Consider the following 52017-nt stretch of genomic DNA (forward strand, 5'->3'; position numbering starts at 1 on the left):
GCGAGCGCGTCGGCGGCGACCATCCCGACCGTGGAGCCGATCCAGGTGCCGAGCCAGCCCTCCTGAGTGGCCAGGGTGATCGTCGCGACGCCGACTCGACGGAGATCTTGGTCAGGATGAGCCGACTCGGCCCGATCTTCGATCAGATGTCGCGGAAGGCGGTGATGTTCGCGCCGAGCTGGTTGAGCCGCTCGGCGAGGTCCTCGTAGCCACGGGCGATGACGTAGGTCGAACGGAGCACCGAGGTGCCCTTCGAGGCGAGCATCGCGAGCAGCACGACGACGGCGGGACGCAGCGCCGGCGGGCAGACGATCTCGGTGCCGGAGAAGTGGGTCGGCCCCTCGATCATCACCCGGTGCGGGTCCATGAGCGTGACGTTGCCGCCGAGCTTGTTGAGCTCGGTCAGGTAGATCGCCCGGTTCTCGTAGACCCAGTCGTGCAGCAGCGTCTGACCCTGCGCCACCGCGGCGATCGCGGCGAAGAACGGCAGGTTGTCGATGTTGAGGCCGGGGAAGGGGAGCGGGTGGATCTTGTCCAGCGGCGCGTGCAGGATCGAGTGCTTGGTGTTGATATCGACCAGGCGGGTCTTGCCGTTGAGCGCCAGGTACTCCTCGGAGAGGGTGTAGTTGAAGCCCATCTCCTCCAGCGTCGCCAGCTCGATCTCCATGAACTCGATCGGGACGCGCTTGATGGTGATCTCGGAGTCGGTCACGATCGCGGCGGTCAGCAGCGACATCGCCTCGATCGGGTCCTCGCTCGGCGCGTAGTCGACATCGACGTCGATGACCTCGCGGCCGGTGACGCGCAGCGTGGTGGTGCCGATGCCCTCGACCTCGACGCCCAGCTTCTGCAGGTAGAAGCAGAGGTCCTGGACCATGTAGTTGGAGGACGCGTTGCGGATCGTGGTGGTGCCCGGGTGCAGCGCGGCCGCCATCAGGGCATTCTCGGTGACGGTGTCGCCGCGCTCGGTCAGCACAATCGGGCGGCCCGGCTGGATCTCTCGGTTGACGCTCGCGTGGTAGGCGCCGTCGGTGGCCTTGACCTCGAGCCCGAAGGGGCGCAGGGCCGACATGTGCGGCTCGACGGTGCGGGTGCCGAGGTTGCAGCCGCCGGCGTAGGGCAGCTCGAAGGTGTCCAGGCGGTGCAGCAGCGGACCGAGGAACATGATCACCGAGCGCGTACGGCGCGCGGCGGCCTCGTCCACGGCGTCGAGGCGCAGCTCCTTCGGCGGCACGATCTCGAGGTCGTTGTCGTCGTTGAGCCAGCGGGTCTGCACGCCGATCGAGTTGAGCACCTCGATGATCCGGTTGACCTCTTCGATGCGTGCGACCTTGCGCAGCGTCGTACGGCCCCGGTTGAGGAGCGAGCCGACCAGGAGGGCGACCCCGGCGTTCTTCGAGGTCTTGACCGTGATCTCACCCGAGAGCGTCGTCGGGCCGGTGACGCGCAGGTGCGTGGGGCCGGCGCCGATGTCCACGAGGGAGGAGTCCAGAGCGGCACCCACCCGGGCGATCATCTCCAGCGACAGGTTCTGCTGCCCCTGCTCGATGCGGTTGATCGCGCTCTGACTGGTGTTGAGAAGATCGGCGAGCTGTGCCTGGGTCAGGCCCTTGTGCTTGCGCGCATCGCGAATCAGATTCCCGATACGACCTTTGTATCCGTCGGTCATGGTGCACCACCGTAACTCATATATGAGATAAGCCTGGATTCCCCGCGAAGTGTCGGCGTTTCGTTCCGTGACTGTTGCTCGGCTCCCGCCAGGGCCACCGTGTGCAACATCTCGTACGCCGGGTGACAGGATGCCACCATGCGCGCGACGACTATCCATGGGGTGGGCGACATCCGCTTCACCCAGGTACCCGATCCTGCTCTGACGAAGCCCACCGACGCAATCGTCAAGGTGGTGGGCTCCTGCATCTGCGGCTCCGATCTGTGGAACTACCGCGGCTCCAACGGCGACATCGAGGAGCCCCGCACCATCGGCCACGAGTGCATCGGCGTGATCGAGGAGGTCGGCGCCGACGTACGCGACTTCAAGGCCGGCGACTTCGTGATCGTCCCCTTCGACCACTGCGACAACACCTGCCCGCACTGCCTGGCCGGAGTCCAGTCGGTCTGCGAGAACCTCGGCTTCACGGTCAGCGGACAGAGCGAGTACGCACTGGTCAACCAGGCCGACGGCTCGCTGGTCAAGCTCGACGAGACGCCGGACCCGACGATGTACCCCGACCTGCTGGCGCTCACCGACGTGATGGCCACCGGCTGGCACGCCGCGGTCATGTCAGGCCTCGGCAACGGAGCCAAGGGCGGCACCGCGGTCGTGGTCGGCGACGGCGCGGTCGGTCTGTGCGGCGTGCTGGCTGCTGCCCAGCTCGGCGCCGAGCGGGTCGTGGCGATGTCGCGCCACGAGGCCCGTCAGGAGATCGCCAAGAAGTTCGGCGCCACCGACATCGTCGCCGCCCGCGGCAAGGAGGGCGAGGCGGCCGTACGCGAGCTCACCGGCGGCGTCGGCGCCGACTACGTCCTGGAGTGCGTGGGCACCGACCAGTCCTTCAAGACGGCCTCCAAGGTGGCCCGTCCGGGTGCGACCGTCGGGTTCGTCGGTGTCCCGCATGACGTCAACCTTCCGGTCAACGCCCTCTTCCGCACCAACGTCGGCCTCAAGGGCGGGATGGCGCCGGTACGCCGCTACCTCCCCGACCTCCTGCGCCTGACGCTGGAGGGCACGATCAACCCCGGTCTGGTCTTCGACAAGGCGCTGCCGTTCGCGGAGGCCGCCGAGGGCTACCGCCTCATGGACGAGCGGCTCGCGACCAAGGTCCAGCTCACCTACTGATCCACGCAGATCCCGGGCGGGGGATCGGCCGAGCGCCTCATCTGAGAGACTCGGCCGATGCCCCGCACCGACACCATGCGCCTGCGCCCGCTGTCACCAGGTGACGAACACGTCTTCGCCGACTGGGCACACGATGAGGAGTTCCGGGTGGCCAACGGCTGGCCGGAGCGCGACCGCGACGGTCACCTCCGCCACTGGCGCCGGCTGATCGATGCCCCGCCGCCCGAGCTGATCAGGCTCGCAGTCGAGCTCGACGAGGAGGTCGTCGGCTACGCCGACATCCACGGTCTGGCCCCCGACACCCGAGAGCTCGGCATCGCCATCGGCCCCAGCTCTCGGTGGGGCCACGGCCTCGGCCAGCGGGCCATCAAGACCGCGCTCACCTACGGCTTCTCCGTCCTCGACCTGACCCGGATCTGGGCCGAGACGCACGAGACCAACACCCGCGCCAAGAAGCTCTTCGACGCGACCGGCTTCATCGAGACCGGCCGCCACGGCTCCGACACCTACCGCGGCGAGGACGTCAGCCTCGTCCAGTACGCCGTCGAGCGCCCCTACTAGTCGGCGATGCGTACGGGCTTCTTCTGGGGGTAGCCCTCGGGGAGGAGCATGGTGCCGTCCTGGTGGCGGTAGAGCACCTGCCAGTGCCAGTAGAGGTCGTACGCAGCGGGGGACCGCTTCATCTGCTCGGCGTAGGCGCTGACGGCCGCCACGTAGCGGTCGGAGTGGTTGTAGGACCACAACGCGCCGGCCATGTCGCCGGGAGCGCCGTTGTTGGCGAGCATGCGGCCGGCCGCCATGATCGCGTCGGCGGGGTCGTTGATGTCGCCGCCGGCGCCGTACTGGGCGAAGGTCGAGGGCAGGAACTGCATCGGGCCCTGGGCGCCCGCGGTGCTGGTGCCGCGGATGCGACCCATCCGGGTCTCGACCAGGTGGACGGCGGCGAGGTACTCCCAGGGCGTCCCGGTCTCCTGCTGCGCCTTGCGGTAGAGCGGGCGCAGCTCGTCCGGTGTCGGCGGCGTCAGGATCTTCCAGTCCGGGAGCTCGGGCTGAGGATCGGTCATCACCATGAGCTCGCGTGCCGCGGTGATGTCTGACGCGAGCTGGGCGCGGTCGGCACGGCCGAGCGCGCCCAGCACGTCGTCGGCCTTCGCCTTCGACCCGCGGGCGAGGTCGCGGGCGGTCGTCTGCTCGAACAGTGCGGCCTCGCGTACGTCCTCGGCTCCTGGCTCTCCAGCGGCGACCGTCGCCATCGCCTGGGCGAGGCGGTCAGCCAGCGGCACCGACGCATCGTCCAGAGGGACCGTCGTCGTTGACGGGACGGGCGTCGAGGACGGGACAGGTGATGACGCCGACGGGCTGCGGGCCGGATCTGAGGACGGCTCACCGCCACAGCCGGCGACGAGCGCCAGGACTGTGACGGTGGTCAGGGCAGCGAGCCGAGTACGCACGCTCTCGACGCTACCCGAGGGCCGACTACTGGCCGCTGCGGCCGATGCTCTGCCCGATGATGGCCGCGAGCTCGGCCGGCTTGGTCAGCTGCGGCCAGTGCCCGGTGGGCAGGTCGACGAAGGTCGCGTCCTTGTGCTTCGGGATGGCGGCGACCGACTCGGTGCCCTCAGCGATCCACTCCTTCAGATCGGCAGCGGTGTATTCGGGGCAGACGAACACCGCCGGGACCGCGTAGCGACGCTCGTCGCTGAGCTCGAACGGCTCGGAGGTCAGGTTGGCGGGGGAGGGCCGCAGCAGTGCCTCGAAGGTGGCGCGGTCCAGGTCGCGTACGTCGGCCTCGTCGAACTCCTCCCACGGCACCGGCGGCAGGTCGGCGCCGTCGGTGGGGAAGTTCTTGGCCGGGATCGTGCCCGGCTCGGCCGGCCAGCCGCCGACGTAGACCACGGCGGCGACCTTGTCGACGCGAGCATCGAGGGCGGCACCGGCCACCGCGCAGCCCATCGAGTGCCCGACGAGGATCACCGGCGCGGCCGACTCGTCGATGGCGGCCGCCACGGCAGCGACCTGGTCGGCGACATGCACGTCGGATCGGTCGGTCTCGGCCGACTCGAGGCCGGGCAGGGTGAGCGGCCTCGGAGTGTGGCCGGCGTCGGTCAGATGGGGGACGACGAGGTCCCAGGAGGAGGCGTCCAGCCAGAGGCCGGGTACGAGAACGATGTCCATGGAACGATCCTCCACGTGGTTGCGGACGATCTGCTTCCGCCACCAAGCCGTTTTTGAAATTTCCGGCTTTCGAACAAAAGAACGGTGACCACCGCGACTGCGGTGGTCACCGTTCTGGACGCCCGAGACAGCTGACGCCAGGTCGTTCAGCGAGCGCCGGCGACCTCCAGTAGCTCCGCGACCTCGTGGGCGCGGCAGTCGCAGTCGGAGTCGCACGGCAAGAAGCGGTGACGTGCGTGACCGCAGTCGCGGCACGGCATGTCGTGAGAAAGCGTGAAGCTCTGCACCTCAACGGTGTCCCACATAATTAATTCATCCCCCAGAGAATGTTGGTCGGCCTTATATCGGTGAAACTGCATCGGTGAAGCTGCCTGATATGTAACACGATAATCCGCGACTTCGGAAGAGCTCGGACAACACGCCGAGACATTGTTTTCCCTGGTCAGTCGACCGATATGATTATTCGGTCGACCGATAGATAAACTCATAAGGGGCTGCTGTTGATGCCGTGTGGACGTCCGCTTTACCGGGCTCACGAAGGTGATCTTGCCTGTTGATGGAATGAGAACAGAACGCAGAACTGCAGGTCACCACCGACAAGGTGGTGTCAGTTCGGAGCCGATTCCGGAGTGCAGAACAGCCAGAGGCGAAGGTCCCTGCCGCCCTGGGCCACCCGACCCGGTCGTCGTCTGCGGCTGCTCCGAGGGAATCCCGGGGGACTGTTGAGAGTTCTACTAGTCGTGAAGAACATCGGATTCTTGTCTTTCGGCCACTGGACACCGTCGCCCTACTCGCAGACGCAGTCGGCACGAGACGCGCTGATCCAGGGGATCGAGCTCGCGGTCGCCGCCGAGGAGCTGGGGGTCGACGGTGCGTACTTCCGGGTCCACCACTTCGCCCGCCAGTACGCCTCGCCCTTCCCGCTGCTGTCCGCGGTCGGCGCCCGCACCTCGAAGATCGAGATCGGCACCGGTGTCATCGACATGCGCTACGAGAACCCGCTCTACATGGCCGAGGACTCGGCGGCCGCCGACCTGATCTCCGGCGAGCGCCTGCAGCTCGGGATCAGCCGCGGTTCACCCGAGCAGGTCATCGAGGGTTGGCGCTACTTCGGCTACGACCCCGGCGAGAACGCCTCCGAGGCCGATATGGCGCGCGCTCACACCGAGACGTACCTCAAGATCATCGAGGGGGCGCAGTTCGCCGAGCCCAACCCGCGGCCGATGTTCCCCAACCCGCCGGGCAAGCTCCGGGTCGAGCCCTACTCCGCGACGCTGCGCGACCGGATCTGGTGGGGTTCGAGCTCGCTGGCGACCGCGCGCTGGGCTGCGGGCCTCGGGATGAACCTGCAGAGCTCGACGCTGAAGAACGACGAGAACGGCAAGCCCTTCCACATCCAGCAGCGCGAGCAGATCGAGGCCTACCGCGAAGCCTGGAAGGAGGCCGGCCACGAGCGTGAGCCGCGGGTCTCGGTCTCGCGCTCCATCTTCGCCCTCGTCAACGACGAGGACCGGCGCTACTTCGGCCTCGACCGGCAGACCAAGGACCAGATCGGCAACATCGACGACCAGACCCGCGCGATCTTCGGGCGTTCGTACGCCGCCGAGCCCGACGTCCTGGTCGAGGAGCTGGCCGAGGACGAGGCGATCCAGGCCGCGGACACGCTGCTGCTCACGGTGCCGAACCAGCTCGGTGTCGACTACAACGCGCATGCCCTGGAGAGCATCCTGACCCACGTAGCCCCAGACCTCGGCTGGCGCTAGAAACACACGGCCCGCGCAACTTCCGAGTCACAAAAGGGCGCATAATCGTTGTCAACCGCCCCACGTAGCCGCGCCATTGGCTACCGTGCACGGCGACCGTTATTCAAGGGGGACCCCTGTTGGCTACGTACGCTGAGCTGCTTGACGTCTATCTTCGCGAACCGAGCCCGGAGTCGCTGAGAGCCCTACGTGAGGCGATCCTCGAGGCTCCTAACTTCCGGCCCGATCTCGAGATCACCGAGATGATCGCCCCGATGATGTCAGTCGGCGACTACGCCGGCGCGATCGCCGCCGTCCACGGGCTGATGCCCGGCGCGATCTTCAGCCCGTCGGCCCACGCCGCCCTCGCCGACGCCCAGCGCGGCCTCGGCAACCTCGAGCAGGCCCAACGCGAGTCGATCCTGGCCCAGTCAGCACTCGACAGCATCATCAGCACCGGGGAGGGCACCGAGTCCGAGCCATGGTCGGTGCTGCGGACCAGCGACGCCTACGACGTGGTGCTGGCCTCGGGCAAGACGCCGCGTTCACAGGTCGCGGTCGGCAAGCTCGACCGGATCGTGTGCACCGACTCGACGGTCTGGTTCTTCGACACCAGCAACGACTTCGCCAGGGCCTGACCGCGGCGTGCCGAGATCCGTACTGATCACCGGCGCGGCCGCCGGCATCGGCCGGGCGACCGCGCTCCGTTTCGCCCGTGAGGGGTGGCTGGTCGGCGCCTATGACATCGACCTCGACGGCCTGGCATCGCTGACGACCGAGGTCGAGCCGCTCGCCGGGGAGCTGGTCACCGGAACACTCGATGTACGTGATGCCGGGTCCTGGCAGACCGCCCTCGACGGCTTCGTCGCCGTGAGCGGCGGCAGCCTCGACGTACTGGTCAACAACGCCGGCATCATCCAGATCGGCAAGTTCGCCGACCTGCCGCTGGACCGGCAGCAGGCGATCATCGACGTCAACGTCAAGGGCCTGGTCAACGGCTGCCACCTCGCGCGCCCGTTCCTGCGACCCGGCTCCCACGTCGTCAACCTCGCCTCCGCCTCGGCCATCTACGGACAGCCCGGCATGGCGATCTACTCCACGACTAAGTTCGCCGTACGCGGTCTCTCCGAGGCTCTCGACCTGGAATGGTCCGGTGACGGGATCACGGTGACGGCCCTGTGGCCTCTCTTCACCGACACCTCCATGGTGTGGGGTCACGACTTCCCGGCGCTGCGGCGGCTCAAGGTCTCGCTCACTCCCGACGACGTCGCGGAGTCGGTCTACGCCGCCGCGACCAGCGGCCACGGCCTCCTCGGTGGAGTCCATCGCGGCGTCGGCACCAAGGCGCGCGTCCTGCTCGGCCTCTCCGGGGTCACCCCGAGCTGGGCCAACCGGGTGTTCAACCGGCTGATCTCGACCTGATCGAAGCCTCCTGATTGTTCACCGGGTTGTTGCCGGTAGGGACGGTCTGCGTCGGGTTTCTGACGGCCCCGGCGCGCACGCTCGTGAGCATGATGAGTCGCACCTTGCGGATTCTGCTCGCCGGGATGGTTGCCGTCGTACTCGCCTCCGCGGCGCTGAGCGCGGCGAGGGCTGACGAGCCCCGGTCCTCCGACCAGGGGCAGGTCGTCTTCGACCGTCACGAGGTGCCGCCCGAGGACGCGCGGCCGGGTGGTGGCGCGGCGCCGTTCGAGACCGGCGTGGTGATCGTGCTCAACACGCTGCTCCTCGGCGGGCTCCTAGGCGGGATGCTCTGGGCCCGACGGCGGCTCGGCTGCGCCGACTCCACGCTTCCGCGAATGTCCGTATAGCGATATTGCCGTCTCACTTTTCGGGATTCCACGCGTAGAGTCGATGCATGTCGACCTACACCCATGGCCATCACGAGTCGGTCCTGCGCTCGCACAGGTGGCGCACGGCGGAGAACTCCGCTGCGTACCTGCTGCCTCGGCTGAACCCTGAGCAGCGGCTGCTCGACGTGGGTGCCGGGCCGGGGACGATCACGCTCGATCTCGCCGGCCGGGTCGCTCATGTGACCGCCACGGAGATCGGGGAGCCCGAGCTCGAGCTCTCTCGGCAGTCCGCCGAGACCGGGGGAGTCACGAACATCGACTTCCGGGTCGAGGACGTGCACGCGCTGAGCATCGAGGACGATGCGTACGACGTGGTTCACGCCCACCAGGTGCTGCAGCACGTGAAGGACCCGGTGCAGGCGCTGCGGGAGATGCGACGGGTGACGAAGCCCGGGGGCATCGTCGCGGCAAGGGACAGCGACTACGCGGCCTTCGTCTGGTGGCCGGAGTCGGCCGAGCTGACCGAGTGGCTGCGCCTCTACCGTCATGCCGCGCGGGCCAACGGCGGTGAGCCCGACGCGGGTCGGCGGCTGGTCTCCTGGGCACGCGCTGCCGGGTTCGAAGACATCGTGGCCACCTCGAGCACCTGGTGCTTCTCCGCCCCCGAGGACCGCGCCTGGTGGGGCGGTCTGTGGGCCGACCGGTTCACCGACTCGGCGGTCGCTCGCCAGCTCGTCGACTCCGGAGACGCCACGACCGCCGACCTCGCCCGGGTCGCGGACGGGTGGCGGTCGTGGGCTGAGGCGGAGGACGGTTGGTTCTCCGTCCTCCACGGCGAGATCCTGGCTCGCGCCTGAGGGTCGTGGCCGAGCCTCAGCGGCGCAGGATCCGCGCCGAGAGCGTGTTGCCGAGCAGCTGGATGACCTGCACGAGCGCGACCAGGATGAGCACGCAGACCCAGGTGACGGTCGGGTCGTACTGCCGGTAGCCGAAGGTCTGGGCGAAGCTGCCCAGACCGCCACCCGCGATCAGGCCGGCGACCGCCGACATGTCGACGACTGCCACGAAGGCGAAGGTGTAGCCGAGGATGATCGGCGCCAGCGCCTCGGGGAGGACGACGGTGGCGGCGATCCGGGCACGGCTCGCGCCCATCGCCCGGGCGGCCTCGATCACTCCCGGTGGGACGGTCACCAGGTTCTGCTCGATGATCCGGGCGATGCCGAACATCGCGGCGAGGATCAGCGAGAACACCACCGCCGGCATGCCGATTCCGGTGCCGACGACCAGCCGCGCGGCCGGTTGGACGGCGGCGATGAAGATGATGAACGGGATCGGACGGAAGAAGTTGACCAGTACGTTGAGGATGACCGAGACGGTGACGTTCTCGTAGAGCCCACCCTTGCGGGTCAGGTAGAGGCCGAGCGCGAGCAGCAGCCCCAGGGTGCCGCCGATCAGCATCGTCAGCGCGACCATGAGCAGCGTCTCGCCGGTGGCCTGCCAGATGTCCGGCCACAGCTCGCCGAGGCGGGTGTCGGTGGGGAGAGCGGTCAGCATCACACCTCCTTGGTGGTGACGAGGGCGGCCAGCTCGCGTACGGCCTCGTCGACCGAGGTCGTAGGACCGTCGAGGGCGAGCGTCAGGTTGCCGAAGGTGGCGCCCTGGATCTCCTCGATGCCGCCGAAGACGAGCTCGAAGGTGATCCCGCGCTCGAGGAGGACCGCGAAGATGTCGGTCTGGCGGGGCCCGCCCTCGCGCAGCTCGACCTTCACGAACCGGCCGGGATGGCGGGACCGCAGCGCCGCCAGCGCGTCGGGGGCGGGCTCGTCGTCGACGACGGTGCCGACGAAGCGCCGGGTCACCGGCTGTCGCGGCGCCGAGAAGACGTCGTAGACGGCTCCGGACTCGACCACGCGCCCGTTCTCCATGACCGCGACGTGGTCGGCGAGCTCGCGTACGACCTCCATCTCGTGGGTGATCGCCACGATGGTGGTGCCGAACTCCTCGTTGACCCGCTTCAGGAGGCGCAGCACCTCGTGGGTCGTCTCCGGATCGAGTGCGCTGGTGGCCTCGTCGGCGAGCAGCAGGGACGGGTTGGTGGTGAGCGCTCGGGCGATGCCGACGCGCTGCTTCTGTCCGCCCGAGAGGTTGCGCGGATAGGTGTGGGCCTTGTCGGGGAGCCCGACGAAGTGGAGCAGCTCCGAGATCCGGCGCTGCTGCTCGGCCTTGTCGACGCCGGCGATCTGCAGCGGGTAGGCCAGGTTGCCCCAGACCGTACGCGACTCGAAGAGGTTGAACTGCTGGAAGATCATCCCGATGCCCAGTCGGATCGGCCGCAGCTGCCGCTCGTGCAGACCGACCAGCTCGGTGCCGCCGACCTGGATGGAGCCCGAGGTGGCGGGCTCGAGGCCGTTGAGCAGCCGGACCAGCGTGGACTTGCCGGCGCCGGAGTAGCCGACGATCGCCTGGATGTCACCGGCGGCGATGTCGAGGTCGACGTCGACCACGGCGTGGACCTCGTTGCGGCCCTTCGCTGCCGGGTAGGTCTTGGTGACGTTGCGGAGCCGCACAAGCGGCTCCGCAACGATGGCCGAGTGCGTCACTGACGCTCCTCGACCTGCTTCTCGGTGTCATCGAGCGACTTCTGCAGGTCCTCGACCGGGATCTTCACCAGCTCGGCGGTGTTGCCGGAGGTCTCGTAGACCCCCTGCTGGACGTCCTCGTTGGTCTGGAAGATCTCGACGAGCTTCTTGTAGGTCGCGTTGTCCTTGTCCTCGGCGCGTACGGCGAAGATGTTGACGTAGGGGAGCGCCTTCGGGTCGGAGGGGTCGTCGGTCGCGAGAGCGTCCTCGAACTTCAGGTCGGCGTCCTCGACGAAGTCGTTGTTGATGATCGCCGCGGCGACGTCGGGGAGCGAGGAGGCGGTGATCGAGGCCTGGACCGCCCGGACCTTCACCTTGGACGCGGCCGTGTCGACCTCCTTGACGGTGCTGAACGGGGTGCCACCGTCGGTCAGCTCGATCAGGCCCTTGGACTGCAGCAGCACCAGGCCGCGGGCCTGGTTGGTCTCGTCGTCCGGGACGATCACGGTGTCGCCGGCCTTGATGTCGTCGAGCGAGGAGTACTTCGAGGAGTAGAGACCCAGGGGATAGGTCGCGGTCGAGCCGAGCGCCACCAGGTCGTCGTCGTTCTGGACGTTGTAGTCGGCCAGGAAGATGATGTGCTGGAACTGGTTGAGGTCGAGCTCGCCCTCCGACAGCGCCGGGTTGGGCTGGTTGTAGTCACCGAAGTTCTTGACCTCGAGGTCGATGCCCTCCTCGCGAGCGGCGTCCTGGAAGGTCTTCCAGTAGGGGTCGTCGGCGCCGACGACGCCGATGGAGACCTTGGTGAGCTCGCTGCCGGCGTCGTCGTCGCGGGTGAGGAAGAAGGCGAGGCCGCCGATCACGATGGCGGCGACGACGACGATCCCGATGATCAACGGGAGTTTTGACTTGGGAGCCTCGATGAGCGGGGTGGGCTCAGGCGTGTTGGAGGACACGGGTGGGAACCTCTTCTGGATGTCGAAAGTGCTGGAACAACGCGGTTGTTGTCCACCAACACAGTAGACTTAACGAGGATCACACCCGCGCACGCGGCCACACCCCGAGATCATGTCATCGACATGCCTCGAGGTGTGTTAGGCGCCGTTCACGCGAGGTCGCGTCGCCTCATCACGACCACTGCTGCGGCCGCTGCGACCAGGACGTACGCGGCGACGGTGATCAGCGCCCGCTCGCCGGAGATCGCGTCGAGGACACCCGGGGTGCCGTTGGGCCCGCCGATGATCGCTCCGGCCAACGAGCCTCCGGCAGTGCCCGGGAGGGCGTCGGTGACGGTCTCGATGCCCGGCAGCAGGCTGCCGACACCGCGGAGCAGGTTCTCCACCACCAGCGACCAGACCAGGCCCAGCCCGACGGCGAGCGCTGGCCCCTTGGCGAGCACGCCGATGAGGAACCCGAGCAGCGCCCACATCTCCAGCACCAGGAACCCGGAGCCGAAGGACTGCGCCAGGTCGCTCAGGGCCGGCATGGTGATCGACTGGCCTTCGCTCGCCGCGATCGCAACCGAGACGCCCGCGCACAGTGCCAGGGTCGCGGTCATCATCGCGAAGATGAAGATCGTCACCGCGGTCAGCGAGCCGCCGACGGCGGCGAACCGGCTCGGCCCCTGGGTGAAGACCGTCTTCCAGGTGCCCCAGCCGAACCCGTTGCCGGCCACCAGCGCTCCGACCACCATCGCGAGGGCACCGCCGAACATCGGCAGGCCGCTGACGATGACGTCCGGGATCGCGCTCGGCATCAGCTCGGAGAGCAGCTGGGCGTTGCTGGCGCCGTCGCCGGCGAAGTTGTCGTCGCCGGTCTTGTAGGCGACGTAGTTGAAGACGTACCCGAAGGAGAGCGACAGCGCCAGCCAGGCGCCGACGATCACCCAGATCGCCGACCACTTGCGAAGTCGCAGCAGCTCGGCGCGGGTGCTGTTCACAAAGGTGTTCATGACACGAGCTCCTTGTTGCTGGTCATCTCGAAGAAGGCGTCCTCCAGGGAACGCTCCGCGACGGTGACCTCGTGGACATCGATGGAGTGGGCGACCAGATGACGTACGACATCGGGGGCCGCGGTGACGGGCAGGTCGACCTCTAGCGTCTCGTTGCCTATGCGGCGTACGCCCTCGTCGCCGGCCATCCGCATCAGTGCAGCCAAGGCGGCGTCCTCGGGGGTGGCCCGAACCCGTAGGGTCGCGCCACCGCGCAGATCCGCGACGGTCGACTCGCGCAGCAGGCGGCCGTTGTTGATCACACCGACGCGATCGCAGATCTCCTGCACCTCCGCGAGGATGTGGCTGGAGAGGATCACCGTCTGACCGGCCTCGGCGAGCGCGACGACCAGGGCCCGCATGTCGGCCATGCCCGCCGGGTCGAGCCCGTTGGTGGGCTCGTCGAGGACCAGCAGGTCCGGTGAGCCGAGCATCGCGGCGGCGACGCCGAGGCGCTGCTTCATCCCGAGCGAGTAGCCCTTGAAGGCGTCCTTCGCCCGGTCGGCGAGGTCGACCATCTCGAGCACCCGGTCGACCTCGGTGTTCGGCAGCCCCTGGTAGCGCGCCATCGTGCGCAGGTTGTCGCGGCCGTTCAGATAGGGGTAGAAGCCGGGGCCTTCGATCAGGGCGCCGATACGGGCAGTGACCTCGGGTCGTCCGGCGGGACGACCCAGGACGCTGGCCGATCCGGCGGTGGGCCGGATCAGGCCGAGCATCATCCGCAAGGTGGTCGTCTTGCCGGCCCCGTTGGGGCCGAGGAAGCCGTACACCTCGCCACGCATGACGGTCATGCTGACCCGGTCGACGGCGAGTCTGTCGCCGTACCGCTTGGTCAGCCCGTCGGTCTCAACCACTCGTTCGTTCATGCCTCTCACGCTCTCGTGGCGGCCCACGGTTGGCGTCGGCGTCGGCGATGCTCCCGGTTACGCAGATCTGCGTAGGCGGCTGGCCGCATTTGTCGTACGCCTCGCACGGCCGCGCGAACTAGGGTCAGGTCCATGTCCCGGATCCGTCGCCACTGGCTGCCGTGGCTGGTCGTCGTGGTGGAGCTGGTCGGCTCGCTCGGCAGCAACGCCCGCACCGACACCCGGGGACCGGCGCTGCTCGGGGCACTGCTCGCCCTCGTCGCTGTCCTCCCGGTGCTCCTGCAGCGGCCTCGCGGCTGGGTGCTCGCGGTCAGCGGGCTGTGCGCCGGCGTCTACTTCACCGCGGGCTATGCCGAGGGGCCGATCTTCATGGCGGTGCCCGTGGTCACCTTCGCGGTGGCGCTGTCGCTGCCGCCGCGACGCTGGATCGGGTGGGCGGTCGTGGCCGCGGCGCTGGTCGCCACCGGGATGGTGCTGAATTCCGAGAGCCCGCAGTTCGACGGTGGTCCCGGACGAGGGCCCTGGGGACAGGGTGGCGGCCCGGAGGGTGACCTCTCGCTGTGGCAGGCATTCGGGCAGGTGGCGCTCATCGCCGCCTGCGGTGCGATCGCGAGCGCGCTGCGCTCGCGCAACGAGGCCCGGGCCCAACGGCAGCGACGGGTGGTCAGCGAGGAGCGGGTGCGGATGGCCGCCGACCTGCACGACGGCGTCGGTCACGGGCTCGCGGTGATCGCGATGCAGGCCGGTGCCGCGCTGCACGTCCTCGACCGCGATCCCGAGGCTGCCCGCCGCAACCTGGAGGCCATCCGTGCCGAGAGCAAGGAGTCGCTCGACCTGCTGCGCCGGCAGCTGGCCCGGCTGACCGACACCGAGCCCGGCGCCGGTCCGGCCCCGCGGGCACCGGAGCACGGGCTCGCCGACCTGCCTGCTCTCGTCGAGCGGGTGCGCACCGGGGGACTGGAGGTCTCGCTCCGCCTCGAGGTGGATTCGGCGTCGGCCGAGGCCGAGCGGGCCGCGTACGCCGTGGTCCAGGAGGGGCTCACCAACGTGCTGCGGCATGCCGGAGCGACGCGAGCCGAGGTGGCGATCGTCTCGACTCCTGCGGCCGAGATGGTCGTGACAGTCGACGACGACGGGCGGGGATCGGACATGTTGAGCGGGGAAAGGCGTCCCGGGATGGGAATTGTGGGAATGCGGTCGCGCGTGGAGGCACTTGGGGGCACCCTAGAGGCGGGGCCGGAGGTACGGGGCTTCCGGCTGCGGGCTTCCCTCCCGCTTTCAGGGTCCTCAGCGGGTGGCGCGGAGGGGCTGGCATGAGCATCACCGATCACACGCTGATCACGGTTGCTCTGGTCGATGACCAGCCCCTCGTGCGTATGGGCCTGGCGACGATGATCGGCGCCGAACCCGATCTGGAGGTCGTCGGCGAAGCCTCCGACGGCAGCGCCGCCCTGCCGATGCTGCGCCGCACCCACCCCGACGTCGTCCTGTGCGACATCCGGATGCCGGTCCTCGACGGCCTCGGGATGCTGGAGCAGGTCACCCGCGACCCCTCGCTGAAGGACGTACGGGTGGTGATGCTGACGACCTTCGAGCTCGACGAGTACGTCTTCGAGGCGCTGCGGCTGGGCGCGAGCGGGTTCCTGCTCAAGGACGCCGAGCCGGTCGCGCTGCTCGATGCGATCCGGGTCGTCGCCGACGGCGGCTCGCTGCTCGCCCCGACGGTGACCAAGCGGGTGATCGAGGAGTTCGGCTCTTCACGCCGGGCGACGAACCCGCACCCGCGGCTGGGTGATCTGACCGAGCGTGAGCGGGAGATGGTCGCCTGGGTGGCCACCGGCCGCTCCAACGCCGAGATCGCCGCCGAGCTCGTGGTCAGCCCCGACACGGTCCGCACGCACGTCTCGCGCGCGATGGTGAAGCTGCATGCCCGTGACCGCGCCCAGCTCGTCGTCTTCGCGATCGAGTCGGGCCTGAAGATCTAGTCGGATCCGGATCAGGCGGCGAGCGGGACGCTGCCCGGCATCACGACGGGGGCACAGCCGCAGGTGTCGCTGCAGGCGAGGTAGGTGTGCACCTCGTGGCCGCACCGCGGGCACGGCAGGAAGTGCGACATCGGGAAGCTGCGTACGTTGGTGTTCTCGGAGTGCTGAGCTGTGTCCCACATGACTTTCTCCTATCCGCGTTTTGTTCCTTCACCTACTCCACGAATGGCAGCACGCGTTTTCGACATCACCGGCTCGACGAGTTCTGGCTTCCCCAAAATGGGCTGCCTCGAAATGCGAAGATCCTGTGGTGACGACGAAGACCGGTGGTGGGCAGAGCCAGGAGCAGCGCCTGCGCGACCTCAAGCTGCTCCGCAAGGTCAAGGACCGGATCGACCGGGAGTACGCGCAGCCGCTGGACGTGGAGGCTCTCGCTGCCGGCGTACACATGTCGGCCGGCCATCTGAGCAGGGAGTTCAAGAAGGCCTACGGCGAGCCGCCGTACTCCTATCTGATGACCCGCCGCGTGGAGCGGGCGATGACGCTGCTGCGGCGCGGTGATCTCAGCGTCACCGACATCTGCTTCGCGGTCGGCTTCGGGTCGCTGGGGACGTTCTCGACGCGGTTCAGCGAGCTCGTCGGGATGTCGCCGAGCGTCTACCGCGAGAAGGCCACCGAAGGCGGCGGCGGGATCCCGCCGTGCGTCTCCAAACAGGTCACCCGGCCGATCCGGCGCAGTTCGATCAGGAATGAAGAAGCGAAGGTGCCGGACCCCTACGTAGGTTGAGATCCATGGACATCAACATCTGCCACAGCTACCTTCCGCACACCGACCCCGAGGCCTCGCTGAGGTTCTACCGCGACCTGCTCGGATTCGAGGTGAGGAAGGACGTCGGGTACGAGGCGATGCGCTGGCTCACGATCGGACCGCCGGCGCAGCCCGCCGTGAGCGTCGTCCTCTACCCGCCGCTCGCCGACCCGAACATCAGCGAGGAAGAGGGCCAGGTCATCCAGGAGATGATGGCCAAGGGCACCTTCGCCAGCCTGATGCTCTCCTCCACCGACATCGACGCCGCGTTCGAGAAGATCCAGGCCGGTATCGAGGCCAGCGGCGGCGAGATCATGTCGGAGCCGACCGACCAGGACTGGGGCATGCGGGACTGCTCCTTCCGTGACCCGGCCGGCAACACCATCCGGCTGCAGCAGGTCAAGTGAGTCGGAAATGTGCAGGCCTGGATTCACGCCTCCGACTAGCCTGATCGCCATGACCGGCCCCGGCTCGAAAGAGCACAACAGCGAGCACAAGCCCGAGCACAGCGCAGACACTCACGACCTGATCCGAGTCCAGGGGGCCCGGCAGAACAACCTCAAGGACATCTCGGTCGAGATCCCCAAGCGCCGGCTCTCGGTGTTCACCGGGGTGTCGGGGTCGGGGAAGTCGTCGCTGGTCTTCGGCACGATCGCGGCGGAGTCGCGGCGGCTGATCGATGAGACGTACTCGACGTTCATCCAGGGGTTCATGCCCAGCCTGCCGCGACCGGAGGTCGATGCGATGGAGGGGCTGACGACCGCCATCCTGGTCGACCAGGAGCGGCTCGGCGCCAACCCGCGCTCGACGCTCGGCACGGTCACCGACGGCCACGCGATGCTTCGCCAGCTCTTCTCACGCCTGGGCGATCCCTACATCGGCGGGGCGACAGCGTTCTCGTTCAACATCCCGACCACCAAGGTCGGTGGTGTCTCGGTCACGGAGTCGGGCAAGAAGAACGTCATCAAGCAGGAGATCTACCTCGGCGGCATGTGCCCGAAGTGTGAGGGCCGCGGCGTCGTCTCCGACCTGGATCTCGCTGCCATCGTCGACGAGTCCAAGTCGCTCAACGAGGGCGCGATCCTCGTGCCCGGCTACAAGGCCGACGGCTGGATGGTGAAGGGCTTCGCCGAGACGGGCCTGCTCGACGGTGACAAGCCGATCAAGGACTACACAGAGACCGAGCGCCACGACTTCCTCTACAAGGAGAAGGGCAAGATCAAGGCGCTCGGGATGAACATGACGTACCAGGGGCTCATCCCCAAGCTGCGCGAGTCGGTCTTCAGCAAGGACCCCGAGCAGCTGCAGCCGCACATCAAGGCGTTCGTGGAGCGTGCGGCCGTCTTCGCGCCGTGCCCGACCTGCGGCGGCAGCCGTCTGAACGAGTCGGCCCGCTCCTCGAAGATCAGGGGTCTCGACATCGGCGAGGTCGCCGCCATGCAGATCACCGACCTCGCCGAATGGCTGCGTGGGATCAACGAGCCGGGCGTCGCCCCGCTGATCCGATCGCTGCTCCACCTGTGCGACTCGATGACCGAGATCGGGCTGGGCTACCTCTCCTTCGACCGTCCTTCGGGGACCCTGAGCGGCGGTGAGGCGCAGCGTACGAAGATGGTGCGGCACCTGGGGTCAGCCCTGACCGATGTGACCTACGTCTTCGACGAGCCCACCGTGGGGCTGCACCCGCACGACATCGAGCGGATGAACAAGCTCCTGCTGGACCTGCGCGACAAGGGCAACACCGTGCTCGTGGTCGAGCACAAGCCGGAGACGATCGCGATCGCCGACCGCGTGTTCGACCTCGGACCGGGGGCCGGCAGTGACGGCGGGACGATCTGCTTCGAGGGGACGTTCGACGACCTGGCGAAGGCGGACACCCTCACCGGGCGCCATCTGGGACATCGTGCCTCGCTGAAGGAGAGCGTGCGCACGCCGACCGGCCACCTGGAGATCCGTGGGGCGTCCTCGCACAACCTGAAGAACGTCGACGTCGACATCCCGCTCGGGGTGTTGACCGTGGTCACCGGTGTCGCCGGCTCGGGCAAGTCCTCGCTCATCCACGACTCGATCCCGCGCGGAACCGATGTGGAGTTCGTCGACCAGAGTGCGATCAAGGGCTCGCGACGGAGCAACCCGGCGACGTACACAGGTCTGCTGGAGCCCATCCGGAAGGCGTTCGCGAAGGCGAACGGGGTGAAGCCGGCGCTCTTCTCCGCGAACTCGGAGGGAGCGTGTCCGACCTGCAAGGGCAACGGGATGATCTTCACCGAGCTGGGGTTCATGGAGACCGTCTCGAGCCCGTGCGAGGACTGTGGCGGGAAGCGGTTCCAGCCGCTGGTGCTGGAGTATCGCCTCGGTGAGCTCAACATCGCCGAGGTGCTCGACCTCTCCGTCGCCAAGGCGCACGACTTCTTCTCCGAGGGCGAGTCGAAGGTGCCGCCGGCGGCGAACATCCTCGGACGGATGCAGGACGTCGGGCTGGGCTACCTCAAGCTCGGCCAGCCACTCAACACCCTCTCCGGCGGCGAGCGGCAGCGGATCAAGCTGGCCATGCACCTGGGGGAGAAGGGCGGGACGTACGTCCTGGACGAGCCGACCACCGGACTCCACCTCGCCGACGTCGACAACCTGCTGGCGCTGCTCGACAAGCTGGTCGATGCCGGCAAGTCGGTGATCGTGATCGAGCACCACCAGGCGGTCATGGCGCACGCCGACAGGATCATCGACCTCGGCCCGGGTGCCGGTCACGACGGCGGCCTGGTCGTCTTCGAAGGTACGCCCGCCGAGCTGGTCGCCAAGAAGTCGACGCTCACCGGCGAGCACCTGGCGGCGTACGTCGGGGCCTGAGCTCGAGCAGCCGGACGGGTTCGGGTGGCGGGAATCACGCCTGTTTGAGGGCATCTGGATGCGGTCGGCGGTGAGCGGCGCGCTTAGTGTGCGTTGGTTGCAGCAACAACGAAGGAGCAGCCGCGATGACCCTCTACGTTCCCGAGCACAGGCGTACGCCCGAGCAGTCCGAGCACACCGCTTGGACCCGTCCGGCCCAGCCGGCGGTGGAGGTGACTCCGGTCCGGGAGCGTCCGACGCGGGTATGGCCGCGCGGGCTGGTGGCCACCGCCATCGCCGCGGTCGCCACCAGCCTGATGGCCGTGATCGCCAAGGCGGCCGGGGTCGACTTCGGCAGCAGCGTGGGCGACGTACCGCTCGCGGCGTTCCCGATGCTCACCGTCTACTGCTCGCTGATCGGCATCATCGTCGCCGAGGTGATGATCCGGGTGGCCACGATGCCCCGCTCGACCTTCCAGATCACCATGATCGTGCTCACCGGGCTCTCGCTGGTCCCCGACGTGCTGCCGTTCTTCGAGTTCGACCTGGCCTTCGTCGGCGTCCTGTGCCTGACCCACATCGTCGCCGCCGCGATCGTGGTCCCGATGATCGCGGGGCGGATGGAGGAGCGCCGGGGCCTCGGTCTGCCAACTCCCGCTCATCGCCGATAGCGGACGCCGACCGTCCTGTTTCGGTGTCATGGTGGAGCCATGGCACTCGAGACCCGCACCTTCCAGGTCACCTTCGACGCACACGACCCACGGGCGCTCTCCACGTTCTGGCGTGACGTCCTCGGCTACGTCCACCCGGGTCCACCGGGGGTCGAGATCCCCGAGGGCAGCGACCCGCTGGATGCGTGGGACGAGTTCCTCGCTCGCGTCGGGGTGCCGGAAGACCAGCGCAACAACGCCTCGGCGATCGAGGATCCCGCCGGCACCGGTCCGCGCGTCTTCTTCCAGCGCGTGCCGGAGTCGAAGACCGCCAAGAACCGCGTGCACCTCGACGTCCGCGCCGCTCCCGGGCTGCAGGGCGATGAGCGGATGGCCGCGCTCGAGGCAGAGTGCGAGCGCGTCGTCGCGCTGGGAGCCACCCGCGTCCGTCGCTACGAGCCCGACCCGCCGATGAGCCTCGGCTTCATCGTCATGCAGGACCCCGAAGGAAACGAGTGGTGTCTCGACTGAGCTTTTCCCTATCCTCCGGGCATGAAGATCAGGCCGCTGTCGTCGATGACGCCGAGGCGTTGACCGACCTCCATCTCGACGTGTGGGAGGAGGCGTACGCCGGCCTGATGCCCGACCAGATCTTCGCCGAGCGGCGATCTCTCCGGTCGGTGAGGGTCGATCGCTGGCGTACGAACATCGAGACCGGCCCGATCTCCAACCTGGTGGCCGAGGCCGATGAGCCGGGACGACTGCTGGGCTTCGCCAGTTCCGGGCCTGCCCGCGACGATGACCCGGGGTTGCCGTCGCTCGAGCTCTCCGCACTCTATATCCGCTCGGAGAGGTACGGCACCGGCCTCGGCCATGCGCTGTTCGAAGCCGCGGTCGGGGGTTCCGCGGCGTACCTCTGGGTCCTCGAAGGCAACCAGCGCGCAACAGCGTTCTACGAACGCCAGGGCTTCCGGCTCGACGGAGAGACCAAGGCCGACCCGGTCGGGATCGAGCGCAGGATGGTCCGCGACTGAGGACCCTGCCCTCGGAGTGGAAGGAAAATTCCTTTCACTCCTGTAGGGCGCGGCGGGCGAGCAGGGTCGAGTCGTCGATCTGGACCGGGACGCCGTCGCGGATGGTCAAGCGCGGGCGCTGTTCGACGACGACCGGCTCGAAGCCCCCGGGGAGGCCAGGAAGCAGGTCCGAGGCGAGGAACATCGCGTTGTGATGGCCGTGGCGCGCGAAGACCTCGGAGGGCGCGTGGCCGACGACGAGGAGGTGGCCCCCGGGCGCGACCGCGGTGGCCAGGCGACCGGCGACGTCGACCATGCTCCCGTTGGGGGTGTGCAGGAAGTGGCACGTGACCAGGTCGAACTGCCGGCCCTCGGCGTCGAAGGTGCGGGCGTCGACCTGCCACCAGGACGTACGTTCCGCGACCCCGGCGTCCTCGGCATGTCGCCTCGCCCGGGCCAGACCGTTGGCCGAGAAGTCGGCGCCGGTGACCGTCCAGCCTTGCTGCGCGAGCCAGATGACGTCGCCGCCCTCGCCGCAGCCGACGTCGAGCGCCGTCCCGGGTGTCAGCTCGGAGACCTCGGCGACGAGCTGCGGGTTCGGGTTGCCGCTCCAGACCTTCTCCTCGCCGGCGTAGCGCTCCTCCCACGACTCCGGCTCGAACATCCTGCGTCCCTCGTCCTCGCTCATAGAGACCAAACTACGCACATACTTCGCGCCGAAGTGCGCAACTGAGAGGTAACCTCGGGGTGTGACCTTCGAGCGAATTACGGTGCATCCCGATCGGATGGGTGGAGTCCCGACGATCCGGGGCATGCGCATTCCTGTGGCGACAGTCGTCGCGATGGTTGCGGACGGAATGACCGCCGACGAGATCATCGATGACCTACCTGATCTGGTCGCCGAAGATGTGGCCGAGGCCCTTCGCTACGCGGCTGAGGCTGTGCGTGAGCGCGAGCTACCACTACGTCCGAGCGCATGAGGCTACTGCTCGACGAGAACCTCTCCGAGAAGTTGGTTCCCCTGCTTGTAGCGGGAGGGCACGATGTCACTCACGTTCGGCAGCTCGGACTCGCCGGGACGTTGGATCCGGACGTACTCGATCTCGCGAAACGGGACGAACGCATCCTGGTCTCTGCCGACACCGATTTCGGCACGCTCCTGGCAAGAACCCGCGCAACGTCACCCTCATTCGTCCTCATACGACGGCTGGTTGGCCGACGCGTCCACGAGATCGCCCGTGTGGTCATCGATAATCTCGGCGACGTCGAGGAAGATCTTCTAGCCGGCGCTGTCGTTGTCTTCGGCGACGAGACCATGCGGATCAGGCGATTGCCCATCGGGTGAGCCCGCAGGGCTCCTCCAAAACCTGGTGCGTTCGGGGCACGCCGTGTGGTTGCCTGACCGGCGATGATCACCCTGAACGAACCACCTCGCCTGGTCCGTCCGACGACGGCCGTACGCACCTCCTATCTCACCGGCGAACAGGCCGACTGTCTCCTGCGCGGCACCGACACCGACTGGCTCGGGCCGGCCAGCGAGGACTTCGAGGCGTTCGTCGCTGCCAGGGACTACGACAAGGAGCGCTGGGACGTGATGTCGACGGTCTACTGGTACGTCTCCGAGGAGCACTATCTCGGCACCCTCGTCGTGCGGCACACGCTGACCCCCGACCTCGCTGTCGACGGCGGTCACATCGGCTACCACGTCGTCGCGCCGTGGCGGCGCCAGGGCCACGCGACCCGCATGCTGGAGCTCGGCCTCGAGAAGGCTCGTGAGCACGGCGTATCCCGCGCTCTGCTCACCTGTGTCCCCTCCAACGAGCCGTCCCGGCGGGTGATCGAGAAGAACGGGGGCGTGCTCGACGAGCAGCTCGGCAACGAGCTCCGGTTCTGGATCGGGTAGGGATACTTCACCCATGCACGCTCTCGTACGCCGCCCCTCGCCCCGCCTCGCCGAGGGGCTCGTCACCCACATCGAGCGGACCCCGGTCGACGTCGGCCTCGCCCACGAGCAGTGGGAGGCGTACGTCGTCGCGATGCGCTCCGCCGGCTGGACCACCCACGAGGTCGATCCCGCCGACGACTGCCCGGACTCGGTCTTCGTCGAGGACACGATGGTCGCCTTCGCGGACCTGGCCGTGATCAGCCGGCCGGGTGCGCTGGAACGGCGCCCGGAGATCGACGCGGCCGAGGACGCGGTCCGCGCGCGGGGCTATCGGATCGCCCACATCGAGGCGCCTGGGACTCTCGACGGCGGCGACGTGCTCAAGCACGGCGACACCGTGTGGGTGGGGGAGGGCGGGCGTACGAACGCCGAGGGGATCGCCCAGCTCCGGGCACTGCTCGCACCGCTGGGCGCCGAGGTCGTCGCCGTTCCCCTCACGAAGGTGCTCCATCTCAAGTCGGCCGTCACCGCGCTCCCCGACGGCACCATCATCGGCCACGAGCCGCTGGTCGACGACCCGAGCGTGTGGGGAGCCCGGTTCCTGCCGGTCCCGGAGGAAGCGGGCTCCCATGTGGTCGTCCTCGACGACCGCACGCTGCTGATGGCCGCCTCGGCACCGCTGAGCAGAGCGATGTTCGAGGAGCGCGGCTACACGGTCGTGCAGGTCGACATCTCCGAGTTCGAGAAGCTCGAAGGCTGCGTCACCTGCCTGTCCGTGCGGCTACGAGCAGCTCAGGGCTGAACGGGCATCGACGCGCAGTTGGATCCGGCGGCGACGCCCTTGACCCGGTCGGTGACCCAGTTGATCGCGGCGGTCTGGTCGACGAGCAGCGGGGTGACATGGTTGGTGACCAGCCCGTCGCCGAGGTTGGGCAGGATGACCGCCTGGTAGGTCACCTTCGCTCCCCGACCACACCAGTCGACGGCCAGCTGCCGAGACTGCTCGTGCGGGACGATGTCGTCCTGGGTGCCGGTGGCCAGGCGTACCGGGATCCGCGGGGCCACGTGCCCGAGCTTCTGCTCGGAGATGATCGACCGCACCGCCGGCTCGCGCTCGATGATGTCGTCGAGGCTCTCGCCGGTCTTGGTCCAGCTGGTGCTGCGCTGGAACGGGTAGCCGAAGATCCCGTCCGCGACGCACGCCGTCGAGAGATCCTCCAGCGCCGCCTGACCTGCCTCGTTGAGGTTCTCGTCCAGGATCGGCCGCAGCTCCGGGTTGGACTGGGCGAGACCGTTGATGGTCCAGGCCAGCGCCGCCACCAGCGCCGAACCGTCGATGCCGACCGCAGTCGCGCGCAGGTCGGCGGGCGGAGCACCGACGTAGGCGCCGACGAGATTGATCTCGGGAGCGTACGTCGAGGCGAGCTCGGAGGCCGACCCGGTCGCGCCGCCGCCCTGGCTGTAGCCATAGAGCGCGACCCGCGACCCGGTGGTCACCGATGCGTCCGGGACCTCGCGCGCAGCCCGCGCGGCGTCGAGGACTGCATGACCTCCGTCGACGCGGTCGACATAGGTGTGGAGCCGGTCGGTGGCGCCCAGGCCGACGTAGTCGGTGACCATCACCGCCACGCCGCGCGCCAGGAGGCGGTAGATCCCGATGTCCTCGTAGCCCACCGAGACGGTCTTGCCGTTGAAGAGGATCGGGCGCTCCAGGCCGAGCGAGGCCGAGCACTGGTCGCCCTGGCCCATGGTGCCGGGCGCGACGACCACGAGCGGCCGGTCGCCGGCACCGCTCCAAGCCGCGAACGGCTCGATGTAGGCGCCGGTCACCGCGGCCGCGGCGCCGTTGTTGTCGGTCGTCTTGTACATGACTCGGGTCGCGGTGCCGGGCAGCGAGCCGATGCCCGGGATCGAGAGGCCGACGCCGAGGGGGAGGGGCTCGGTGCGTACGAGCGCACCGTCGGCGTCAGGAAGCGTTGCCGGTGGGTTGTAGAACTCCGGGATCTGGACGCGGCGGGAGACGACGGCGGTGCTCTGGTCGGCGGCCTCGGCCGGTGCGGCCAGAGCCGCGGGCATGACGGCGGCGACGGCCAGAGCCGTCACCAGGGTGCGTACGGCGTGCTTGCCGGGACGCTTCACGAACAGCCTCGATGCGTGCTGAGCCATGGGGGACTCTCCTCACGTGAGCGGGACCGCTGCGTCCCGAGTTACTGAAGAGTAATGTGAGCGCCGTCACGCTGACAAGGGTTTCAGTCCACACTTGTACACCGAGATTCGCGGAGCCTAGGAGACGACCGGCTGACGCAGGATGGTCCGAAGCTTGGCGGGCTCCACCCGCCGCGGGTCACCCAGATAGATCTCGTGGTGCTTCCCGGTCATCCGCAGCCCGTTGTCGGGGATGAACCGCTCGTGCAGCTCCTCGAGCACCGGGCCCTCGTCGTCGTAGGGCCCGATGTGCAGCGTCTGCACGCAAGTGCCTTCCGTGAGCGTCTCGAGGCGCACCTTGTCCAGGCTCGCCGGGCGGTCCTTGGCGCCGACCTTCGATACCGCCTCGTCGAACATCTGTTCGGTGACCCAGTCGGGGGTCATGATCATGGCTGTCCAGTCCCACTGCGACTTGTCGCGCGCCCGGGTGAACGCGTCCATGTCCTCGGCCCACCACAGCGCCTCCAGCGGTGGGACCACGTAGTCGCGGCCCTCGTTCTTGCTGGCGAACTTCAGCTTGTACGCCACCGGATAGAGCGCCGCGAGCGCATCTGCGTACTCCTGGGCGGTGTTGGGATCACCGTGCCCGTCGACCATCAGGTAGGGGAGTGGCGGCACCTCGAGCACCCGGAACTCACCCTGACGTGCCCGATAGCTGTCGAGCGTCTTCTTCAGATCCACCTTCACCGCCATGAGGCCATGATGTCGCGACGGCGAGGACGACGGACCCGAATTTCCGGTGCCGTTCGGGGGAGTCTGCGCCTACGCTCCGGACATGGCAACCGTGGACGACGTGCGCTGGCTCGGCTCGAGCCTGGAGCGGTCCTACGAGGTCTTCGTACGCGGCCGGCTGAAGTTCCGGGTCGGCTCGATCGTCTACGTCGCCTTCTCCCTGGACGAGACCGAGATGGGATTCGGCTTCCCGAAGGAGGAGCGTGCCGCACTGGTCGCCAGTGCGCCCGACAGGTTCCATATGCCACGCGAGTCGGAGATGCGGTTCAACTGGGTGGAGTCGTCCCTGGCCGCGCTCGACCCGGTCGAGGCGTGCGAGTTCGTCGTCGACGCTTGGCGCCTGTGCGTCCCGAAGAAGGTCGCCGCCGCCTACGACCTCACCCATCCCGATGGGCCCGGACCCGACCGTCCGGAGACCGGGCCCGAGACCGGGGGAGAGCGATGATCCTGGCCAAGGAGCGTGACCCGCGCCTGATCACGGTCCGCCGCGGCGGCACGCTCACCGACGCCGACCACCAGCTGCTCGCGCTGTGGGCGGCGACCTGCGCCGAGCACGTCCTCCCGCTCTTCGAGGCGGAGTGCCCCGACGACCCGCGGCCACGGGAGGCCATCGAGGCCGCGCGTGCCTGGACCCGCGGTGAGCTGAAGATGATGGAGGCTCGCGCGCTCGGCGGTCACGCCATGGGCGCGGCCCGGCCCTTGCGCGGAGCCGCCCGCAACGCGGCCTACGCCGCCGGCCAGGCCGGCGTGGTCGCCCATGTCGCGGCCCACGACCTGGGCGCGGCTGCGTACGCCATCAAGGCCGTACGCGACGCCGCACCGTCCGGCGAGGCCATCGAGGCCGGGCGCCGGGAGTGCCGCTGGCAGCGTGAGCAGCTCCCGGAGCCCATCCGCGAGCTCGTCCTCGACGATCAGCGGATCCGCAACGAGATCTGCTGGTCGGTCTTCGACTGAGGACGTCTCAGAGAGCCTCGACATCGGCGGCAACGTGGCGATAGCCCCACGATTCGTAGACGACGACCGTCACGTACGGCGCAGCGGCGATGATCAGCAGCGACCAGCCGAGCGAGACACCGGCTGTTGCCGCGACCACCCCGAGCGCCAGGACCGCGAGCATGCCGACGGCCAGGTTGACGTGCAGCATGTCGACGCGCCTCATCAGCGCTGAGTAGATGCCGAAGTAGGCGATCGTGAAGACTGCCAGCGGGATCGCGACCGAGAGCACCGCCCCGAGCACGCCGATGGTCGCCTCGCCCTCCATGACGTACGCCGCCACATGGATGCCACCGCCGAAGGCTGCCACCGAGGCGAAGATGATGATGTGGCCGTAGGCGAAGATCCAGGCCCGTTGTCGATGGCGCTCGATGAAGTGCGCGAACGGAATGATGTAGTAGTCCCACCAGATCCCGAAGGCCAACAGCGTGCCGGCGACCACGAGCAGGATCGACTCCTGCGACCAGCCGACATGCTCGACCGCGGAGGCCACTGCCGCGACTGTTCCGAGGATGACCTCGCCCAGCGTGATGATGAGCAGCAGCCCGTAGCGCTCAGCGATGTGTTCGGCATTCCAGGGCATGCCCCAGCGGCGTTTGGCGTAGATCGGGCCGATCATCTCGACGCCGTAGAAGACGACCGACGCGAGCACCACCAGTGCCACCGAGCTCGTCTGGGCGACCGCGAGGCCCACCCAGCCGATCTGCGCGACGAGGATCGAACCGGCGTAGGTGAGCGCGGTATTGCGGTAGGCGGGGGATTGCGACGCAGCCCGGAGCCATTGGGCGACCATCGCGACGCGCATCACGATGTAGCCCCCGACCAGGACGCGGTTGTCGAGCACTCCGCCGTGGTCGATCGACTCGAACAACGGCGCCACGCCGAGGGCCACGACGATGGCACCGGCCATCTGCACGATCGTGAGAGCGCGGAAGACCCAGTCGTCGGTGTCGAACCCGGAGGCGAACCACGCGAAGTTGATCCATGCCCAGCAGATCGCCACGACGGTGAACAGGAACCCGCCGATAGCGGGGCCCAGGTGCTCCTCGGCGACCAGGTGAGCGAACGCGTTGCCGGCTTGCGCGAACGCGACGACGAAAGCAAGGTCGAACAGCAACTCCAGGGGAGTGGCGGAGCGACCTATCTCGTTGGGGTCGCGTCCGCTCATCCGCATCAGCCGATGCGGTCGCACCACGGTCATGGCGAAGATCCTGCCACCACCGGGCCGTCTCGGCGAGAGGGTCAGGCCGACAGACGACCCTGGATAACCAGGCTCCAAGCCAGACATCCGAACGCGGCGGTCGTCGTGAGGGTCCGCACGACGTTCCAGCGGACCCATCTCGCCTCGTCGAACGCCGCGCGGACCTGGCCGAGGTCGGCGATCCGGTCCGGTGATCCTGCCGCCTTGAGCGCGTCGTTGAGCGGGAGATGGACCGCGATGGTGATGACGAAGGCGACCAGGTAGAGAACCAGCGCGGCCACGACCCACGGCAGCAGCCGGCGCACATCGGAACCCAGCGACAGCGCCACGGCCAGAGCAGTGAACGCGAGCGAGCCGAGGAACCCGCTCGCCATGAACCAGGGGTTGATGATCGCGCGGTCCAGCGCCTGGAACGTGCCGACGAACGTACGGTCGTCCGTCGCGTCGAGCCCCGGCATGATCGTGTGCGCGTAGAGGGCGAAGTAGCCCGCCATCAGGCCCATGGTCATGGTCGCGGCGACCAGCGCCAGAATGCGGAGATCCTCGATCACGGGAGCCAGACAATCGGGTTTCGGTGGCATGGGCCAACGAATTACCGTCGACCACATGGATCAAGCTCGCGTACGGCTCGAGGGGGAGCGCCGGCAGACGCTCACGCGCCTGGCAGACCTGAGCGACGACTTCGACGCCGTCGTCGCGGCCTCGCGCGACACCAACGCCGACGACGAGCACGATCCCGAGGGCGCCACGATCGCCTTCGAGCGGTCCCAGGTCCAAGCGCTCGTACGCCAGGCCCGCGAGCATCTCGCCGAGATCGACGCGGCGCTGGAGCGCGTGAGCGCGGGCACGTACGGGACCTGTGAGAACTGTGGCCGGCCGATCGGCGAGGGCCGCCTCGAGGCGCGCCCGGTGGCACGCACCTGCATCAGCTGTGCCGGGAAGCCGAGGGAACGGCTGCGCTAGCGGCGATGCCGACCGGGCTGGTCACGCATCTCGACGAGATCGTCGTGGACCCGGCGTGCGCGCCGTCTCTCCAGCCTCGCCACCAGAAAGCCCGCTGCGGCCGCGAGCACCATCAGGACCAGGAGCACCACCACCGTGGCGCCCACCATGTCCAGGACGTAGCTCGTCATTGCGGGCAGGTACCCGATGTCGGCCGCGTTCATGCGCGAGGCTCTTCGATACGGTGGCCGTCATGTCAGGTGAACCCGAAGACCCGATCCGCCTGTGCTGTCTCCTGTGGGCGCGCGGGGGAGAGGCCGAGGCCCTCCATGCCTACGAGGACCGTGTCCTGACGCTGATCTCGGAGCACGGTGGCGAAGTGGTGCACCGCGCCTTTGCCGACGACGCACCCGGGCAGCCCGACGAGGTCCAGCTCTTCCGGTTCCCGGACCAGGCCTCGCTGGACGCCTACATGAACGACGAGCGGCGTACGGCACTCGGCGCCGAGCGCGACGCGGCCGTGGCGCGCACCGAGGTGTTCCCAGTTCGGTTCTGAGGATCGGTTACTGTCAGCCTCAGCCGGTGCTCGAGCACCCAACCCGGAAGAGGTCTGTGATGGTCGTTGCTGGATTGGTGCTCGCCGCCCTGGCCGCCCTGGTGCACGTCTACATCTTCGTCATGGAGTCGTTGACCTGGACGACCCCGAAGACGCGGGCGGTGTTCGGGATCGGCGCCGAGGAGGCCGAGGCGACCAAGGAGCTGGCCTTCAACCAGGGCTTCTACAACCTGTTCCTCGCCATCGTCACGGCGGTCGGCATCGTCCTGTACCCGGTGTGCTCCGCAGCGGTCGGCGCCGCCCTGGTCTTCGCCGGAGCCGGTTCGATGGCAGCCGCCGCGGCAGTGCTGTTCATCTCCTCGCCCGACAAGCGCAGCGCGGCTCTCAAGCAGGGCGTGATCCCGCTGCTCGCCGTCGTCGCCCTGGCGATCAGCCTGGCTCTGAGCTAGCCAGGAACTCGAGCAGGAGCTGGTTGGTCTCCTCGGGGCGCTCCTGCTGGACCCAGTGTCCACACCGGGGGAGTACCACCGAGCGAGTGAGGCCCGGCAGGGTCTGATCGAAGCGTTCGATCTGACTGCGGCCAGTGATCGCGGGGCCGTCGTACTCGCCGGCGACGAAGAGCGACGGCACCCTGATCGGCACGTCGCTGAAGGCCGCGAGGTCCTCCCAGTCGCGGTCGATGTTGCGGTAGCGCGCGAGCGGTCCGAAGAAGTCGGAGTCGGCGAACTCGCGCGCGTAGAAGTCGACATCGGCCTCGGTCAGCCACGCGGGCATCTCGGTGGGATAGATGAATTGGTCCGAGAGCCGGTCGCCGCGCGGCACCAGCCCGAGCGCTCCGCGTGGATCCCCACCGGCGGCGAGTACGCCGTCACCGGAGATCGAGTAGTAGATGCCGAGCAGCCAGCGGCGTACGTCGGGCAAGATCTCGGCCTCGACGACACCCGGGGTCTGGAAGTAGGAGATGTAGAAGTCTTCGTCAGCACCGCCGGCCTGTGCCATCGCCTCGGTGGGCCGACGGCGTCCGGAGGGACTGAACGGCACCGACAGACCGGCAACGGCGGTGAAGACGTCCGGCCTCAGCTGAGCCGTGGTCCAGGCGAGGGGAGCGCCCCAGTCGTGCCCGACGATGGTGGCCGTCTTGGCGCCCAGGGCGTGCACCAGGGCGACGTTGTCGCCGACATGGCGCAGCATCCGGTAGTCCTCGATGGCACCTGGTTTCGAGGAGCCGCCATATCCGCGGACGTCGATCGCGACCGCCCGGTAGCCCGCGTCGGCGAGCGCGGCGATCTGGTGGCGCCACGAGTACCAGGACTCCGGAAACCCGTGCACCAGGAGCACGAGCCGGCCGTCCGCCGGCCCTGACTCCACCCAGTGCAGGTCGATTCCGTTGACGTGTTCGGTGCGGTGAGTTACAGCGGTGTCGGCCACGGCTGGAGTCTGCCATCTCGCCGGAATTCCGCGATAGTACCCCCTATCGCAGAAATGTTCGAAAAGGCTGTAATATCGGGGGATGTGAGCGTACCTGACGATGGTGTGATGTTCGGCGATGTCGTCGAGGACTTCCTGACCGACCGGGCCACACTCACGCGCCGTGGGCTCAACGACAAGTCCCGCAGTGCCTACCGGCAGGACATCGCCGCCTGGGCGAGGCAGCTGCATGTCGACGCGGGCGGCGAACCTGATGCCGATGTGCTGGCGCTGGTCCCGATCTCGGCGCTGAACGACCAGAACGTACGCATCGCCTACAGGTCGCTGCGGGAGAGCTCGGCCGCGGCCACCTGTCAGCGCCGCGTCGGCACGCTGCGGCTCTTCACCCACTGGCTGCAGCTCGAGGGACACCTGCAGGTGGATCCCACGCTGCGTATCGAGGCACCCGAGCGGCCCAGCCGGCTGCCGGCCGGCTGGAGCGTCGACGAGCTCCGCCGCCTGGCACGGGTCGCCTCGACTCCGCGCGAAGGCACCGACCGGCGCCGCTGGCCGGCTCGAGATCGGGCGATCTTCGCGGTGTTGGTCACCACCGGCGTACGTGCCGCGGAGCTGTGCGGCCTCACCATCGGCTCCATCCGGCGCGAGCCCGACGGCGAGACACTGGTGAGGGTCATCGGCAAGGGCGACAAGCAGCGCAACCTGCCGCTGCCGCCCGAGGCCGTCGATGCGGTCGACGTCTATCTGGTCGAGCTGGAGGCCCGTTTCGGCGCCCGCGACCCGGCCGACAGCCTGTTCGTGCTGACCTCGGGCAAACAGCTGCGCCCCGGCGCACTCAATCACCTGGTCGAGACCTGGATCCGTCTCGCCGGCGTTCCGAAGCAGCCTGGCGAGGCCGCGCATGCGTTTCGGCACAGCGCGGCCAAGGGACTGATCCGTTCGGGCGTACCGGTGCCGGCGGTGCAGGGGCTGCTCGGTCACGAGGACCTCAAGACCACCGGGATCTATGTCAAGGCGACAGCCGCCGACACCCGCGACGCCGTGCTGTTGTCACCGGCGCGCGAAGTGCTGCGAGAGACGGCTGCGCCACCACCTGACTGAGCGCGGGGCTCACTCGCGTGGCTTGACCGCCCGGGTCGCGATGTAGGCGGACAGGTGCTGGGCAGTGACGTCTGCGTGGTGCGGTGCTTCGCTGAGGTGGGTCAGGACGAACCCGGCCGCCAGCTGCCCGCCGATCTGTTCGGTCAGCGAGTGGCTGTACTCGATCGGGCCGCTTCCGTAGGCGCGCACCCGGTCGGCCTCTGAGAGGTCGAGCGAGCTGAATGGCAGCCGGTGACGAACCACCAGCTCCTGCCGGTCGAGCGCCACCTCGTCGAAGATGTAGACGTCCGGGTTCATGAAGCCGACCATGAGCGTCCCGCCGGGGCGCAGCACCCGAAACGTTTCTTCCCAGACCGGCGTCAGGTCGGGACAGAACACATTCGACACCGGGTTGACGATGACGTCGAAGCTGGCGTCGTTGAAGGCACCGAGGTCGCGCATGTCACCGAGCACGGTGTGAAGCTCCAGCCCGTCACGAGCGGCGACCTCGTCATCGCGAGCCAGCTGCTTGGGCGAGTTGTCGAACACGGTCACCATGGCGCCCGCCGCCGCGAGGACGGGACCTTGCTGGCCACCGCCGGAGGCGAGGCAGAGCACGCGAGCACCGGCAAGCTCGGACGGGAACCAATCACTCGGGATCGGCTCGTGACCGATCAGAACCACCGACCAGTCGCCTTGACGTGCTTTCGCGATGATCTCGGGACCAACCGGTCGGGACCATTCGTTGTCGTTGTCTACCAGTTCGTCCCACGCGACGCGGTTGTGCGCGGTCGGGTCGAAGTCTTCACTCACAACAGCGAACCCTAACGCCCTGTTTCGACCAATGGGTTAGTCGCCGATAATGCGCATTATGTCAAGTGGTGTGGCCTGGAGTCCCCTCGTACGGCCGTCCCCCGTGTACCGGAACTCGATGACGTGGCGTAGCAGGAATGATTGCCGCGACTGCGTCGGATGACGCTGGCGTCATGACATCCATCAACGAACTTCGCAAACAAGTGACGCGGGTCGTCGCACCCGACGACCCCGACTACGACACGGCTCGAGCCGTCTGGAACGGAATGATCGACCGTCGTCCCGCCGCTGTCGTCCCTGCCGCGAACGTCAACGACGTCATCGCGGCAGTGAACTTCGCACGCGACGCCGGCCTGTCGCTGGCCGTACGTGGCGGCGGGCACAGCTCGCCCGGTTACGGGACGATCGATGACGGCTTGGTCATCGACCTGTCCCCCATGCGTTCCGTCGAGGTCGATGCCACCGCGCGGACCGCTCGCGTGGGTGGCGGCGCCACCCTGGCCGACCTCAACGACGCCACCCACGCGCACGGCCTGGCCGTGCCTGGCGGCATTGTGTCGACGACCGGCGTCGGCGGCCTCACGCTCGGCGGCGGCATCGGCTACCTCACCCGCGGTTTCGGTCTCTCGATCGACAGCCTCCGCTCAGTCGACGTCGTCACCGCGGACGGACAGCTCCGTCGCGCCAGTGAGTCCGAGAACGCCGACCTGTTCTGGGCGCTCCGCGGAGGCAGCGGCAACTTCGGGGTCGTCACGAGCTTCGAGTTCGACCTGCATCCGGTGGACCAGGTCGTCGTCGGACTCTTCTTCTACGAGCTGGAGCACGCGGGCGATCTGCTGCGGTTCTTCCGCACCTGGATCCCCGAAGCGGACGAACGCTACGGGGCCTTTCCGGCGTTCCAGGTGGCTCCTCCCCTCCCCTTCCTCCCGGAGGACCGCCACGGCGACACGCTCTGCGCCGCCGTCGTCCACTGGAGTGGGCCCGTCGAGGAGGGCGAGACGGCGATGCAGCCGTTCCGCGACTTGGCGCCGCGCGTCGGCGAGATGGTCGGGCCGATGCCGTACCCGTGGCTCAACAGCGCGTTCGACGAGCTGTTCCCCCGTGGCGTACGCAGCTACTGGAAGGGCAACTACGTCACCGAGCTGACCGACGAGGCGATCGAGGTGCACCTGGCCCACGGCCCCAAGGCGCCGAACGCGAGCTCGACGATGCACCTGTACTCGATCAACGGGGCTGCCTCCCGTGTCGGCGCCACGGACACCGCGTTCTCCTACCGCCACGCGACGTTCTCGACGGTGATCGTCTCCGCCTGGCCGGACGCCTCGGACGACGCGGCCAACATCGCGTGGGTCCGCGACTACGCCGACGCGCTCACGCCGCACTCCGAGGCAGGCGGGTACGTGAACTTCATGTCCGACGACGACCAGGGGCGCGTCACCGACACCTATGGCAGCAACTACGCGCGGCTCAGGAAGGTCAAGCAGGCCTACGACCCAGAGAACCTGTTCAGCCACAACCAGAACATCGCGCCCTGATCCTGTATCGAGGAAGAGGTCCGGGTGCGGCACCGCGCGAGGCGGCACCGCACCCACGGAGTCACTCCTTGATCACTTCTTGATGAAGTCGAGGATGTCCTGGATCAGCTCCTGCTGGTACGCGCCGAAGATCCCGTGCGGGGCGCCCGGGTAGACCTTGAGCGTGCCGTCCTTGACCAGCTCGATCGACTTCAGCGCCGCGTTCCCGATCGGCACGATCTGGTCGTCGTCGCCGTGCGCGATGAAGATCGGCACGTCGAGAGCCTTCAGGTCCTCGGTGAAGTCGGTCGCCGAGAAGGCCGCGACACACTCGTACGCCGCCTGGATCCCGGCGAGCATCCCCTGGCGCCAGAAGTCGTCGATCGCGCCCTGCGACGCCTCGACGCCGTCACGGTTGAAGCCGAAGAACGACGGCGCGAGCTCACGGTAGAAGTTCGAGCGGTCGGCGAGCACGCCTGCCCGGATCCCGTCGAAGACGTCGATCGGGAGCCCCTCAGGGTACGCCTCGGTCTGGAGCATGATCGGCGGGACCGCACCGATCGTGACGACCTTGGCGACGCGTCCGTTGCCGTGCTGGGCCGCGCAGCGGACGACCTCTCCCCCGCCGGTCGAGTGGCCGACGAAGACCGCGTCACGCAGGTCGAGATGCTCGACGAGCTCGGCGAGGTCGCGGGCGTAGGTGTCCATGTCGTTGCCCTGCCAGGGCTGGGCGGACTTTCCGTGGCCGCGGCGGTCGTGGGCGATCACCCGGTAGCCGGCGTCGGCGAGCGTCTTGCGCTCGAGCGACCAGGCGTCCGAGCTGAGTGGCCAGCCGTGGCTGAACACGATCGGCTGACCGGTCCCCCAGTCTGAGTAGTGGATGTCGGTGCCGTCGGACGTGGTGAAGAAGGGCATGGTGCTCCTGTTGGATCGGTACAGCGAGGACCTCACCATCGTCGCCGTCCACACCGCCCCGGGTCGCCTGCCGGATCGGCCGCGAATCCCTCGGAATCGGACGCGTCAGGCCAGGACGAGTCGGTCGACGTAGGCGTTCGCCGACTCGCGCAGCTCTCGCCGCGACGTCGCCGTGGCTCCTGCCTGGATCAGAGCCTGCGAGAAGAGCAGGATCTCGCGCGCCAGTGTGCCTGCTCCGGTGCCGGTCCCGATGCGGGCCGCGATCCGCTCCTCCATCACGTCGAGAGTCCGCCTGCAGATGCCGACCACCTCGGTGTCGCGGTCGGCGAGCTCTGCCAGCGACCGCACCATGAGGCAGCCGAGGCGTCGCGGATCTCCGGTGCAGTCGTCGGCGATGCGCAGCAGGTAGCGGCGTACGGCTTCACGGGCTCCGTCCTCCCCCGCCAACGCGTCGGTCGTCAGGGTGATCCGACCGCCGCAGTAGGCCTCGAGGGCTGCGAGGAAGAGGCCGCGCTTGCTCCCGAACGCCGCGTAGATGCTGCCGTTTCCCGCGCCGGTGTGCTCGGCGAGGTCATGCATGGAGGTTCGCTCGTAGCCATGCTCACGGAACACGTCGAGCGCCGCGTCACGTACCGCCGTGACTGAGATCTCCCGAGGTCTGGCCATTCCCCGAATGTACCGGTCATCGCCTTGGCCGTTATGGAATACTCAATCCATAACCGAGAGAGGATGTCGATGGCTGGTACGAGGCGACGGATCGGGTTCCTCCTGTTCGACGGTGTGAAGGCGCTGGACTATGTCGGTCCGGCCGAGGTTTTCGTGGAGGCGAACCAGGCGACAGAGGCGTACGAGGTGGCCCTGCTCTCGCCTTCGGGCGCCGCGGTGACCTCGTCGATCGGCGGCGGTGTCGCCGTGAGTGCCGCCGCAGCCGACGCCCCACCGCTCGACACGCTCATCGTCCCGGGCAGCGAGCGTGCGCCGTCGGCCTTCGTGACCGACGAGCTGCTCACCGCCGCGCAGATCCTGGCCGGCCGGGCCAGGCGCGTCGTGTCGATCTGCAGTGGGGCATTCGTGCTCGCGGAGCTCGGCCTGCTGGACGGGCGCAGCGCGACCACTCATTGGAAGTTCACCGACGACCTGGCACTTCGGTTCCCCCTCGTCGACGTGCAGCCGGACCGGATCTTCGTACGTGATCGCGACGTCGCGACGTCCGCCGGCGTCGCCGCCGGCATCGACCTTGCACTGGCCCTGGTCGAGGACGACCTCGGCGCGGCAACCGCCCAGCGGGTCGCGCAGGGGCTCCTCGTCTACCTGCGGCGCTCGGGCGGACAGACCCAGTTCTCCGCTCCCCTGCGCGCTGTGGCGGTGCCCGAAAGCCCGGTGCGCATCATCACCGAGCTCATCGCCCAGGACCCGTCCTACCGGCACAGCGTCATCTCACTGGCGCGTCACGTCAGCATCAGCCCGCGCCACCTCACGCGCCTCTTCCAGGACGAGGTCGGGATGAGCCCTGCCGAGTACGCCGCCAGCGTACGTTTCGACCTGGCGCGGAGCTGGCTGGAGGCCGGCCGCTCGGTGGCGCAGGCGGCCTCCGATGCCGGGTTCTCGAGTGCCGAGGCCCTCCGCCGCACCTTCGTCGCACGCCTGGGCGTCTCGCCCTCGGCCTACCGCCGCGGCATCCGCACCCACGTCACGGCGTCAGGGCCGGCGACTCTCACCTTCGCGCAGGGCAAGGATCGTGCGGGCGTCGGCAGCCGTAGCGACCGCCAGCGCTGACGCGGCGATCTTCGGCCCGACGTTGCCCTCGCTGCGGGCGAGGCTCACGCAGTACGCCGCGATCGCCACGTTGAGCCCGGCGCGAGCAGCCATCCACGGCAGCCGGCGGCGACCCGCCAGCAACCCAGGCACGAGCGCCAGGTCCGCGACACCGATCGCTCGCAGCGCCGTGGGGTGGTCGCCGAGCTTCAGCGCCCGCCCGACCCGCTCCGGCGCGAGGAGGATCGCTGCCCCGATCGGCAGCGTGGCCAGTCCTACGAAGGCGGCCGAGCGCCGCGCACTCTCGTGGTCCATGAGAACCATCTTGTCCGACCGCTGGTGATCTCCCGCGCCGGATGTAGAGACGACGCCAACGTCTCCGTTCATGGAGTGAATGCGACCAGCGAAGGTCGCCACATCCGAGGAGACGCAGATGTCGAACACCATGCAGCCCGGCGAGATCGACGAGGTCCTCAGCCGTCCGCTGAGCCAGGAGCTCCTGGCGCGTGACCTGACCCGACTGGCGTACGTCGCCAAGGACGGCACCCCGAGGAACGTCCCGATCGGGTTCACCTGGAACGGCTCAGAGGTCGTCATGTGCACCACGCCCAACTCCCCCAAGCTCATCTCGCTGCGCCACAACCCGGTGGTGGCGCTGACCATCGACACCGAGGTGCACCCGCCCAAGATCCTGTTCATCCGCGGCACGGTCGAGCTCGACTACGTCGAGGGGATCCCGTGGGAGTACCTCCAGATGAACGGCTCCTACGAGATGTCGGCCGAGCAGCGGGTCGCCTGGGAGGCCGAGGTCCGCTCGCTGTACGACCGCATGGTCCGGATCGTCGTCACCCCGACATGGGCGAAGCTGATCGACTTCGAGACCACGCTTCCGACCCAGGTCGAGGAGCTGGTCCAGCAGCGCGCCGAGCGAAAAGCTGCCCGTTCCCACTAGGACCTCCCGCGAGCCGTTGCACTCCTCTGGCCTGTCGTGCGTGGTTCCATGACGACCATGGTGATCGGTTGGGCGTTCTTCCTCTTCGGCCTGGTCTTTGCCGCTTTCGGGATCTCGTTCGTCGTCTTTGGCGTGATCCAGCGCCAGCGGCTCAGAACCTGGACGCCGGCGACGGCGACGATCCGTGAGTTCGAGACCCGCAGGGTGAGCAGCGGGCAGCGCGGCTCACGGACCAAGCTGATCGCCCACTACGAGTACCGAGGCCCCAACGGCGAGGAGTACGCCGGCGAGGGCGCCCTGGACAACCAGCGGTTCGCGGTCGACGGGTCAGCACTCCCCCTGGCGATCGTCATCGACCCACTGGACCCGAGTCGCTCGATGGTTGCATCCGAAGGCGCACCCATCGGCTGCATGGTCGCGATGGCGATCCCGTTCACGCTGTTCGGCGGTGTCTTCGCGATGATCGGCTGGGCACTGACGGGTGTCACCGTCGTTTGATGGCCGACGGGCCAGGTCGATGTGTTTGCGCGCGTTCGCACTAGATATCGCCCGAATAAGCCGAAAGGGCTATGGATGCGCGGCGAATCTCCGTGTCACACTCCACAGCGTCCGGGTAACTGCACCCAGGACACTTCATTTTGGGGGAACATGAGCATGCGCATCCAGAGCATCTTCACCGCGATCGCCGCCACCGCATGTGCGACGGCCTTGGCCGCCGCACCGGCCCTCGCGAGCGGCAGCCCGCACTTCGTCAAGAACTTGACCAGGGTGACCGACGCCGACCTGTCCTCCGTCACCGTCGCGTTCAAGGAGGCGGGCCTCGAGAGCGGTTCGGTTGAGACGATCATCGTGACCGCTCACCTCGACGCGACCTATCAGTGCGTCAACCGCGGTGGCCACAACCCGGATGACCCGAAAAAGACCGTGATCAGCGGCGACTACTCGAAGTCCGGCGAGTTCAAGGCTGCCAAGAACGGCAATGTGACCGGCTCGTTGACGGTGACCGCACCCGCGCCCAGCACCGTTCTCGACTGCCCCAACGGCCAGAAGGCGGTGCACACGGTGTCGACGTGGTCGAGCATCTCGGTCACCGACGAGGACAGCCTGGCGACCATCACCGTCCCGGGCACCTTCTCCTGCGGCAAGCCGGTCGACTGACGAGCCGCTTCGCGACGCGCCTCAGTCCTTGTCGGGACCGTTGGCGCGTACTCGCTCGACGTTGACCAGCGACTGCTGGAGCTCCTCGAGCCACTCGCTCGAGTGCTGCTGGACGAGCTTGACGCACCAGCCGAGCGCATCGCTGCGGCTCCGGGCGACGCCGCCCGAGACCAACAGGTCGAGGACGGCGCGCTCGGGCTGACGCAGTCGGGTCATGACCGGCGCCGAGACATTGGTGAAGAGGTGCCGCTCTCCCCCGATCTCGACTGCCCACGACACCTTCCGGTCGAACTTGCGTTCGGCCTGCCGCGCGACGGCCATCCGGTCCTCGCGGGTGCGCTCGCGAAACTCGCTCGCCCGCCCCTCGTTGGCAGCAGCTCGCTCTTCGTCCGAAGCGCCCTCGGCCGTCTTCGGCTCCTTGATCCGCCCGACGACGGTGATCTCCTCGCGGTCGACCCCCACATCGACGATCTCGTCGTACACACCATCGGGCAGTCGTCCGCTGAACCACCCGCGCAACTCAGTTGTAAGCATGTAATCATTCTTACTCCGCGCATCGAGCGCTTTCAAGGAAGCCGACATCTGGCCCATGGCACCATGTGCCCGTGACCGACGACACGCCTGCCACGGGACTGACCGAGCTGCACGCCCGCCGCTTCCTGACGACGGACGCGGCGCGCTCCGACAAGGTCGCCCGGTGGCACGCCAAGGGGCGGCGTACGGCTCGGGAGAACATCGCCGATCTGGTCGATCCGGGCTCGTTCGTCGAGTACGGGAGGTTCATCACCGCGGCCCAGGAACGCCGCCGTGACCTGGCCGAGCTCGTCGTCGAGACGCCCGCTGACGGGATCGTCGGCGGGACCGCGACCGTCGCCGGGAAGCCGTGCGCGGTGCTCTCCTACGACTACCTGGTGATGGCCGGCACCCAAGGCATGCGCGGGCACCGCAAGTCCGACCGGCTGATCGAGGTCATCGGGCGGATGCGGCTGCCGGCAGTCTTCTTCACCGAGGGCGGCGGCGGACGCCCCGGTGACACCGACATCCCGCTGGTCTCCGCGCTCGACGTCGGCTCGTTCGCGCTCTGGGGTGAGCTCGAGGGCGTCGTACCGCGGATCGCCGTCGTCTCCGGACGGTGCTTCGCCGGCAACGCGGTCCTGGCAGGCTGCGCCGACCTCCGCATCGCCACCCCGGACGCCAACCTCGGCATGGCGGGGCCGGCGATGATCGCCGGCGGCGGGCTCGGCAGCTTCGCACCCGAGGAGATCGGGCCGGTCAAGGACCAGACCGCCAACGGCGTCATCGACCTGCTCGTCGAGGACGAGGCGGCAGCCGTCGAGGCCGTACGCAGCATCCTCTCCTACCTCGAGCCGGCCGCCGACGGCGGCGAGGCCGGTGACCAGACCGATCTGCGGACGCTCCTCCCCCACAACGACCGCGAGGCCTTCGACGTACGTCCGGTCGTCGAGGCCCTCGCCGACATCGACTCGGTCACCTGGCTCCGCGCGGCGTACGCACCCGAGCTGGTAACCGCGCTGGCGCGGATCGACGGGATCGCGGTCGGCGTGATCGCCAACCAGTCGACCCACCTCGCCGGAGCGCTCACCAGCGACGCCTCGGTCAAGGCCGCCGACTTCCTCGCGCTCTGCGAGCGCTGGGGCCTCCCGGTGGTCTCGCTGGTCGACACGCCGGGCTTCATGGTCGGTCCGGAGGCCGAACGCGGCGGCCTGGTCCGTCATGCGTCCCGGATGGTCGTCGCCGGCGCGCAGCTGTCGACCCCACTGGTCGGGGTGATCCTGCGCCGTGGCTACGGGCTCGGCGCGCAGGCGATGCTCGGTGGAAGCACCCACCGCCCGCTGCTCACCGTCGCCTGGCCCGACGCCCACCTCGGCCCAATGGGTCTGGAGGGTGCCGTACGCCTCTCCATGGCCGCTGAGCTCGCCGAGATGCCCGAGGCCGAGCGTGAGGAGCGGGTCACCGCCCTCACCGAGGAGTACCGCAAGCAGGCCAGCGCACTCAACGCCGCACGGATGTTCGAGATCGACGATGTCATCGACCCAGCCGAGACCCGCAGCGTCATCGCCGCCACCCTGCGCCGTGCCTAGGAGACTCCGCCGTCGTCGTCCCAGATCTGTTCGCCGATGTGGCTCTGGTCGGGACCATCGAGACCCAGCAGCTGCGCCGGGCGGTAGGTGTTCCGGTCGTCGGCTGCCTGTTCCATGATCTTCTCGGCGCGCTCGGGGGCGGTGTCGTGAGGCACCACCAGCAGGCGCAGCCGGTCGCCGGTGGCCATCGACAGCACGATGAGGTGGGTGTCGTCGGACGGGAACGAGCTGATCTTCACGGTCCCGCGGGCGGCACGGATCTCGGGGACGCTCGGCCCTCCCGGGACCGGGTCCCAGTCGGGCCGGGAGAACAACAGCCGCGAGATCCGGCCGACGGGGTGGGGAAAGTGGTCGATCAGGTCGGCGGCCTCGTCCTGGAGGTCGCGAGACTGTGGCCACCACGCGCCATCGAGCGGCCCGGAGCTGAAGCTGTTGTCGAGGCGGAGCCGGAGTCCGACGCGAACGGCGGTCGGAAGCTCTTGTGTCGGTGACGTCGTCATGACGCCCACCTTTCGTGCTGCCCTGCGGACTCGACGAGTCCAGCCGGCAGTGTGGTTAGAACAAGTGTACGGCGCCGGCCTCCGAGACCTTGCTTCCTAGATCTCCTTCAACCGCGGCACCAGATCGACGAGCGAGGTGGTCCACGGCACCGGGTCGACGTACGGAGTCGGCATCAGCCCGACGAGCGTGATGCCCAGGGCGGCGTACTCCTCCATCGACTTCAAGAAGGCGTCCGGGTCCTCTACCGAGGGGCCTTGGAAGAGGATCGTCTTCTCGATCGCGTCGTAGTCGGTGCCGAGGTCGTCGCAGTGGCCGCGGAGCACCTCGAGCTTGTGCCGGACGGACTCGACCGCCTCGGGGCCGGGGCCGCCGAAGAGGTTGGTGCCCTGTCCGTACTTGGCGACCAGGCGCAGCGTCTTCTTCTCGCCTCCCCCGCCGATCAGGACCGGGACCGTGCCGTTGACCGGCTGCGGGAGCGAGATCGTCTCGGCGAGCTGGTAGTGCTTGCCCTCGTAGGCGCCGTCGTTCTCCGACCACATCTGGCGGCAGATCTCCAGGGTCTCCTCCAGGCGCTCGAACCGCTCCGCGGTCGACGGGTACGGCACGCCGAGCCCCTGGTGCTCCCGCTCGTACCACGCCGCCCCGATGCCCAGCAGTGCGCGGCCACCGGAGAGCCGGTCCAGGGTGGTGACGATCTTGGCGAGCAGCCCGGGGTGGCGGTAGGTCACTCCGGTGACGAGCAGGCTGAGACGTACGTTGTCGGTGATCCCGGCCAGGTAGCCCAGCGTGGTGTAGCCCTCGAGCATCGGTTCGAAGGGGCCGCCGGCCTGCTCCATCTGGAACCAGTGGTCCATGACGGTGAACAGGTCGACGCCCCCCTCGTCCGCGATGCGGGCCGTCTCGGTCAGCTTGTCGGCCAGCGTGGTCTCCCACTCGGGGTGGGTGAACGTGAAGTAGTGGAGTCCAAGATCCATACCTCAGACGCTATGTCTTCGAGCGCGCTCGAAGACAAGGGCCATTGTTCAGTTACGGCCGCATTCTCCGCTCCTGACGCAGGTCACGCTTGTCGAGCTTGGCGTCGTAGGTGGCCAGCGGCTTCGCCTTCGACGCGTCGGCCTCGACCGCGGCGGTCGCCACGCCGGCCCACTCCAGGATCCGGGCGGTGGCGAGCTCACGCTCGTCGGCGACCAGGCCGGCCACGTTGGCACCGTGGTTCATGCCCGGCGCGGTGAAGACGTAGGAGTCGTTGGCGAAGATGCCCGGGCGGAAGCGCTCGGCACCCCACGGGTCGGCCTCGCCGTAGACGAAGAGCATCTGGTTGGCGTGCTTGCGCACCCAGGAGTCGACGTCACGCATCGCGGACGGGTCGAACCGCATGTCGATCTCGCGCGGGACGAAGCTGCGCGGCGGCTGGTAGCCGTAGCGGATCAGCTCGTCCTCGATGTGCGGGAAGCCGATCGTCGGCGCACCGAGCTCGGTGCCGGCCTGGTAGTAGTAGGGCGTGTAGGGGCTCAGGCCCTGGTCGGTGTAGAAGCTGAAGCCCGAGTAGTAGTTGATCGAGTCCCAGATCGCCTGGTCGCTGGCGGTCGGCGCGTCGGCGGGGATGTTCGAGCACTCGGCGGTGCCGGCGTACTGCCAGAAGGCCCAGACGTAGTCGAGCACCACCATCTCGTACGCAGCGTCCAGGCTGCCCACGGTGTCGAAGGTGTAGCCCTCGGTCTCGGCGAGGTCGGCGTAGGTCGCCTTCAGCGCCTCGCGGCGGACGAGCGCCTCGCGCTGGACGCCGTTGAGCCGGTCGCGGCAGTCCTCGGTGCCGACGGAGGCGAAGAACTCGTCGTAGGCGGAGTCCTCGCGGTTGACGACGTCGTTCGGCGCGACGTAGGCGACGATGCCGTCCATGTCACGGGGATAGAACCGCTCGAAGTAGGTCGCGGTCATGCCGCCCTTGGAACCGCCGGTGGCGAGCCAGTTGGCGGAGTAGATCGGCTTCAGCGCCTTGAAGATGGCGTGCTGGTCGCTGGCCGCCTGCCAGATGTCGAGGTCGTCCCAGTCTGCCGGGGCGGGGCGCGACGGGGTGAAGAACCGGTATTCCATCGAGACCTGGTTGCCGTCGATGATGCGGGTCGGCTCGCTGCGGCCGGGGTTGGTCGAGACGTTGTAGCCGCTGGTCTGGAACACCGTGGGGCGGGCGGTGTCCTTGTGCAGCACGGTGAACCGCTGCTGGAAGGTGTCACCGTCGGGTCGGCGGTGGTCGACCGGCTGGGTGAAGTTCAGGACGAAGTAGCGGTAGCCCTGGACGGGCTTCTCCTGGATCAGACTGACGCCCTCGATGGCGAGCAGGCGGTCGAGGATGTCGTCCTCGGCGGCTGTCGCGGGGCTGGCGGGTGTGACGAGGAGCAGGGATGCCAGCCCCATCGCCACCAGAATCCGGCCGATCAATGCACGCATGTGGGGTCTCCTTCGGTGCGGGTCCTCGGCAACCTAGCCGACCTGCGCGCGGTGCACCTCTGAATTAGGAACCGGGAAGGAAGTCGTGTCCGGTGGCCTTGTAGAAGGCAACGACCACACGGGCGCGACGCCCGACGAGGAGGCGCTTCACGATGACGTTCGACGTACACGAGCTGCTGGCTACCACCCGTCACGGGATCCTGGCCACGATCAAAGCGAACGGCCTGCCACAGCTCTCACCCGTGTGGCAGTTCTACGACCGCGAGCGCAGCGAGATCCTGATCTCCACCCGCGAGGGGCTGGTGAAGACCAAGAACCTCCGCCGAGACCCGCGCGCGGCGATCGAGGTCGACGGCCCCGGAGGGCGGTCCTGGGCGACGGCCGAGGGCACGGTCACGCTGACCGGGCCCGGCGACTCCCCCGACAGCCCAGAGGTCGACGCGCTCGTCGACTACTACCGGCGTGGCGCCGGCGAGCACCCCGACTGGGACGAGTACCGCCAGGTGATGGTCACGGACCGCCGGGTTCTCATCACGATCGCGGTCACCAAGGTCTACGGCGCCGACATCGGCTGATCCGGCGGGCGGAGGGCCGGCCGAGCGCTCCTCGCTCGGCCGGTCGGTGACGGTTCCGCGCGCTCACCTACGCGGATTGAACAACGTGCCGAACCCGGACGCACCGAGTCCGCACAGCATGATGACGGCTCCGACGATCACGTTGGAGGCGATCATTCCTGTGGTGGTGTCGACGCCGTTCATGAGCCACGGCGAGACGATCGCCCATGCACCCATGAGCGGGACGGTCCAGGCCAGACCGTGTGTGCGGCCGAACGCCGACGCGAACCCGAGCGCCAGCAGAGCGACAGCGAGGCCGATGATCAGGTTGCTGACCATCAGTGGTGATGCCGTGGTGTTGAAGCCCACGACCCACGGCGATATGGCCAGATAGAGACCGGCCATCATCGTGACGCCGTCGACCACCTGAGCGGTGGCGGAGGAGCCGGTCAGATCGAACCGGTCCCGGAGTGCCGCGATGTCGGGATGTTCCTGGATAGACAGGTTTTCAGACGACATTTCTTTGTTCACCCCCTTAGCCCAAATGCCAGAGGCAACGACTGTCTCTGCCACTCATTCTAGGCCCGCGAGAACGCAATGAACCCTCCTCGAGCGGTGGCAATATGGTCGCCATGGACGTGACGTCGCTGCAGGCCTACTGCCTCGCCAAACCGGGGGCCTGGCCGGACAACCCGTGGGATCACGAGCACCCCGTGATCAAGGTCGGGCCGGGTGAGCGCGGCAAGATCTTCGCCTTCCTCGGTGACGCGAAAGTGGGACTGAAGTGCGGGCCGTCCCGGGAGATCGCCGACGAGTGGCTGCTGCGCTATCCCGACGATGTGACCGTCACCGGCTACATCGGCCGCTCGGGGTGGAACGACCTCGCCTGGGGTGGCGCGATCCCGGAGGAGGAGCTCCTGGAGGCGGTCGACGAGTCGTACGCCACGGTCGTCTCGAAGCTCCCGAAGAAGCTCCGTCCGGAGGGCTGGGACGCCTGAGCGCGGCATGCCGGGCTTGAATGAGGCCGATGTGTGAGGAATGGTGGAGCGGGTACTCCGTACCCAACCATGGAAGATCTCGACATGCTTCAGCTGACCGAGAACGCCACCACCATCGTCCGCTCCATCTCCGAGCAGGCTCAGGGCGCCGGCCTCCGGCTCGCCTCCAACGCAGAACCGGACGGCGCATTGAGCGCCGCTCTCGTCCCGACCGCCGAGGCGGAGGACCAGGTCATCGAGCAGGAGGGTGCGCGGGTCTTCCTTGACCAGGGCGCTGCCGCCGAGCTCGACGACAAGGTCCTCGACGCCGGGATGGACGACTCCGGCAACGTGCAGTTCGGGATCTCTCTGCAGGGTTGATCCCGTGCTACGCCGGGGTGTGCCGCAGTCGCGGTGCGCCCCGGCGTACGTCGTTTTCGGCCACATCCACCTTGTCGCACGCGTAGGGTCGCGGACATGAGCTCCACCGGCGCACCTGCCTGGTTCCACCTCTTCCTCGACATCCCGCGGGAACGATGGGAGGAGGCGGTCGGATTCTGGTCGGCGGCGACCGGATGGGCGATCTCGCCGCCAAGGGGCGAGGACGGCCAGTTCGTCACCCTTGTGCCGCAGACGGGCGATTCCTGGCTGAAGATGCAGGCTCTCGACGACGGCGAGCCACGGATCCACGTCGATCTCGATGCCATCGATCGTGGGGCCGCGGTGGAGCGGTCGGTGTCGCACGGAGCGAGTCCGGCGTGGACGTACGACGGGGTTCCGGTGATGCGCTCCCCCGGCGGCATGCTCTTCTGTCACACGCTCGGCGAGGGGACTCAGCCGCGCTTCGCGCGCTCGGAGCCGGAACGGGTGCTCGACCAGGTGTGCATCGACATCCCTCGCTCCCGCTGGGACCAGGAGGTCGCCTTCTGGGCCGCGGTCACCGGGCGAACGCCCGAACAGGCCAAGACCCCCGAGTTCGTACGTCTCGCCGACCCCGATCCGCACGGCGGGCTCCGGATCCTCCTGCAGCAGCTCGAGGACGAGGACGGCGAGGTCGGGGCGCATCCCGACGTCGCGGTCGCCAACCGTGCCTCGGAGACCTGCCGTCACGAGGCGCTCGGCGCGGACACGGTCGGCGTCTTCGAGTGGTGGACGGTGATGCGCGCGCCGTACGGGCAGGTCTACTGCCTCACCGATCGCGACCCGGTGACGGGTCGGGTGGCCTAGCCTGGGGAGATGCGCCTCGCATCGTTCAATGTCGAGAACCTCTTCGCCCGGCCGAAGGCGATGGACGCCGAAGAGGCCGATGCCACGACGCGACGAGCGGTCCTGACCGCTCACGCCCGCGTCTCCACTCTCCTCGCCCAGCCCAGCTATCAGGGCGATGAGCAGGAGATCCTGGACAACCTCGAGAAGCTGGGGCTCCTGAAGAGCGACGAGGGCGAGTTCGCGCGGCTGCGGAAGATGCGCGGCAAGCTGCTCAAACGCCCGCGCTCGGGGCCGGTGCAGCTGGTCGCGCAGGGGCGCAACGACTGGGTCGGGTTCGTCGAGCTCAAGACGACCGCCGTCGACGAGGTCGCCACCGAGAACACCGCGCGCGTCTTCGCCGAGCTGCGGGCCGAGGTCGCCGTGGTCGTCGAGGCCGACGACCGGCCGGGGCTGCACATGTTCTCCCAGACGCTGCTGCCGGAGGTCGGCGCCGAGGCGTACGAGCAGGTGATGGTCGTGGAGGGCAACGACGAGCGCGGCATCGACGTCGGCGTGATGGTCGGCGACGGCTACCGCCTGGTGCAGCTGCGCACCCACATCTTCGACCGCGACGAGGAGGGCGTGATCTTCTCCCGCGACTGCTGCGAGTACCACCTCGACGCTCCCAGCGGCGCGCGGATCGTGGTCCTCGCCAACCACTTCAAGTCGAAGGGCTACTCGGAGAAGGGCGACCCGCTCGGCGCCAAGCGGCGCGGCCGGCAGGCGAAGCGGGTCGCGGAGATCTACCGGGGCCTGCTCGAGGAGGGGATCGAGCACGTCTGCGTAGCCGGCGACCTCAACGACTCCCCCGCCAGCGAGTCGCTGAAGCCGCTGATGTCCGTCGAGGGGCTCGCTGACGCCAGCGAGCACGAGCACTGGGACTGGAACCATCGCCGCGGAACGTACGGTTCCGGCAACGAGGACGCCAAGATCGACTATCTGCTCCTCTCCCCAGCGCTGCGCGCGAAGCAGACCGGCGGCGGCGTCTTCCGCAAGGGCGTGTGGCACGGGCCGCGGACCAAGGATCCCTGGGACCTGTTCCCGACGCTGACCGCGGAGCAGCACGCGGCCTCCGACCACGCCTGTCTCTACGCCGACTTCACCGACCTGTGATCTGAAAGCCTCGCGTACGCCGCCGGGATCTGCGTGAAATAGGGGCCATGTGCCTCGGACACGGACAGCAGCACGGGACTCTTCGGTCGATGAGCGGGCCGCTCACGCGGCGTACGGCGCTGGGGGCGGCGGGAGCGGGGCTCCTGCTGGCGTCGATGTCCTCGTCGTTCACGGGTGCGGCGGCCTCGGCGACCGCTCGGGCCGGGGTGGGGGCGAGCCGGCTGTCGCGGCTCTCGTCCGGGACCACGCTGGTCCATGCCGACCTGCACAACCACACGCTGATGTCGGACGGCTCCGGCGACCCCGATCTCGCCTTCGACTCCATGCGGAGCGCCGGGCTGGACGTCGCGGCGCTCACCGACCATGCCACGGTCTCGGACCACATCCTCGGCGACGCGCTCGCGGGGCTGCTGCCGGCGGCGTACAAGCAGATCGGCGGCATCACCCGCTCGGACTGGGCCCGGACCCGCGAACTGGCCGATGCGGCCAACGCCGACGGCACCTTCACCGCGATCCGAGGCTTCGAGTGGTCGGAGCCGTTGTTGGGTCATATCAACGTGTGGGGAAGCGAGCACTTCACCGACATCGTCGACGTCGGCGCGATGCGGCCGTTCTTCGACTGGCTGATGCGCTCGCCTTCCACCCCGCTGATCGACGGCGGTTCTGACGGGATCGCCGGGTTCAACCATCCCGGGCGCGAGCCGTTCCGGTTCCAGGAGTTCCGCTACGACCCGCGGGCGCGGGAGCGGATGGTGTCGCTGGAGATGTTCAACCGTGGGGACGACTATCTCTTCGAAGGCTTTGCCGACGGCAAGACCTCTCCCCTGTGCCAGTGCCTCAATGCCGGCTGGCGCACCGGGGTCAGCGGGGTCACCGACGAGCACGGGACCGACTGGGGCCACCCGGAGGGCAAGGGGCGCACCGGGCTGTGGGTCGCCTCCCACGATCGCGCCGGCGTCTTCGAGGCCATGCGGGCGCGGCGGTTCTTCGCCACGCGCACCTCTGGACTCCGGGTCGACGCCGTGGCCACGCTGGACGGCGTCGAGCATCGGATGGGCTCGGTGGTCCCCGGCCGTGGCGGCGACATGCGGTTCACGCTCGACCTGGCCCGCGACGAGGAGTGGGTCGGTCGGGAGCTCCATCTGCAGGTGCTGCGTCCGGGTCCGTCGGTGCCCGTAGTGGCCGACATCGTGGCGTTCCGCGTGGGCGAGCCGGTCGCGGTCACCGTGCCGGTCTCGGTCGCTGACGGCGACTGGGTGCTGCTGCGGGTCAGCGACCCGACCCAGCCCAACGCGACGCCGGGGCCGGACGGTCATTCCTGCAACGACCTGGGCATCGCGTACACCAGCCCGTGGTGGCTGCAACCCTGACGTGTTTCCTGAGAAGGCGGCCCGCAGCCTGAAGATGCGCTGAAGGCGGGCGTCCTGGCGGTGGTTGCGGGCCTCGGCTGTGGCACGCTGGCGATGTGAACGAGGTGTGGTACGTCGTCGGGCTGGTCGCGGTCTCCGTGGCCGTGCTGGCGCTCGGGGTGTGGTTCGTGCGGCGTGAGATCAGGGACGAGGTCTCGCCGGCGCCGTTGCTGTGGGCCGGCTACGCGGTCGTGGCGGCGTTCGTCGTCTTCGGTGTCCTGCGCACCTCCTGGGTGGTGCTCTCATGAGGACCCGCGCTGACCTGTTGGGCTGGATCGGCCTCGCCGGCCGCCTCTATCTCGGCTTCGTGTTCCTCGCGGCCGGCCTGGCCAAGCTGCCCGAGCCGGCGATCACCGAGCAGGCGGTACGCGGCTACCAGCTGCTGCCGTGGCAGCTGGCCCCTGCGTACGCGATCGCCATGCCGATCGCCGAGATCGTCCTCGGCGCGCTGCTGATCCTCGGGTTGTTCACCCGTACGGCGGCGGTGGCGACGGCGCTCGGCCTGTGCTCGTTCCTCGTCGGGATCACCTCGGCCTGGGCGCGCGGGCTCAACATCGACTGCGGCTGCTTCGGGGGCGGCGGCGCCTCGGCCGACCCCGCCTATCTCGCCGACACCCTCCGCGACCTCGGCTGGCTCGCGATCGCGGTCTACCTGATCGTCGTACGCCGCACCAAGCTCGCTCTCGACGACCTGCTGTTCCGGCGGGCCGCTCCGCCGGTCGACGACTACAGCGAGAGCTCGAAGAAGACCGAGCTGGGATCGAGCACGTAGCTGCCGAAGGGCGGGCACTCGGTGAAGCCGTTGCCCGCGTAGAGGCGCCGGGCAGGCTCGTAGAAGCCTTCGGTCCCGGTCTCCAGAAGCACCCGGCGACCGCCGCCTGACCTGGCCTCGGCCAGCAGGTGGCGCAGCATCGCGGTCGCGACGCCGCGGCCGCGGGCGGCGGCCGTGGTGCGCATCGACTTGAGCTCGTAGTCACCCTCGCCGAGCGCCTTCAGCGCGCCGCAGCCGACGAGCTCGGTCTCTTCCCAGGCCGACCAGAACGCGATCTCGGGCACCTTCAGCGCCTCGAGGTCGAGCGCGTGCACCGACTCCGCCGGCGTCACCGAGTACATGTCCTCGAGGTGGTCCTCCAGGAGCCGGATCACCTCGGGCCGGGTCAGGTCGTCGAGCTCGAAACGCAGGGAAAGCACAGGCACGACTGGAGGCTATCCGAGCCCCTCCCCCGTCGTGGCGGTTGGGTGCGGTGGGGCTGGTGCAGTATCGCGGCGGACAACGAGCGTGTGCGATAGTGCGTGGCCCCAACGCTGGCGGAAGGTGCCGTCGGCATCGCCACTCGGGGTCCGTCGCGGGATCGTTCGGACCGCTCCCCTAGCATCTGGGCATGCCTTCTCGTGCGCTCCCGGCCGTTGCCGCCGCTGCCCTGCTCCTGACGCTCTCCGCCTGTGGTTCCGACGACGGCGGGTCCGGTTCCGGCGAGGCCACGGAGAGCAAGGGCCCGAAGTCGAGCGAGTCCAGCGACTGGAAGTCGATCGTAAAGCCCGGCTCGACGAGCTGCGACTACACCGAGGACCCGATGGGCGCCTCCAAGGAGGTGGACCAGCCGGAGAAGACCGCGCAGTACACCGGCAAGGTCCCCGCCACCATCAACACCTCCGTCGGCCCGCTCGCGATCACGCTCGACGCCGACAAGGCGCCCTGCACGGTCAACTCGTTCCTCTCGCTGGCCTCGCAGGACTACTACGACGGCACCAGCTGCCACCGTCTCGGCGCCAACCCCGGCTTCGAGCTGCTGCAATGCGGCGACCCGACCGGCCAGGGCACCGGTGGTCCGGGCTACACGATCCCCGACGAGTTCGAGGACAGCGACACCTTCCCCGCCGGCACCCTCGCGATGGCCAACACCGGCCAGCCCAACTCCGGCGGCAGCCAGTTCTTCATGGTCTTCGGCGACACCCAGCTCCCGCCCGCCTACACCGTCTTCGGCACCCTCGACGAGGCCGCCATCAAGACCCTGCAGGAGGTCGGCGAGGCCGGTGTGGGCGAGGCCGGCCCCGACGGCACCGGCGCCCCGAAGACCCCTGTCGAGTTCGAGACGATCACCGTCGGCTGATCACCCCGCGCCGAATCCGCACCTTTGGCGCGCCGAATCGGTTGTTGTGGGCGACGAAACTCCAGTTTCGCCCCCACCAGGGCCGCGTTGATGTCGTTCCCCTCGGTGGTGAGGTTCTCGGCGAACTGCCCGTCCCGAAGCGTCACGCCCAACCGGGCGCCCCAC

66 protein-coding genes are annotated in these 52017 nt (G+C 68.5%); 40 read left to right on the plus strand and 26 right to left on the minus strand.

The window, feature by feature from the left end:
• Positions 1-142: 142 nt before the first annotated feature.
• The gene (locus tag ABZY89_RS24585) at positions 143-1669 is read right to left on the minus strand and encodes a UDP-N-acetylglucosamine 1-carboxyvinyltransferase (RefSeq protein ID WP_350658374.1); all 1527 of its coding nucleotides are present in this window, start codon (positions 1667-1669) and stop codon (positions 143-145) included.
• A gap of 138 nt (positions 1670-1807) precedes the next feature.
• On the opposite strand from ABZY89_RS24585, the gene ABZY89_RS24590 reads away from it, so the two are divergent.
• Together ABZY89_RS24590 and ABZY89_RS24595 are read left to right on the plus strand one after the other, a co-directional pair.
• The gene (locus ABZY89_RS24590) at positions 1808-2836 is read left to right on the plus strand and encodes a zinc-dependent alcohol dehydrogenase family protein (RefSeq protein ID WP_355231440.1); all 1029 of its coding nucleotides are present in this window, start codon (positions 1808-1810) and stop codon (positions 2834-2836) included.
• 57 nt (positions 2837-2893) lie between these two features.
• On the plus strand, positions 2894-3397 hold the full coding sequence (locus ABZY89_RS24595; RefSeq protein WP_355019969.1) for a GNAT family protein: 504 nt from the start codon (positions 2894-2896) through the stop codon (positions 3395-3397).
• Here the strand turns inward: ABZY89_RS24595 and ABZY89_RS24600 are convergent.
• Together ABZY89_RS24600 and ABZY89_RS24605 are read right to left on the minus strand one after the other, a co-directional pair.
• On the minus strand, positions 3394-4287 hold the full coding sequence (locus tag ABZY89_RS24600) for a lytic transglycosylase domain-containing protein (RefSeq protein ID WP_355231442.1): 894 nt from the start codon (positions 4285-4287) through the stop codon (positions 3394-3396). The two genes, ABZY89_RS24595 and ABZY89_RS24600, sit on opposite strands and share 4 nt — an antisense overlap.
• Before the next feature lie 25 nt (positions 4288-4312).
• Positions 4313-5011 (minus strand): alpha/beta hydrolase, encoded by a 699-nt coding sequence (locus ABZY89_RS24605; RefSeq protein ID WP_355231444.1) that lies wholly within the window; start codon positions 5009-5011, stop codon positions 4313-4315.
• 758 nt (positions 5012-5769) lie between these two features.
• Here ABZY89_RS24605 and ABZY89_RS24610 point away from each other — a divergent pair.
• The 5 genes from ABZY89_RS24610 (at position 5770) to ABZY89_RS24630 (ending at position 9403) form a co-directional block, all read left to right on the plus strand.
• Entirely contained in the window at positions 5770-6774 is a 1005-nt protein-coding gene (locus ABZY89_RS24610) for an LLM class flavin-dependent oxidoreductase (RefSeq protein ID WP_355231446.1), read from the plus strand.
• Between the two features lie 119 nt (positions 6775-6893).
• Entirely contained in the window at positions 6894-7391 is a 498-nt protein-coding gene (locus tag ABZY89_RS24615; protein WP_355019965.1) for a DUF4919 domain-containing protein, read from the plus strand.
• Between the two features lie 7 nt (positions 7392-7398).
• On the plus strand, positions 7399-8175 hold the full coding sequence (locus ABZY89_RS24620) for an SDR family oxidoreductase (RefSeq protein WP_355231448.1): 777 nt from the start codon (positions 7399-7401) through the stop codon (positions 8173-8175).
• 89 nt (positions 8176-8264) lie between these two features.
• Positions 8265-8564 carry a hypothetical protein gene (locus ABZY89_RS24625; protein WP_355231450.1) on the plus strand — a complete coding sequence of 100 codons (300 nt, stop codon included), beginning with the start codon at positions 8265-8267 and terminating at the stop codon, positions 8562-8564.
• 47 nt (positions 8565-8611) lie between these two features.
• Positions 8612-9403 carry a class I SAM-dependent methyltransferase gene (locus tag ABZY89_RS24630; protein WP_355231452.1) on the plus strand — a complete coding sequence of 264 codons (792 nt, stop codon included), beginning with the start codon at positions 8612-8614 and terminating at the stop codon, positions 9401-9403.
• A gap of 16 nt (positions 9404-9419) precedes the next feature.
• Here the strand turns inward: ABZY89_RS24630 and ABZY89_RS24635 are convergent, their stop codons facing one another.
• From ABZY89_RS24635 to ABZY89_RS24655, 5 genes are all read right to left on the minus strand, one after another.
• Positions 9420-10100 carry a methionine ABC transporter permease gene (locus ABZY89_RS24635; protein WP_355019961.1) on the minus strand — a complete coding sequence of 227 codons (681 nt, stop codon included), beginning with the start codon at positions 10098-10100 and terminating at the stop codon, positions 9420-9422.
• Complete coding sequence (locus tag ABZY89_RS24640) at positions 10100-11146, minus strand: methionine ABC transporter ATP-binding protein (RefSeq protein ID WP_355231454.1); 1047 nt, start codon at positions 11144-11146, stop codon at positions 10100-10102. The genes ABZY89_RS24635 and ABZY89_RS24640 overlap by 1 nt, the downstream gene beginning before the upstream one ends.
• Positions 11143-12081, minus strand: a complete 939-nt coding sequence (locus ABZY89_RS24645) for a MetQ/NlpA family ABC transporter substrate-binding protein (RefSeq protein ID WP_355231456.1) — start codon at positions 12079-12081, stop codon at positions 11143-11145. The genes ABZY89_RS24640 and ABZY89_RS24645 overlap by 4 nt, the downstream gene beginning before the upstream one ends.
• Before the next feature lie 149 nt (positions 12082-12230).
• Positions 12231-13076: an ABC transporter permease gene (locus ABZY89_RS24650; protein WP_355231458.1), complete on the minus strand. Its 846-nt coding sequence runs from the start codon at positions 13074-13076 to the stop codon at positions 12231-12233.
• Positions 13073-13981, minus strand: a complete 909-nt coding sequence (locus tag ABZY89_RS24655) for an ABC transporter ATP-binding protein (RefSeq protein WP_355231460.1) — start codon at positions 13979-13981, stop codon at positions 13073-13075. Before ABZY89_RS24655 ends, ABZY89_RS24650 begins: the two co-directional genes overlap by 4 nt.
• 132 nt (positions 13982-14113) lie before the next feature.
• Here ABZY89_RS24655 and ABZY89_RS24660 point away from each other — a divergent pair, with 132 nt between their 5' ends.
• Positions 14114-15298: a histidine kinase gene (locus tag ABZY89_RS24660; protein WP_355231462.1), complete on the plus strand. Its 1185-nt coding sequence runs from the start codon at positions 14114-14116 to the stop codon at positions 15296-15298.
• Positions 15295-15966, plus strand: coding sequence for a response regulator transcription factor (locus ABZY89_RS24665; RefSeq protein ID WP_355231464.1), 672 nt, complete (start codon positions 15295-15297; stop codon positions 15964-15966). Before ABZY89_RS24660 ends, ABZY89_RS24665 begins: the two co-directional genes overlap by 4 nt.
• 11 nt (positions 15967-15977) lie before the next feature.
• On the opposite strand, the gene ABZY89_RS24670 is transcribed toward ABZY89_RS24665, so the two are convergent.
• On the minus strand, positions 15978-16148 hold the full coding sequence (locus ABZY89_RS24670; protein WP_201451019.1) for a hypothetical protein: 171 nt from the start codon (positions 16146-16148) through the stop codon (positions 15978-15980).
• A 128-nt stretch (positions 16149-16276) separates the two neighbouring features.
• On the opposite strand from ABZY89_RS24670, the gene ABZY89_RS24675 reads away from it, so the two are divergent.
• The 6 genes from ABZY89_RS24675 to ABZY89_RS24700 all read left to right on the plus strand — a co-directional run bounded on the left by ABZY89_RS24675 (position 16277) and on the right by ABZY89_RS24700 (position 21284).
• Positions 16277-16753 carry an AraC family transcriptional regulator gene (locus ABZY89_RS24675; RefSeq protein WP_355231466.1) on the plus strand — a complete coding sequence of 159 codons (477 nt, stop codon included), beginning with the start codon at positions 16277-16279 and terminating at the stop codon, positions 16751-16753.
• Between the two features lie 5 nt (positions 16754-16758).
• Complete coding sequence (locus ABZY89_RS24680; protein ID WP_355231468.1) at positions 16759-17181, plus strand: VOC family protein; 423 nt, start codon at positions 16759-16761, stop codon at positions 17179-17181.
• A 49-nt stretch (positions 17182-17230) separates the two neighbouring features.
• Positions 17231-19621, plus strand: a complete 2391-nt coding sequence (locus ABZY89_RS24685; protein ID WP_355231469.1) for an excinuclease ABC subunit UvrA — start codon at positions 17231-17233, stop codon at positions 19619-19621.
• 125 nt (positions 19622-19746) lie between these two features.
• Entirely contained in the window at positions 19747-20271 is a 525-nt protein-coding gene (locus ABZY89_RS24690; protein WP_355231471.1) for a DUF6069 family protein, read from the plus strand.
• Positions 20272-20310: 39 nt separating this feature from the next.
• Positions 20311-20781, plus strand: coding sequence for a VOC family protein (locus ABZY89_RS24695; protein ID WP_355231473.1), 471 nt, complete (start codon positions 20311-20313; stop codon positions 20779-20781).
• A gap of 59 nt (positions 20782-20840) precedes the next feature.
• Complete coding sequence (locus ABZY89_RS24700; protein WP_355231475.1) at positions 20841-21284, plus strand: GNAT family N-acetyltransferase; 444 nt, start codon at positions 20841-20843, stop codon at positions 21282-21284.
• Between the two features lie 34 nt (positions 21285-21318).
• On the opposite strand, the gene ABZY89_RS24705 is transcribed toward ABZY89_RS24700, so the two are convergent.
• Entirely contained in the window at positions 21319-21951 is a 633-nt protein-coding gene (locus ABZY89_RS24705; protein WP_355231476.1) for a class I SAM-dependent methyltransferase, read from the minus strand.
• Between the two features lie 61 nt (positions 21952-22012).
• Between ABZY89_RS24705 and ABZY89_RS24710 the strand changes: the two genes are divergently transcribed.
• From ABZY89_RS24710 to ddaH, 4 genes are all read left to right on the plus strand, one after another.
• A complete protein-coding gene (locus ABZY89_RS24710) occupies positions 22013-22243 on the plus strand; it encodes a DUF433 domain-containing protein (RefSeq protein ID WP_355231478.1) in 231 nt (76 codons plus the stop codon).
• Positions 22240-22608, plus strand: a complete 369-nt coding sequence (locus tag ABZY89_RS24715) for a DUF5615 family PIN-like protein (RefSeq protein WP_355231480.1) — start codon at positions 22240-22242, stop codon at positions 22606-22608. The genes ABZY89_RS24710 and ABZY89_RS24715 overlap by 4 nt, the downstream gene beginning before the upstream one ends.
• Positions 22609-22671: 63 nt before the next feature.
• Positions 22672-23166, plus strand: coding sequence for a GNAT family N-acetyltransferase (locus tag ABZY89_RS24720; RefSeq protein WP_355231481.1), 495 nt, complete (start codon positions 22672-22674; stop codon positions 23164-23166).
• Between the two features lie 13 nt (positions 23167-23179).
• On the plus strand, positions 23180-23950 hold the full coding sequence (gene ddaH / locus ABZY89_RS24725; RefSeq protein ID WP_355231482.1) for a dimethylargininase: 771 nt from the start codon (positions 23180-23182) through the stop codon (positions 23948-23950).
• Here ddaH and ABZY89_RS24730 read toward each other — a convergent pair.
• The gene (locus ABZY89_RS24730) at positions 23941-25314 is read right to left on the minus strand and encodes a lipase family protein (protein ID WP_355231484.1); all 1374 of its coding nucleotides are present in this window, start codon (positions 25312-25314) and stop codon (positions 23941-23943) included. The two genes, ddaH and ABZY89_RS24730, sit on opposite strands and share 10 nt — an antisense overlap.
• A 117-nt stretch (positions 25315-25431) precedes the next feature.
• Positions 25432-26046: a GyrI-like domain-containing protein gene (locus ABZY89_RS24735; RefSeq protein WP_355231486.1), complete on the minus strand. Its 615-nt coding sequence runs from the start codon at positions 26044-26046 to the stop codon at positions 25432-25434.
• Between the two features lie 82 nt (positions 26047-26128).
• Between ABZY89_RS24735 and ABZY89_RS24740 the strand changes: the two genes are divergently transcribed.
• Positions 26129-26530, plus strand: coding sequence for an MmcQ/YjbR family DNA-binding protein (locus ABZY89_RS24740; RefSeq protein WP_355231487.1), 402 nt, complete (start codon positions 26129-26131; stop codon positions 26528-26530).
• A complete protein-coding gene (locus ABZY89_RS24745; RefSeq protein WP_355231489.1) occupies positions 26527-27039 on the plus strand; it encodes a putative immunity protein in 513 nt (170 codons plus the stop codon). The genes ABZY89_RS24740 and ABZY89_RS24745 overlap by 4 nt, the downstream gene beginning before the upstream one ends.
• A 7-nt stretch (positions 27040-27046) precedes the next feature.
• On the opposite strand, the gene ABZY89_RS24750 is transcribed toward ABZY89_RS24745, so the two are convergent.
• Positions 27047-28279 carry a low temperature requirement protein A gene (locus ABZY89_RS24750; RefSeq protein WP_355231491.1) on the minus strand — a complete coding sequence of 411 codons (1233 nt, stop codon included), beginning with the start codon at positions 28277-28279 and terminating at the stop codon, positions 27047-27049.
• Between the two features lie 41 nt (positions 28280-28320).
• Complete coding sequence (locus ABZY89_RS24755; RefSeq protein ID WP_355231493.1) at positions 28321-28830, minus strand: DUF1772 domain-containing protein; 510 nt, start codon at positions 28828-28830, stop codon at positions 28321-28323.
• Between the two features lie 55 nt (positions 28831-28885).
• On the opposite strand from ABZY89_RS24755, the gene ABZY89_RS24760 reads away from it, so the two are divergent.
• Complete coding sequence (locus ABZY89_RS24760) at positions 28886-29242, plus strand: TraR/DksA C4-type zinc finger protein (protein ID WP_355231495.1); 357 nt, start codon at positions 28886-28888, stop codon at positions 29240-29242.
• On the opposite strand, the gene ABZY89_RS24765 is transcribed toward ABZY89_RS24760, so the two are convergent.
• Entirely contained in the window at positions 29239-29445 is a 207-nt protein-coding gene (locus ABZY89_RS24765) for a hypothetical protein (RefSeq protein ID WP_355231497.1), read from the minus strand. The two genes, ABZY89_RS24760 and ABZY89_RS24765, sit on opposite strands and share 4 nt — an antisense overlap.
• A gap of 29 nt (positions 29446-29474) precedes the next feature.
• Here ABZY89_RS24765 and ABZY89_RS24770 point away from each other — a divergent pair, with 29 nt between their 5' ends.
• Together ABZY89_RS24770 and ABZY89_RS24775 are read left to right on the plus strand one after the other, a co-directional pair.
• On the plus strand, positions 29475-29777 hold the full coding sequence (locus tag ABZY89_RS24770) for a hypothetical protein (RefSeq protein ID WP_355231498.1): 303 nt from the start codon (positions 29475-29477) through the stop codon (positions 29775-29777).
• A 59-nt stretch (positions 29778-29836) separates the two neighbouring features.
• On the plus strand, positions 29837-30226 hold the full coding sequence (locus tag ABZY89_RS24775; protein ID WP_355231499.1) for a DUF1304 domain-containing protein: 390 nt from the start codon (positions 29837-29839) through the stop codon (positions 30224-30226).
• On the opposite strand, the gene ABZY89_RS24780 is transcribed toward ABZY89_RS24775, so the two are convergent.
• Complete coding sequence (locus ABZY89_RS24780; protein WP_355231501.1) at positions 30207-31205, minus strand: alpha/beta hydrolase; 999 nt, start codon at positions 31203-31205, stop codon at positions 30207-30209. The genes ABZY89_RS24775 and ABZY89_RS24780 overlap by 20 nt on opposite strands.
• A gap of 84 nt (positions 31206-31289) precedes the next feature.
• Between ABZY89_RS24780 and ABZY89_RS24785 the strand changes: the two genes are divergently transcribed.
• Positions 31290-32303, plus strand: a complete 1014-nt coding sequence (locus ABZY89_RS24785; RefSeq protein ID WP_355231502.1) for a tyrosine-type recombinase/integrase — start codon at positions 31290-31292, stop codon at positions 32301-32303.
• 9 nt (positions 32304-32312) lie between these two features.
• On the opposite strand, the gene ABZY89_RS24790 is transcribed toward ABZY89_RS24785, so the two are convergent.
• Positions 32313-33095, minus strand: coding sequence for a class I SAM-dependent methyltransferase (locus ABZY89_RS24790; protein ID WP_355231504.1), 783 nt, complete (start codon positions 33093-33095; stop codon positions 32313-32315).
• Positions 33096-33268: 173 nt separating this feature from the next.
• Here ABZY89_RS24790 and ABZY89_RS24795 point away from each other — a divergent pair, with 173 nt between their 5' ends.
• On the plus strand, positions 33269-34630 hold the full coding sequence (locus ABZY89_RS24795) for an FAD-binding oxidoreductase (RefSeq protein WP_355231506.1): 1362 nt from the start codon (positions 33269-33271) through the stop codon (positions 34628-34630).
• Between the two features lie 72 nt (positions 34631-34702).
• Here ABZY89_RS24795 and ABZY89_RS24800 read toward each other — a convergent pair whose 3' ends face one another.
• Both ABZY89_RS24800 and ABZY89_RS24805 read right to left on the minus strand, forming a co-directional pair.
• A complete protein-coding gene (locus ABZY89_RS24800) occupies positions 34703-35524 on the minus strand; it encodes an alpha/beta hydrolase (protein WP_355231507.1) in 822 nt (273 codons plus the stop codon).
• A gap of 105 nt (positions 35525-35629) precedes the next feature.
• Entirely contained in the window at positions 35630-36190 is a 561-nt protein-coding gene (locus tag ABZY89_RS24805) for a TetR/AcrR family transcriptional regulator (RefSeq protein ID WP_355231509.1), read from the minus strand.
• A gap of 69 nt (positions 36191-36259) precedes the next feature.
• Between ABZY89_RS24805 and ABZY89_RS24810 the strand changes: the two genes are divergently transcribed.
• Positions 36260-37300 carry a helix-turn-helix domain-containing protein gene (locus tag ABZY89_RS24810; protein WP_355231510.1) on the plus strand — a complete coding sequence of 347 codons (1041 nt, stop codon included), beginning with the start codon at positions 36260-36262 and terminating at the stop codon, positions 37298-37300.
• On the opposite strand, the gene ABZY89_RS24815 is transcribed toward ABZY89_RS24810, so the two are convergent.
• Positions 37223-37666: a hypothetical protein gene (locus ABZY89_RS24815; RefSeq protein ID WP_355231512.1), complete on the minus strand. Its 444-nt coding sequence runs from the start codon at positions 37664-37666 to the stop codon at positions 37223-37225. The two genes, ABZY89_RS24810 and ABZY89_RS24815, sit on opposite strands and share 78 nt — an antisense overlap.
• Positions 37667-37712: 46 nt before the next feature.
• Here ABZY89_RS24815 and ABZY89_RS24820 point away from each other — a divergent pair, with 46 nt between their 5' ends.
• The 3 genes from ABZY89_RS24820 (at position 37713) to ABZY89_RS24830 (ending at position 39389) form a co-directional block, all read left to right on the plus strand.
• Positions 37713-38231, plus strand: a complete 519-nt coding sequence (locus tag ABZY89_RS24820) for a pyridoxamine 5'-phosphate oxidase family protein (RefSeq protein WP_355231514.1) — start codon at positions 37713-37715, stop codon at positions 38229-38231.
• Positions 38232-38279: 48 nt separating this feature from the next.
• The gene (locus ABZY89_RS24825; RefSeq protein WP_355231516.1) at positions 38280-38729 is read left to right on the plus strand and encodes a DUF3592 domain-containing protein; all 450 of its coding nucleotides are present in this window, start codon (positions 38280-38282) and stop codon (positions 38727-38729) included.
• Between the two features lie 150 nt (positions 38730-38879).
• Positions 38880-39389: a hypothetical protein gene (locus ABZY89_RS24830; RefSeq protein ID WP_355231518.1), complete on the plus strand. Its 510-nt coding sequence runs from the start codon at positions 38880-38882 to the stop codon at positions 39387-39389.
• Positions 39390-39410: 21 nt separating this feature from the next.
• Here the strand turns inward: ABZY89_RS24830 and ABZY89_RS24835 are convergent, their stop codons facing one another.
• Positions 39411-39923: a hypothetical protein gene (locus tag ABZY89_RS24835; protein ID WP_355231520.1), complete on the minus strand. Its 513-nt coding sequence runs from the start codon at positions 39921-39923 to the stop codon at positions 39411-39413.
• Between the two features lie 71 nt (positions 39924-39994).
• On the opposite strand from ABZY89_RS24835, the gene ABZY89_RS24840 reads away from it, so the two are divergent.
• Positions 39995-41491 (plus strand): carboxyl transferase domain-containing protein, encoded by a 1497-nt coding sequence (locus ABZY89_RS24840; RefSeq protein WP_355231522.1) that lies wholly within the window; start codon positions 39995-39997, stop codon positions 41489-41491.
• On the opposite strand, the gene ABZY89_RS24845 is transcribed toward ABZY89_RS24840, so the two are convergent.
• The 3 genes from ABZY89_RS24845 to ABZY89_RS24855 all read right to left on the minus strand — a co-directional run bounded on the left by ABZY89_RS24845 (position 41488) and on the right by ABZY89_RS24855 (position 44440).
• Positions 41488-41991 (minus strand): DUF5994 family protein, encoded by a 504-nt coding sequence (locus ABZY89_RS24845; RefSeq protein ID WP_355231524.1) that lies wholly within the window; start codon positions 41989-41991, stop codon positions 41488-41490. The two genes, ABZY89_RS24840 and ABZY89_RS24845, sit on opposite strands and share 4 nt — an antisense overlap.
• A 96-nt stretch (positions 41992-42087) precedes the next feature.
• On the minus strand, positions 42088-42966 hold the full coding sequence (locus ABZY89_RS24850) for an LLM class F420-dependent oxidoreductase (protein WP_355231526.1): 879 nt from the start codon (positions 42964-42966) through the stop codon (positions 42088-42090).
• Positions 42967-43018: 52 nt separating this feature from the next.
• Positions 43019-44440, minus strand: coding sequence for an aminopeptidase (locus ABZY89_RS24855; RefSeq protein ID WP_355231527.1), 1422 nt, complete (start codon positions 44438-44440; stop codon positions 43019-43021).
• Positions 44441-44592: 152 nt separating this feature from the next.
• Between ABZY89_RS24855 and ABZY89_RS24860 the strand changes: the two genes are divergently transcribed.
• Entirely contained in the window at positions 44593-45015 is a 423-nt protein-coding gene (locus tag ABZY89_RS24860) for a PPOX class F420-dependent oxidoreductase (protein WP_355231528.1), read from the plus strand.
• Positions 45016-45078: 63 nt separating this feature from the next.
• Here the strand turns inward: ABZY89_RS24860 and ABZY89_RS24865 are convergent, their stop codons facing one another.
• Positions 45079-45567: an SPW repeat protein gene (locus ABZY89_RS24865; RefSeq protein ID WP_355231530.1), complete on the minus strand. Its 489-nt coding sequence runs from the start codon at positions 45565-45567 to the stop codon at positions 45079-45081.
• Between the two features lie 59 nt (positions 45568-45626).
• On the opposite strand from ABZY89_RS24865, the gene ABZY89_RS24870 reads away from it, so the two are divergent.
• The 7 genes from ABZY89_RS24870 (at position 45627) to ABZY89_RS24900 (ending at position 50513) form a co-directional block, all read left to right on the plus strand.
• The gene (locus ABZY89_RS24870; RefSeq protein WP_355231531.1) at positions 45627-45992 is read left to right on the plus strand and encodes an MmcQ/YjbR family DNA-binding protein; all 366 of its coding nucleotides are present in this window, start codon (positions 45627-45629) and stop codon (positions 45990-45992) included.
• An 84-nt stretch (positions 45993-46076) separates the two neighbouring features.
• Entirely contained in the window at positions 46077-46352 is a 276-nt protein-coding gene (locus ABZY89_RS24875) for a Fe-S cluster assembly protein HesB (RefSeq protein WP_355231533.1), read from the plus strand.
• A 96-nt stretch (positions 46353-46448) separates the two neighbouring features.
• Positions 46449-47198: a VOC family protein gene (locus ABZY89_RS24880; protein ID WP_355231535.1), complete on the plus strand. Its 750-nt coding sequence runs from the start codon at positions 46449-46451 to the stop codon at positions 47196-47198.
• Positions 47199-47207: 9 nt separating this feature from the next.
• The gene (locus ABZY89_RS24885) at positions 47208-48332 is read left to right on the plus strand and encodes an endonuclease/exonuclease/phosphatase family protein (protein WP_355231537.1); all 1125 of its coding nucleotides are present in this window, start codon (positions 47208-47210) and stop codon (positions 48330-48332) included.
• Between the two features lie 89 nt (positions 48333-48421).
• A complete protein-coding gene (locus ABZY89_RS24890; RefSeq protein WP_355231539.1) occupies positions 48422-49702 on the plus strand; it encodes a CehA/McbA family metallohydrolase in 1281 nt (426 codons plus the stop codon).
• 95 nt (positions 49703-49797) lie between these two features.
• A complete protein-coding gene (locus tag ABZY89_RS24895; RefSeq protein WP_160023619.1) occupies positions 49798-49989 on the plus strand; it encodes a hypothetical protein in 192 nt (63 codons plus the stop codon).
• Positions 49986-50513, plus strand: coding sequence for a MauE/DoxX family redox-associated membrane protein (locus tag ABZY89_RS24900; protein WP_355231541.1), 528 nt, complete (start codon positions 49986-49988; stop codon positions 50511-50513). Before ABZY89_RS24895 ends, ABZY89_RS24900 begins: the two co-directional genes overlap by 4 nt.
• Here the strand turns inward: ABZY89_RS24900 and ABZY89_RS24905 are convergent.
• Positions 50468-50938, minus strand: a complete 471-nt coding sequence (locus ABZY89_RS24905; RefSeq protein WP_355231543.1) for a GNAT family N-acetyltransferase — start codon at positions 50936-50938, stop codon at positions 50468-50470. The genes ABZY89_RS24900 and ABZY89_RS24905 overlap by 46 nt on opposite strands.
• Positions 50939-51123: 185 nt before the next feature.
• Between ABZY89_RS24905 and ABZY89_RS24910 the strand changes: the two genes are divergently transcribed.
• Positions 51124-51852, plus strand: a complete 729-nt coding sequence (locus tag ABZY89_RS24910; RefSeq protein ID WP_355231544.1) for a peptidylprolyl isomerase — start codon at positions 51124-51126, stop codon at positions 51850-51852.
• The last annotated feature ends 165 nt before the right edge of the window (positions 51853-52017 follow it).

Source organism: Nocardioides sp. NPDC006303 (assembly GCF_040613175.1).
Lineage (GTDB): Bacteria > Actinomycetota > Actinomycetes > Propionibacteriales > Nocardioidaceae > Nocardioides.

Excerpts from the sequence above, each read along its gene's own strand:
- ABZY89_RS24585 (WP_350658374.1), bottom strand. The coding sequence starts at position 1,669 with ATGACCGACGGATACAAAGGTCGTATCGGGAATCTGATTCGCGATGCG.
- ABZY89_RS24590 (WP_355231440.1), top strand. The coding sequence starts at position 1,808 with ATGCGCGCGACGACTATCCATGGGGTGGGCGACATCCGCTTCACCCAG.
- ABZY89_RS24595 (WP_355019969.1), top strand. The coding sequence starts at position 2,894 with ATGCCCCGCACCGACACCATGCGCCTGCGCCCGCTGTCACCAGGTGAC.
- ABZY89_RS24605 (WP_355231444.1), bottom strand. The coding sequence starts at position 5,011 with ATGGACATCGTTCTCGTACCCGGCCTCTGGCTGGACGCCTCCTCCTGG.
- ABZY89_RS24625 (WP_355231450.1), top strand. The coding sequence starts at position 8,265 with ATGATGAGTCGCACCTTGCGGATTCTGCTCGCCGGGATGGTTGCCGTC.
- ABZY89_RS24630 (WP_355231452.1), top strand. The coding sequence starts at position 8,612 with ATGTCGACCTACACCCATGGCCATCACGAGTCGGTCCTGCGCTCGCAC.
- ABZY89_RS24635 (WP_355019961.1), bottom strand. The coding sequence starts at position 10,100 with ATGCTGACCGCTCTCCCCACCGACACCCGCCTCGGCGAGCTGTGGCCG.
- ABZY89_RS24650 (WP_355231458.1), bottom strand. The coding sequence starts at position 13,076 with ATGAACACCTTTGTGAACAGCACCCGCGCCGAGCTGCTGCGACTTCGC.
- ABZY89_RS24655 (WP_355231460.1), bottom strand. The coding sequence starts at position 13,981 with ATGAACGAACGAGTGGTTGAGACCGACGGGCTGACCAAGCGGTACGGC.
- ABZY89_RS24660 (WP_355231462.1), top strand. The coding sequence starts at position 14,114 with ATGTCCCGGATCCGTCGCCACTGGCTGCCGTGGCTGGTCGTCGTGGTG.
- ABZY89_RS24665 (WP_355231464.1), top strand. The coding sequence starts at position 15,295 with ATGAGCATCACCGATCACACGCTGATCACGGTTGCTCTGGTCGATGAC.
- ABZY89_RS24670 (WP_201451019.1), bottom strand. The coding sequence starts at position 16,148 with ATGTGGGACACAGCTCAGCACTCCGAGAACACCAACGTACGCAGCTTC.
- ABZY89_RS24680 (WP_355231468.1), top strand. The coding sequence starts at position 16,759 with ATGGACATCAACATCTGCCACAGCTACCTTCCGCACACCGACCCCGAG.
- ABZY89_RS24685 (WP_355231469.1), top strand. The coding sequence starts at position 17,231 with ATGACCGGCCCCGGCTCGAAAGAGCACAACAGCGAGCACAAGCCCGAG.
- ABZY89_RS24690 (WP_355231471.1), top strand. The coding sequence starts at position 19,747 with ATGACCCTCTACGTTCCCGAGCACAGGCGTACGCCCGAGCAGTCCGAG.
- ABZY89_RS24695 (WP_355231473.1), top strand. The coding sequence starts at position 20,311 with ATGGCACTCGAGACCCGCACCTTCCAGGTCACCTTCGACGCACACGAC.
- ABZY89_RS24705 (WP_355231476.1), bottom strand. The coding sequence starts at position 21,951 with ATGAGCGAGGACGAGGGACGCAGGATGTTCGAGCCGGAGTCGTGGGAG.
- ABZY89_RS24715 (WP_355231480.1), top strand. The coding sequence starts at position 22,240 with ATGAGGCTACTGCTCGACGAGAACCTCTCCGAGAAGTTGGTTCCCCTG.
- ABZY89_RS24720 (WP_355231481.1), top strand. The coding sequence starts at position 22,672 with ATGATCACCCTGAACGAACCACCTCGCCTGGTCCGTCCGACGACGGCC.
- ddaH (WP_355231482.1), top strand. The coding sequence starts at position 23,180 with ATGCACGCTCTCGTACGCCGCCCCTCGCCCCGCCTCGCCGAGGGGCTC.
- ABZY89_RS24730 (WP_355231484.1), bottom strand. The coding sequence starts at position 25,314 with ATGGCTCAGCACGCATCGAGGCTGTTCGTGAAGCGTCCCGGCAAGCAC.
- ABZY89_RS24735 (WP_355231486.1), bottom strand. The coding sequence starts at position 26,046 with ATGGCGGTGAAGGTGGATCTGAAGAAGACGCTCGACAGCTATCGGGCA.
- ABZY89_RS24740 (WP_355231487.1), top strand. The coding sequence starts at position 26,129 with ATGGCAACCGTGGACGACGTGCGCTGGCTCGGCTCGAGCCTGGAGCGG.
- ABZY89_RS24745 (WP_355231489.1), top strand. The coding sequence starts at position 26,527 with ATGATCCTGGCCAAGGAGCGTGACCCGCGCCTGATCACGGTCCGCCGC.
- ABZY89_RS24750 (WP_355231491.1), bottom strand. The coding sequence starts at position 28,279 with ATGACCGTGGTGCGACCGCATCGGCTGATGCGGATGAGCGGACGCGAC.
- ABZY89_RS24760 (WP_355231495.1), top strand. The coding sequence starts at position 28,886 with ATGGATCAAGCTCGCGTACGGCTCGAGGGGGAGCGCCGGCAGACGCTC.
- ABZY89_RS24765 (WP_355231497.1), bottom strand. The coding sequence starts at position 29,445 with ATGAACGCGGCCGACATCGGGTACCTGCCCGCAATGACGAGCTACGTC.
- ABZY89_RS24770 (WP_355231498.1), top strand. The coding sequence starts at position 29,475 with ATGTCAGGTGAACCCGAAGACCCGATCCGCCTGTGCTGTCTCCTGTGG.
- ABZY89_RS24775 (WP_355231499.1), top strand. The coding sequence starts at position 29,837 with ATGGTCGTTGCTGGATTGGTGCTCGCCGCCCTGGCCGCCCTGGTGCAC.
- ABZY89_RS24795 (WP_355231506.1), top strand. The coding sequence starts at position 33,269 with ATGACATCCATCAACGAACTTCGCAAACAAGTGACGCGGGTCGTCGCA.
- ABZY89_RS24800 (WP_355231507.1), bottom strand. The coding sequence starts at position 35,524 with ATGCCCTTCTTCACCACGTCCGACGGCACCGACATCCACTACTCAGAC.
- ABZY89_RS24805 (WP_355231509.1), bottom strand. The coding sequence starts at position 36,190 with ATGGCCAGACCTCGGGAGATCTCAGTCACGGCGGTACGTGACGCGGCG.
- ABZY89_RS24810 (WP_355231510.1), top strand. The coding sequence starts at position 36,260 with ATGGCTGGTACGAGGCGACGGATCGGGTTCCTCCTGTTCGACGGTGTG.
- ABZY89_RS24815 (WP_355231512.1), bottom strand. The coding sequence starts at position 37,666 with ATGAACGGAGACGTTGGCGTCGTCTCTACATCCGGCGCGGGAGATCAC.
- ABZY89_RS24820 (WP_355231514.1), top strand. The coding sequence starts at position 37,713 with ATGTCGAACACCATGCAGCCCGGCGAGATCGACGAGGTCCTCAGCCGT.
- ABZY89_RS24825 (WP_355231516.1), top strand. The coding sequence starts at position 38,280 with ATGACGACCATGGTGATCGGTTGGGCGTTCTTCCTCTTCGGCCTGGTC.
- ABZY89_RS24830 (WP_355231518.1), top strand. The coding sequence starts at position 38,880 with ATGAGCATGCGCATCCAGAGCATCTTCACCGCGATCGCCGCCACCGCA.
- ABZY89_RS24835 (WP_355231520.1), bottom strand. The coding sequence starts at position 39,923 with ATGCTTACAACTGAGTTGCGCGGGTGGTTCAGCGGACGACTGCCCGAT.
- ABZY89_RS24845 (WP_355231524.1), bottom strand. The coding sequence starts at position 41,991 with ATGACGACGTCACCGACACAAGAGCTTCCGACCGCCGTTCGCGTCGGA.
- ABZY89_RS24850 (WP_355231526.1), bottom strand. The coding sequence starts at position 42,966 with ATGGATCTTGGACTCCACTACTTCACGTTCACCCACCCCGAGTGGGAG.
- ABZY89_RS24855 (WP_355231527.1), bottom strand. The coding sequence starts at position 44,440 with ATGCGTGCATTGATCGGCCGGATTCTGGTGGCGATGGGGCTGGCATCC.
- ABZY89_RS24860 (WP_355231528.1), top strand. The coding sequence starts at position 44,593 with ATGACGTTCGACGTACACGAGCTGCTGGCTACCACCCGTCACGGGATC.
- ABZY89_RS24870 (WP_355231531.1), top strand. The coding sequence starts at position 45,627 with ATGGACGTGACGTCGCTGCAGGCCTACTGCCTCGCCAAACCGGGGGCC.
- ABZY89_RS24875 (WP_355231533.1), top strand. The coding sequence starts at position 46,077 with ATGCTTCAGCTGACCGAGAACGCCACCACCATCGTCCGCTCCATCTCC.
- ABZY89_RS24880 (WP_355231535.1), top strand. The coding sequence starts at position 46,449 with ATGAGCTCCACCGGCGCACCTGCCTGGTTCCACCTCTTCCTCGACATC.
- ABZY89_RS24885 (WP_355231537.1), top strand. The coding sequence starts at position 47,208 with ATGCGCCTCGCATCGTTCAATGTCGAGAACCTCTTCGCCCGGCCGAAG.
- ABZY89_RS24890 (WP_355231539.1), top strand. The coding sequence starts at position 48,422 with ATGAGCGGGCCGCTCACGCGGCGTACGGCGCTGGGGGCGGCGGGAGCG.
- ABZY89_RS24900 (WP_355231541.1), top strand. The coding sequence starts at position 49,986 with ATGAGGACCCGCGCTGACCTGTTGGGCTGGATCGGCCTCGCCGGCCGC.
- ABZY89_RS24910 (WP_355231544.1), top strand. The coding sequence starts at position 51,124 with ATGCCTTCTCGTGCGCTCCCGGCCGTTGCCGCCGCTGCCCTGCTCCTG.